We start from the raw sequence: 57,671 nt of genomic DNA on the forward strand, positions 1-57,671 counted from the left end.
CAGGGATCTTTCTTTGTTTTGCCGGTTCCTGAATTTTTCTGAAAACAGCGAAAACAGAAATATTTTAAGTGTATACATGCCCCTTGTAGAGACAGCACCAGAAAGGCAGGACGCTGCAGAAAATTCTGCCAGACAAGCGCCTGCCCCATGCGCAGCGCCTGTTGTTGGCTCACCTGTATCAGCTGCGCAGCCAGGCAAACACAAAAATTGTTGAACAAAAGGAGAGGAATTACAGTAGATGGTTGGTTAACCAGATAAGAAAGAGAGGCTGAACTAGATAAAAACTCTTTTACCCTTACCGTGAACCAGATGACAGATTTTCCTTTTTAAGATATCTCTGAAATAAAATTGAATTTCTTTTATGGAATTACCCAAAGCGCCGCATCTAGAGAGTATGAAAGCGACAAGCGCACTTTTTATTCCATACAGAGAGAGACATTTATACCATCAGAGAGCAGATCAAGGATTTGGCTTTCTGGCACTTTCCTAAAGGATACCACCAAAGCGTTGTTATCAAATCATTAAGGAACCAGACACGTCTTACCAAGACATAACATTGCGTTATCTTTGCATTATGACTACACCTGAGCAAACAGCTTCTGACCTTAGGAAAGCCCAACTGGAGGCTTTTGGCAGGCTGCTGGATATTCTGGACGAGCTGCGCGAGAAATGCCCCTGGGACCGCAAACAAACCATGTCCAGCCTACGCCACCTCACCATTGAGGAGACCTATGAGCTGTCTGATGCCATTTTGCGGGAAGACATGCCGGAGGTCAAGAAGGAGATAGGAGATGTGATGCTGCACCTGGTTTTTTATGCCAAGATAGCGTCTGAGCGCGGTGATTTTGACTTAGCTGAGGTGCTTCACGCCCAGTGTGACAAACTGGTGTTCAGGCACCCGCACATTTACGGCGACACCACAGCAGAGACAGAAGAGGAGGTAAAACAGAATTGGGAAAGTTTAAAACTGAAAGAAGGCAATAAATCTGTTTTAGGGGGCGTTCCTTCATCACTCCCTGCCTTGGTAAAAGCCATGCGCATACAAGAGAAGGCCCGCGGTGTTGGTTTTGACTGGGATGAACCGTCAAAAGTCTGGGAGAAAGTAGAAGAGGAAATGCAGGAGTTCCAGGCTGAATTCAACAAACCTCACCTTACCCCTGAAGACAAGTCAAAAGCCACCAGCGAGCTGGGGGACGTCCTGTTTTCACTGATCAACTTTGCCCGCTTTCTGGATCTTAACCCTGAGGAGGCCTTAGAGAAGACAAATCTAAAGTTCATACAGCGGTTCCAGTATTTGGAGGCAGCAGCGGCAAAAGCAGGAAAAAGCTTAAAGCAAATGTCACTGCCAGAAATGGATGCCTATTGGAATGAAGCCAAAACAAAAAGTAACCCAAAGTAAAAGGTTCTGAAAACTTAAACTTAACCAAGAGCCAATTGTAGATTTTGTATTTTTTTATGGGTATTATTTGATATTTTGCGTTTAAATCCCTAGGCTTGTATTTATGTTGCTCCAGAAGGCTTTAATGAAACAAGAATAGATAAAGCCCAAGTGAATTATTAAAGCAGAAAGAGCATTTACTTTTTAACAACAATTATTTTTAACAAACACAGTAACACAAAACAACTAAACCTAAATTTTTAGAACCAATGGAAAAAAAGAGTGCACCTGCAGCTGCAAAACCAGTACAAAAGAGTGAAGGCAAAGCAGGCTCAATGTTTGCAAGCATCGTTATTCCAATAGCAATTATCGCTGCGGTATGTATTTACCTGTTTATCTTGGGTAACCCAGCCAACTTTGAAGGCGGAAACAATGAAAACCACCCACTTCCTGGCAACATGCTAGGTCAGGTTTACAAAGGAGGTTTCATTGTACCAATTTTGATCGCGATTAACATCTTGGTAATCACTTTCTCAATTGAGCGTTTCTTAACCATCAGCAAAGCAAAAGGTGGTAAAGGCCTTGAGTCTTTCGTACGTAGCGTACGCCAGAAAATGAATGTGAATGACATCAACGGTGCTATTGCTATCTGTGACCAACAAAAAGGGTCAGTAGGTAACGTTGTAAAAGCTGGTTTGTTGAAATACCAGGAAATGCACAACGAGCATGGCATGACCAAAGATCAGCGTATCCTGGCCATCCAGAAAGAGATTGAAGAGGCAACTGCCCTTGAATTGCCAATTCTGGAGAAAAACCTGGTAATCATCTCAACTATTGCCTCTGTTTCTACTCTGGTAGGTCTGATTGGGACGGTATTGGGTATGATTAAAGCGTTCGCGGCCCTTGCAACGGCAAGTGGTGCCCCAGACGCAACCCAGCTGGCAAACGGTATCTCTGAGGCGTTGATCAACACCGCTCTTGGTATTACTGGTTCTGCCATCGCCATCATCGCGTACAACTTCTTTACCAGCAAAATTGATGAGTTGACTTACAGCATTGATGAGGCTTCTTACAGCATCATCCAGACGTATGCTGCAAATCATACTGAAAGCAATAGAGCTGTTTAATTGAACTTCTTATTTAGAAGGAACCCAAAATGCCAAAAGTAAAAGTACATAGAACCTCTCCATCCCTGGACATGACCCCCATGGTGGACTTGGCATTCCTTCTGGTAACGTTCTTCATGTTGATTTCGAAGTTCGCACCAGAGGAAGTGCTGGTAGTGGATACGCCTTCTGCAACAACAGAAATCAAAGCCCCAGATGCCAACATTATCACCATTAGCATTGGTAATGATGAGCGGGTTTTCTTTGGTGTAGATGACAAAAACACTAAACTGAGACTGATAGATAAGGTCAGTGAGAAATATGGGGTAGCCTTTACAGATGCTGAGAAGCAGACGTTTTCTACCTTAGCCTCCTTTGGGATGCCTATTTCGCAGCTGAAGTCTTACCTATCCCTGAAGCCGGATGACATGAAAAACGTGAACCAGCCAGGTATTCCTATTGATTCTGCAAGAAATGAGCTGGGTGACTGGGTACAATTAGCCCGTTATTCTAACCCTCAATCTATTGTAGCCATTAAAGGAGACCAGACGGCAGGATACCCGGTGGCAGGCCGTGTGATTGAAATCTTACAGGATAAAAATGTAAACCGTTTCAATCTGATCACTGACATGGAAGCGAAACCTCGTAACTAAAAGGGAAAAGAAATGGCAGAAATACAACAGCAAGGCGGCGGCGACGAAGGCGGTAAGAAACGGGCCAAGAAAGGCTCTACCAAGGTAGACATGACTCCCATGGTAGACTTAGGCTTCCTGTTGCTTACATTCTTCGTAATGACCACCACCTTGGCTAAGCCGCAGATCATGGAGATCAACATGCCGGTGAAGCCAAAAGACAGAGAAGAGCAGATGGAATTGAAAGCGTCTAATGCTTTCACCATATTGCTGGGAGCTGACAATGGTGTTTACTACTACCGCGGACTGCACCAACCTAACGTAGGCATCATTCCTGCTTTAGAAAAAAGTGACTGGTCTGCAAAAGGAATTAGGAAAGTAGTTGCTGAGTCAATCGCAGCTAACCCTAACCTGGTAGTTCTGATCAAAGCAGATGAAACCTCTTCTTATAAGAATCTGGTAGATATCTTAGATGAAATGGCCATCACTGGAACTCAGAAATACGCTATTGTAGAGCTGGACAACGCAGATGCTGGTTTACTTAGAAAAACTGAAGGAGGGCAATAATGGATAATCAACGTTTAGCAACCGCCACTCTTGATGAAATGGTCTTTGAAGGCCGTAACAAAGAGTATGGAGCCTTCATGCTGCGTAAGCTGTATTACAAGCATGTTAACCGCGCTATTATTATCGCTATCCTGCTTTTCGTTCTCTTCTTGAGTATTCCTTTGATACAGTCAATGTTCAAAGAAGAAGAAGAAGTGATCAAAGCTCCGGTAGTGAAAGTGGTAGACTTAGCAGCTCCGCCATCTGTGGAGAAGGTAGTACCACCACCACCGCCGCCACCAGATGCACCACCACCGCCACCACCAGTGCGTTCTACCGTTAAGTTCACGCCTCCGGTAGTGAAGAAAGACGAAGAAGTTACCAAGGAAGAGATTCCAGACGTAAAGGAACTGCAGAAAACAGATGCAGGAACTGCCACGGTGAAAGGTGACCCTACGGCACCACCTACCTTAGAAGGCATTGAGAACGGGACTGGCCCAGTTGGCCCTGTTCAAGAAGTCTTTGAAGAGAAAGTGTACATTGCCGTTGAGAAAATGCCTGAATTCCCCGGCGGACAGACTGCTATGATGAAGTACATGGCAGACAAGTTCCGGATGCCATCTGCCGCAACCAGAGCCAACGCCGAAGGTACTGTAGTACTTTCTTTCGTGGTTGGCCCAACTGGTGAAATAAGCCAGATTGAAGTCTTGAAAGGCTTGGGTTATGGTTTAGATGAAGAGGCTGTACGGGTAATCAAGAGCATGCCGAAATGGTCTCCTGGTGAACAAAATGGTCGTAAGGTTTCTGTAAAGTATACAGTTCCTTACCGTATTGTGATCAAATAAGGCTCTTCAGCTACCTATAAAAGGACTCCGGAAACCGATGATCACTTGATGATCGGTTCCCGGAGTTCTTTTTTACCAACCTGCCTTGTTCTATTTCTTATCTCTATTTCAAATACAAAAGAGAATGACATATCAAAGAAGGCCACCCCAGAAGAAACCTACCAGCTCCTACCATAACATTATGAAATATGTTTCCCTGGTAATGGTGTTCATATACTTTGGTTTTGGCTTGTACGTATTACTGTCAAGCCCAGCCCAAATAGCGCTCCCCAAAGAGTACAAAATAATAATAGGTGGTCTGCTCGTTTTCTATGGTTTTATTAGATTTGTAAGGGCTTACCAGGAATATTTTAAAAAGAACAGACGCTATGAGGAGTAGAAGCTTTCTGAAAAACATGTGCATAGCAGGCGCTGTTGCCATTTATGTCTCTGCCTGTAACACGTCTGGCAGTAAAACGCTTGATACCCCTACCTCTGGGAGTATCACAATAAGTGTTGACGAAACATTTGCCCCCATTATTGAATCTCAAATTCATACGTTTGAGAATCTCTACAAGTATGCCAATGTAGAGGCGGCATATAAACCAGAGGGCCAGGTCATGCAAGATTTAATTAATGACACGGTACGCTTTGTAGTAGCCACCAGACAATTGACCTCTGAAGAAAAACAGGCCTTTGAAAAATTGAAGATTACCCCCAGAATCACCAAAATTGCGGTTGACGGGGTGGCTCTTATCTTACACAAAGACAACAAAGACACTACCCTTACCATGCAGCAGGTACGGGATATTTTCACCGGCACCATTACTTCCTGGAAACAGCTGGACTCATCTGCCCCAGATGCCCCTATCACTATTGTATTTGATAACAGTAACTCCAGCACCTCCAGGTTTATAGTTGACTCTATTAACCAAAAGAAGCCTTTGCCGGGCAATACGTATGCTTCTAGCTCAAACAGTAACCTGGTTGATTATGTAGCGCAGAATAGAAACTCCATTGGGGTAATTGGTGTAAACTGGATCAGTGACCGTGATGACAGCACCACAACCAGCTTCCTGAACAAGATTAACGTAGTGGGAATTAGTACTAAAGAAAAGCCATCTTCTGAAGACGATTTTGTACAGCCTTACCAAGCATACCTGGCCCAAGGAACTTATCCGCTAAGGAGAGAGGTTTTTATAATAAGCCGGGAAGCCCGTGCAGGTCTTGGCACAGGATTTGCATCTTTCATTGCTGGTGACAAAGGGCAACGTATCATTTTGAAATCTGGCCTTGTACCGGCATCAATGCCGGTACGAATTGTGGGGTTTGCCCAATAAATGCTTAAAAAGTTTTACTAACTCAAAACAAACATACCTAATGATTAAGAACTGGAAAACGTATGGAGTTTTGGCAGCCACCCTGTTCTCGGCTGCTGGAGTCTCAGCCCACAGCTTTAACGGGTTGCGTTCTGGTAGCTTTGAACACATAGCCAATGCCACTTACTCCTCAACATATTCAACTCTTGCTGCACAAGATGCCTCTGCCGCTGACCTTGTAAAACAAGGAAAGGCTGCTCTGGTTCAGAACAAGACTGCTGAGGCGCAGCAATTGTTTGACAGGGCTTTGAAGATGACGAAGTCTAAAGACAACAACATCAAGATCATGATTGGTCAAGCCTATCTTGATGCTGGTGTGAAAGATCTGGCCCCAGCCATTGCTGTCTTAGAAGATGCAGTAAGCAAAGACCAAAAGAATGCTGACGCCTTTGTTCTGCTAGGTGACGCCTATCTGAACCATAAGAACATTGATGGCGGCAAAGCAATGGCCAACTATGATAAAGCCATTGCCTTGAACAGTAAAAGCCCTAAAGCCTACCTGCGTAAGGGACAATTATATGTGCAGTCAAGAAATTTCCCGGCAGCCAAAGAAGCGCTGGAGGCAGCCTTGGCCGCAGATCCTAACTACGCCCCTACGTACTTAGAATTGGCAGAGCTGTATTATAGAGCAAACCAGATGCCTAAAAGCTCTGAGTACATCAAAAAGTATGTTTCTATGGCAGAGAATACGCCAGAGACCCGTGCCAAGTATGCTTCTATTCTGTACCTGACACAGGATTATACTACTGCCCTACCAGAAATTCAGTCGGTGCTGAAAAGTGACCCAGACAACATTGCGATGAATCGTCTGCTGGCTTACACGTACCTGGATACCAAGCAGAACGAGAAGGCACTGGAAGCCATGAACAACTACTTTGCAAAGTATGATGAGTCTAAGCGTATTCCTTCTGACTATGAGTATTACGCCAATATCTTAGTGGCTAACAAAAAGACGCAGGAGGCTGTAGATGTCATCACAAAAGCAAAACAGCTGGATCCAAAGAACCCATTATATGATGATTTGCTAGCTAAGCAGTATACCACTTTAAAGAACTATCCGAAAGCGATTGAGGCGTATAAGGCAAAATTTGCCGTTACACCACCAAGCAATACAGATTTGTTCTATTATGGCTACACCCATGAACTGAATGAAGATTATAAGACGGCAGATAGTGTATATGCTATAATCACCACTAACAATCCTACCTATGCGTATGGACACCTGTGGAGAGCCCGTGTTAACTCCAACCTTGACCCGGAAAGTACAGAGGGTTTAGCCAAGCCACACTATGAGGAGTTCATCAAGGTAACCTCGGGAGACAAAGAGAAATACAAGAAGGATTTGGTGACAGCCAACAACTACTTAGGGTATTACTATTATCTGAAGAAAGATAAGGCAAATGCCACAAAACACTGGCAGGAAGTAAAAGCTCTTGACCCTACCAATGTACAAGCTACAGATGGTCTAAAAGCTTTAAAATAAACTGATCATAAAAAAAGCCCCTCAAAATTGAGGGGCTTTTTTTATGATCAGTTTATAGCCGGTTTTACCTTCTTTTCAGAAAAGTAGCCAATAAACAGACGCAAGGTTTCACTTCTGAATATGTGATTCTGTTAACTGAACCACGCCTTTCAGCAAAGGAAGAATTAAATTAAAATTTCTAAAAGAAGCCTTCTAAAGTGCCCCCTGCTAACTAATAGAATATCCTAAAGACGGAAGACTGGTTTTAGCCTGATATACAAAAAACAGGCCGGAAACAGACATATAGTAAGAGGAGTAATTTGAAGAGTTGTTTCTGTAACCAGGAGAGGAGTCTAGCTTGACGAATGAAAATTGCCCGTATTACAACTAAACAAAGGTCTTTCTGTTTAGTTACTGATTACCTAAATAAACGGATACATTCGCTTCTATCAATTACTACAGAAGCTTCTCAATGATAAACTCGCAAGATTAGAGAACTCTTCAAGCACAAAAAGTAAGGTACTCTGACTTCGGAATAAATACACCTTATTCGTTCATGATTCAGGCTTTTACAAAATATAACTCTGCAAAGCAACCTTAATCTACTTTGGCAGAAGAAGCACTATAATCCTTTGGCAGAAGAAGCACCATAATCATCCAACACGTCTCATATAAACATGCACATTGAACCCATCATAACAGGTACCTCTGGCCACCTTATAACCGACTGTTAATTACCTCCCCATATTGCCGCCACCTCTCCAGACCCGTCATAAAATCTGAAGGCAAATCTGAGTTAAACTGGATCTGTTCATGGGTTCTTGGATGTACAAATCCAAGCGACTTGGCATGCAATGCCTGCCGGGGCAATATGTCAAAGGTATTCTGCACAAACGCCTTGTAAGATCCAATCGGCTGGCCTTTTAAGATCTTGTCGCCACCGTACGTGGCATCATTGAATAGTGGGTGCCCCAGATGTTTCATATGAGCACGTATCTGGTGCGTTCGTCCGGTTTCCAGATTACATTTAATCAGGCTGCAATAATGGAAACTTTCCAGCACCTCATAATGCGTGATAGCCGGTTTCCCAAAATCACCGTCTGGATATACAGCCATTACTTTCCTATCCTTTGCACTACGGCCAATATTCCCCACTATTGTCCCTTTAGGTTCTGCCGGGACTCCCCACACCAAAGCGTAATAGGTACGTTCAATAGAATGGTCAAAGAACTGTCTGGCTAAGTGGGCCATTGCCAATTCAGTTTTAGCAATCACCAAAAGGCCAGAGGTGTCTTTGTCTATACGGTGCACCAGCCCAGGTCTGATCTCACCGTTTCTGGAAGTAGGCAGATTCTGCAGATGGTAAACCAAGGCATTCACTAGCGTACCAGACCAGTTATTATAGGCTGGGTGCACCACCATGCCAGCCGGCTTATCTACCAGTAACACATCTTCATCTTCAAAGACAATGTTCAATGGGATATTCTCAGGCAGTAACTCGGTCTCTCGCGGCGGTGTGGCCAATGTAACCGTAATTACATCAAGTGGCTTTACCTTGTAACTGGACTTGATAGGCAGCCCGTTTACGCGCACAGATTCTACTTTGATTGCCTCTTGCAACTTATTGCGGGTTACATTGGGCAACCGGTCCATTAAAAATTTATCCAGCCGAAGCAGCGCCTGCCCCTTATCAACCACAATTCTGTGGTGTTCATAGAGTTCATCAGAGTCAGAACTCTCTACAATGTCCTCATCATCATACCTGTCGGGCTGCAGCATACTCTGTAGTTTTCTCTGGTTTTGGAAAGTTTAGCGCAAAAATAAAGAGCCGATGGCACAATGCCACCGGCTCTTACTAAAACTATCTAAGAGATTACTTCTTCTTAACAGGTGCGGTAGTTCCAGCAGGCTTAGAAGAAGCCGCAGGAGAAGTTGTAGGAGCAGCACCTTTAGGGGCCGGGGTTACACCTAATTTCTTTAGAACCAGATCTGTGAAATTATTACCGTCTTCCGGGCCATACAAGAGAGCTTCAGCAGTGAAAATGTGGGTATACCCATTTTCTTTAGCGGTTTCATCAATTGCCTTCTGAATTTTATTCATTACCGGCTCTAAAGCAGTCTGCTCTTTCTTTTGAAGGGAAGCGTCTGCATTACGCTGAAACTCCTCAATTTGAGTACGCAGGTTCATCAACTCTTTTTCTCTATCAGCTTTGATTACGTCAGTCATAGTAGAAACACCAGCCTGATAAGCTTTCGCTTTGGCTTCATAATCTTTGTATTTATTCTGAAGTTCTTTTTCAAATTGGCTGCTTGCGGCTTTCAAATCAGATTCAATCTGGCGGCTCTCAGGCAATTGGCTGATAATGTAGTTGGCGTTGGTGTACCCAATCTTTACGGTTCCAGTCTGTGCAAATGAAGCCACACTCACAAGTAAGAAAGCGGCTACCAACAGAGATTTCAATTTGTTCATTGTAAGGTATTAGTTTGTTTAATTGTTTTTCTTTTTAACAGGTGCAGGCTTACGGCCTGGGATGGCAGGTTTGCTATTTGTGTCATTTCCCCCTGCCGGGATAGGTGGAATGTCAGCCGGGTCATCTACCAGAGCGCCTGCCGGCCTTTCTCCGGGGATACTCATTTCAGGGGTAGTCAAACCTAATTCCTCCAGCACAAATTCAGTATAATCATGTCTGGGGTCTGTATATAGCATCACCACATCCCCTGACTTATCAAACATAAAGTTCAAGCCTCTTTTGCGCACTACCTTCTCAACCGCCTCAAACAATTGGTCTTGCACAGGCCTAATCATTTCCTGACGCCTTTTAAAAAGCGAGCCTTCAAAGCCAAACGTCTTACGTTGGAATTCTCTCAACTCATTCTCCTTCCGGGTAATTTCCTCCTGCCGCTTCACTTTCATATCAGAGGTCAGGAGAATCTCTTCTGCCTGGTAACTCTTCTGGAGTTTTTCCAGTTCAGCATGCATACCCTCCATTTCCTTTTGCCACCCCTGAGAAAGTTTTTCAACTTCAGATTGGGCATGGGCGTAAGCCGGCATTTTACTCAAAATAAATTCTGAGTCTATATAGCCAAAGCGCTGCGCATAAGAAACCTTGCTACACAGCAAGAACAGGCTTATGGCTACAAGATACTTCAGCTTTTTCATTTGTTACACTTATTACAATAACCTTACCAACTTTATCTGATCTGCTGACCAATAATAAAGTGGAACTGCCCACCATTCACACCTGGCCTGCCGGGCACGTCATCTAAGCCCCAACCATAGTCAAACCCAAGTAACCCGAACGCCGCCATGAACACCCTGGCTCCAAGGCCAACAGAACGGTATAGCTTAAAGGGATCATATTCACGGTAAGTACCAAAGTTGTTACCTGCCTCTGCAAACCCAAGAACAAATACTGTAGCGGCAGGGTTCAATGAGATGGGATAACGTAGTTCAGCAACGTATTTGTTGAAAGCTATACCACCCGGTGTCCCCAGCGGAGTAATACTCTCATCTTCATACCCCCGGAGGCCAATATAGTCAGTGGCCACAATAAAACCACCCCCGCCAAGACCAGAACCACCTAACCTAAATCTTTCAAATGGCCCAATATTGCTTTTGGAGCTATAAGACCCTATGAAACCAAAGTGGGCTCTTGTATTCAAAACCAGCTTTCCATTGCCACTAAGGGAGTGGAACCAGGAGGCATCAAACATCCACTTATGGAATTCAATCCACTGGAAGTTATTGGTATTATCCTTGAACAGGGAGTAGGGCGGCGTAAAGGTAGCCGTCAACCCAATAGATGACCCCATACGCGGATAGGTAGGTTGGTCAATACTGTTTCTGGAGAAAGAGGTTATAAAGGAGATATTGTTGGCATCTTTCAAATTGGCCGCTTCAGCGTAATTGGGGAAGATTAACGCCCCGTTACTCATATTATATCTGTAGTAAGACAGAGAGTTACTCAGTGTAAAGTTATCATCTGGCCATCTCAATCTACGGCCAAGGCTTGTAGAAACACCGGTAATATCAATATGAGCATCTTCTAACTGCCCCAGGTCATTAGCCTGAGAGAACCGCTGAATTGATTTGCTCAAGCTCACTGTGAAAGCATTAGGTCTGCGTCCGCCCAACCATGGCTCAGTGAATGAAAGGGAGTAAGACTGGTAGCGTTTTCCGTTGGCTTGTACATTCAATGCCAGACGCTGGCCATCACCAGAAGGAACAGGTCTCCATTCTTTCCAGTTGCCTGCTTTTCTGAGGGAAAAGTTGTTCAAAACCAGACCTACGGTCCCAACCGCACCTAGTCCACCACCCCATCCACCGGAAAGGGTAATCTGGTCGTTGGGCCGTTCCTCAACAGTATATTGAATATCAACCGTCCCATTCTCTTGATTAGGAATAGGATTCATGCCAATTTTCTCTGGGTCAAAATAGCCAAGGGTAGCTAATTCACGCTGAGAACGAATCAACATAGCCCGGCTAAAATTCTGCCCCGGCAAAGTACGCAGTTCACGCAGCACCACATGGTCACTGGTCTTGGTATTGCCTTGTATAGTAATCGCATTAATTTTTGCCTGAGAACCTTCACTGATGCGCAGCTCTAAATCAATAGAGTCACCTACCACTGCCACTTCTACCGGCTCAATCTGGAAAAACAGATAACCATCATCCATATACAAAGAAGTCACATCTGTACCTCTGGTTGGATCATAGTTGAGTCGCTTGTCTAGCTCCTCCTTATTGTAAACATCGCCTTTCTCCAAACCGAGCACGCGGTTCAGGACGGCATCATCATAAATGTAGTTCCCCCTCCAGGTAATATTTCTGAAGTAATATTTGTTGCCTTCATCTACCACCAGCCTAATGCCAATACGGTCATCGTTAATTTTATAGATAGAATCAGAGACAATGGTCGCATCTCGGTAACCTTCTTTGTTATAGAAGTCAATCAAGAGCTTTTTGTCTTGCTCATACTCAGATTTCTGAAACTTTGAACTGGTAAAGATCTTATAGAAGCTTTTCTCTTTGGTTTTCTTTAACTGCTTTTTCAGTTTTCTATCACTAAAGGCTTCGTTGCCGGCAATCTCAATATCACCAATCTTCACTTTTTCACCCTTGTCAACTTTTATCTCAAGCGCTACACTGTTGGCAATGACAGAATCCGGCGTCTGTTTGATCACTACCTGTGCATTCAAAAAGCCTTTTTCCTGATAAAACTTCTGCACGGCTGTGCGGGTAGAGTTGAGCAACGCATCTGTCACCACCCTTCCTTTGTTCAAAGAAATCTTTTCCTGAATATCTTCAGCATTTGATTTGGAGACGCCAGAGAACTCAAAGCGGGACAGCCTTGGTCTTTCTGTCAGGAAAAATCAAGATAAATCTTATCTCCCTCAATTTTAGTGGCTCTCACATCTACCCCACCCAGAATACCTTGGTCCCATAGCTTTTGAATGGCTCTGCCAATAGCGTCTCCCGGAACTTCTATTTCATCCCCAATTTTTAAACCGGTTAATGAAATTAACGTATTAGGATCTAGGAACTTTGCCCCACTTACGGTAATACCACCAATTTCATATTTACGCGGATTCGCGTAATCAATAGAGGCTGCTGCACTGCTGCTACCAACACCAAGCCTGATTTGGGCCGTAGCCGTTACACCAGACATTACTAGAAGGCATAACAGCCAAAAGTACTTACTCATTAAGAATGTGCTTTTTGTAATTGTTCACTTGTTTTGCCAAACCGGCGTTCCCGCTGCTGAAAGGCAAAAATGGCTTCGTATAAATGCTCCTTCCTGAAATCTGGCCACAGCAAATCTGTTATATACAGCTCTGTGTAAGCCAATTGCCACAGTAAGAAGTTACTGATTCGCTGTTCGCCGCTGGTTCTGATTAACAGTTCAGGGTCAGGGATGCCAGCAGTAGTCAGGTGCTGCTGAATGGTTTCTTCAGTAATATGAGCAGCAGACAGTTTCCCTTGTTCTACCAAAGAAGCCACCTGCTTCATAGCATTGACCAGTTCCCAACGGCCGCTGTAACTCAGGGCTAAGACTAACGTCATTCTGGAGTTTTGGCTGGTTAATTGAATAGCCTCCTCCAGCTCTCTCCTGCAGGCATTCGGCAGCGCCTCCCGGTCCCCAATTGCCTGCAGTCTGATATTATTCTTCGTTAAGGTATCCGTCTCCTTCCGGATGGTGTTAACCAACAACTGCATAAGGGCATCTACCTCATATTTGGGTCTTGACCAGTTCTCAGTAGAAAACGCGTACAGGGTCAGGAACTTTATTCCCAGTTCTGCCGCTGCCTCAACCGTATCCCGTACTGCTGTGATAGCATTTTGGTGACCAAATATTCTAAGATTCCCCTTTTTCTTCGCCCACCGTCCGTTCCCGTCCATGATAACGGCAACATGTTGTGGCAAATTGCCTAGATCTAACTTTTCCTTGAGGCTCATTAAAAAGAAATTTCAATGCAATTTAGGAAAAGCCTGACAAATAATACCTATTAAAGAATTCTTGTTCCCTTAATACGAAGAGATTAATTAGAAGGTGGGGCAGTTGATTCTGTAAAAAGTGTAGGAAATACTGATGCCGTTGTAGAAGTACCAGTCTTTGTCATGCTGGTTCATTACCCGCTCATTCTGAAGCGAAAGGTTGTCAAAATCATCTGTAAACAGCATTCTTGCCCCAAACTCCAGCCCCAGGTTCCATCTATGCGACAGGGCATATTTGGCTCCCACTCCTATAGGAACCGCCAAAGCAAATGAGGTACGGTAAGGATCATTACTATTATTATTGGCCGGATAAATAATTTCAGGATTCACCGCAGTGGTTTTGTTGTTATAAACCAAGCCGGCTACGCCCAGGGTAAAGTACGGTGTCCATCTTACCCTTCTCCTGAAATCATAATAGTCCAGAAAATTGTAGTCTATACCTGCGGCAAGCTCCAGCATGCTGGTAGTAACGGTAGCTTTTCTAAAATCAGCGAGCGGATGCCGTTCAGCATACTGCTCATCTTTGGCAGTTATTCGCCCCAGCAGCAAACTTCCCCTCAGGGCAAGCGCGCGGGACATATCTTTTTTATAAAAAACTGTAAGCGCAGGTCTATTGCTCAGGAAACGGTACCTGGGGGCTACATCACCTTTGTACACCACACCTCCAATACCAAGCCCCAGTTCACTGGTGCTGCGCTCCTGCTGTTGGGCACAAACAGGGGCCACAAAAAAAACACTCCCTATTTGAACCAAGGCGCAAATAAGGAGTGTGCGTACGTTCTGTAGAATCATGTACTAATACTCAAATATATCCGGATTAACGGAATTTAGGTCCTCTCACGTTAGGACGCAAAATATACGTTAAGGTTACACCCGTGGTAATATACCAGTCCTTGTCAGATGAATCTCCCCGCTGATCGCCTTTCAGGCCGTAACCACGCAGGTGAGGGTAGCCACTAGCATCAGTGACAGGTATATTTCTAGGATTGTCCTGAGGGAGAGATCCCGCCGCGGCCGCGCTTCTATCAGATAAAACAGCAGCAACAGGGTTTAAGTCAGCCTTGTCTGCATAAACAGTACTCACATCATCAATGTAATCAGTGAACGTTTTACGCCACGTAATCTCAAACCCAACATCCCAGCGCTTATCCAATCTGTACTTGACACCCAAACCTACAGGAATCGCAAACTGCACCCGGCTGTAAGGTTTTAGATAGCCTTCACCGTTCTCTGCGTACTGACCTTCTGTTCCTAAAGGCTGCAGTTCATACCAACCTGTAGGGATATCACCTCCGTCATAGTAAGCTTTGGGGTTGTGGTGGAAGACAGCCACCCCGGCAAAGGCATAAGGGGTGAAATCAGGACGCCGCAAGTAGGTTCTGCGGTTTTCAAATAGATCAAACACCGCAACGGTGCTTAACTCCTTGATATCATTTCTAAAGCTTAGATTACGTCTATAGCGTGGCAAGTTTTCACTCTCATCTGGTGAAGCACTTTTGCTGTCATCACCCGTTATACGGCCCCAAGTAAAAGTAGCCCTACCAGAAATCCTGGGGGTAAATTTTCTGGTGAAGAAGACAGACAAACTTGGTCTGGTAGAACTTAAACGCAAGCTGGTAAAGTCGGCCTCAGGGGTTACATCACCAAAGTAATTCATGGCATTCAAGCTTACCCCTACACTGTTATACAAGTTCCTTCTGTTAAAACGCTGTGCTTCAACCTCCGGCATAGAGGCAAAAACCAAGGTAAGCAAAATCAAAGAAGTAGAGAATATGTTTTTCATGCCATCAACTGTTACTAATAAATCTTTTTTGCAGCACAATATACTTGTACTGCCACGGGCAAAATTATAACTATTTTTCAATATAAGAAGCAGATATATAGACATTATGAATATATAACTATTTCTTAACCATTTCGTTGGTCCAGTCCCCAGTGCATTTTAGTACGCAAAGTGGTTAAAAAGTTAACCTGATTTAGCTTTACTAATCTTGCATTGAAATCCTCCCGGCGCACCGCTAACTGAATAGAAGCATCTACCGGTCTTGACCTGGAATCTAAAGACACAAGGTACCTGGTACTCCTTCCTTCAATCTCAAACGAAATCACACTTCTGTCTGAGACTACCAGAGGGCGTACATTCAGGTTATGAGGGCATACGGGTGATATGACAAAATTGTTTGTCTGTGGCATCATCACCGGGCCACCGCAGCTAAGTGAATAGCCGGTAGAACCGGTAGGCGTAGCTACAATCAAACCGTCTGCCCAATAGGAGTTCAGATATTCCCCGTCTATGTACGTATGCACCGCAATCATAGATGAAGTATCGCGCTTTAAAATTGAAAATTCGTTCAGCCCGAAGTTTATGCCGTCAAAAACTTCCTGATCACTGTCAAGATGGATCAAAGAACGCTCTTCAATGGTATAATGCCCTTTCAAAAGACCATCAACGGCAGACTCTAATTGGGCATAGGGCACAGACGCCAGAAAGCCCAGACGCCCCATGTTAATTCCCATAATGGGAATCTGCAGCGGCCCAACATACGTGACGGCATCCAGCAAGGTACCGTCTCCGCCCAGGCTGAGCATATAAGAGACATCTTGTAAATTGGTCTCTCGGTTGTAAAAATCAGCTTCAGGGGGAATAGAGAGATGTGGTGTCAGGCATTCAGCAAAGCTCTCTGAGACCGTCACCTGTATACCTTGGCGTAGCAGGATCTCAAAAAGCTGCCGCACAAAGGGCACCACCTCTTCTTTCACTGGTTTACCTATGATTGCTACTTTCATGACAGAGGCTGGTCTGTTAGAGGCTAGGTCTAGTTAAGTCCCAGACTATAAGGAAAGGCACTAGAAGCTACCGCAGTTTTGCTTTGTTTTCAGAAAAAGAGGCCAAAAACAGCTATTGAACCTGACAGCGGCTACAACTGCACTATTTAAATATTCAGATACCGCATGAGCAAATCAAGGCGGTCATTGTCATCTTGGGTTTCTGCGCCGTCCTGGAACTGGGCGGTGATTTTGTAGCCGAACCGCTCCAAGGTAGCCACAATACGGGTCAGGTCAACGGTGTTGATTTTAAGCGTGAGCTTCATCTTGAAGATGTCGGCCTCATCTGGTGACACGTAGGCGCTCAGTATCTTGGCGTTGTTTGACTCTACCAGCCGGCTGATCTCACTTAAAGAATAGTCGCGTTCGGCCATGCAGAGCACCAGAATGCCGCCCTGTCCTTGCATGGCAGACATTTGCCCGAAGGCCGCAATGGTGTCATTCACGGTAATCACGCCCAGGTATTCCTGCAAATCATCTAAGACCGGCACCACCTGAATCTTGTTTTTGATGGCCACTTCCATGACGTTGTAAAAATGCTGGTTCTGCTGCACGTGCACGTGCTCAAAGTCAAACGGAATGTTCTCCAGCACCAGGTCCATGTCTTTCGCCTCCAGCACGTTTTCTTCGGTGACCAGGCCCAGGTATTTTCTGTTCTTGACCACGGGCAGCTGGTTCAGCCGGAACTCTTCCATCCAACGCACGGCTTTCTCACCAGAGTCAGAGAGTTTGAGGGGCGGCACCATCTGGTTTATCAGTTCTTCAGCAATCATACAGACGAAGTCTTTAGCAGGAATTTCTCTAAGATACTGTTAAAAGCGTCTGGATGTTCCATCATGGGCGCGTGGCAGCAATGGTCAATAAAATGCAGCTCAGAATTCTGGATTAATCTATTGAACTCATGCGCCACCATGGGCGGCGTGATGGTGTCATTCAGTCCCCAGATTAACAGCGTGGGTGCCTGAATGTTTACCAGGTCCTTGCCCATGTTGTTCCGCTGCGCGGATTTGGCAATGGAGATGATTCTGAGAACTTTGGGGTTGCTGTTGGTGATGTCAAACACCTCATCTACCAGTTCTTTGGTGGCCACTTTGGGGTCATAGAACGTGTATTCTACGCGCTCTTTCACAAACTCATAGTTGCCGCGCTTGGGGAACGAGCCGCCCATGGAGTCTTCAAACAGGCCCGAGCTGCCGGTGAGCACCAGCCGCTTCACGTGGCTGGGGTTCTTGAGCGTGTACTCCAGCGCCACGTGCCCGCCCAACGAATTTCCTAATAAACTTAGGTCTGACAGTTGCTTGTACGCCACAAATTCCTCTACAAACTCCACCAGCCCGGGCACGCTGGCCTGGGTGAGCGGCATCTCATACAAGGGCATGAGCGGAATGACCACGCGGTAATTTTTCTGGAAATAAGAGACCACGCCGTGCCAGTTACTCAACGCGCCAAACAGGCCGTGCAGCAACAGAAGCACTTCGCCCTGGCCTTCGTCAATGTATTCAAACCCGCCTTCCTTCTTGATTTCCAAGTTCATGTGAGAAAATCGCTTGTATGATTGGTCAATAGAAACAACTATAGAGGTGTAATATTAGCAATATTCAGCCAATTTTTGAGCATCTGCAGTCCATACTGCGTGAGCGCGGCCTCCGGGTGGAACTGCAGCGCATATAAGGGCAAGGTACGGTGCCTGAACGCCATGAGTTCGCCCTCCTGGGTTTGCGCCAGCGGCACAATGGCCTCTGGGGTTTCCTGCAGCACCAAGGAATGGTACCGCACCACCTGCACCGTTGGGGGTATTTGGTCAAAGATTGAGTCTTCCGCGCAGCGGATGTGGGAGATTTTGCCGTGCATGGGCCTGATGGCCTTCACCACCCTCGCCCCGAAGAACTGCCCCAGCGCCTGGTGCCCCAGGCAAATGCCCAGCATGGGCAGCCGCGCATGGTAGTGCTCAATGACCGCTGGCATCACACCCGCCTTCTCTGGCGTACCCGGCCCCGGCGACAGCACAATGCCCTTCAGCGGAAGCTCTTGCAGTTCTTCCAGCGGCACATCATTGCGCCGCACCTCCACCTCTGCGCCCAACTGCCGGAAGTAGTCATAGAGGTTGTAGGTAAACGAATCAAAGTTGTCTAAGAGCAGCAGCACAGGGAAGAAACGGGCGGAGGTGGGAAAAAGATATTTCTGTTTTTGGCCTGTTTTGGGGAAAAGAGGCTGGAAACGGGAGGATAGAACGGTAAATGTTAATTACGGATAGCTCCTACAAATCAAACAGGATTTTCAATTTCTTATCTATCTCTGTCTGTTGCATGGTTGAAAGAAAACCCAACTGCCTTTTGATTAAATTCTTCGGTATGGTTACTATTTTGTGAAGCTTAATGACAGAATCAACAGAAAGCCCGGTGGGTTTAAAGTCTTTGCTTTTCTTCTCAATGAGTACGTCAGTTGGTTCAAGCGATGGCGGAAGTTGGCTACTGATAAAGGCAATCACCACATGGTTGTAAAAGCCGATTTCATTGGTCAGGCAGACGGCTGGTCGTACTTTGGCCCCGCTGAAATCATCAAACGGGAAAGGCACCAGTATGATTTTCCCTTTAGTCATGGAACGGCTTGCCGTCGGTGAGTTTGTAGATATCCTCTTGCTCATCCTTCAGGAAATCAAACGCCGGATTACCGGCCATTGCCTTCAACCACAGCTTTTCCTCTTGCTCATCTTCATCAGACAGGAGAATAATCACCTTTACGTTTTTCTCCCTCATCAGCAAAGGATTGTCTAACAGCAGATTTCCTTTCTTATCTATTTTCCCCGTTACCTCAATCGCTCTCATAGTTCTTTCCTTTTGTTTAAGATACGGAATTGGGGATGAAATATTTCATTCTTACTTCTTTGCAAGCTGAATGTTATTTTCTGTTTCCGGGCTGTTTTAGCCAAAACAGCCCGGAAACAGAAAACCTCAAGCAAAATTCTCCAACGCCTCTTTCCCGAAGGGAATTACCCATTGCACAAAGGCCCAGGCGTTGGCGCGGCATCTACAAAGAAGGGATACACGCTTGACTCGCGGGTGGTCTGGAACATAGTATCTACGCCGGTAGAATGGGCGAAGTACACCAGCAGGCAGATGGCAAAGGCCCACTTCCCGCCGCCCACGGCCGCGCCCAGCAGGTTATCCATCATCCCGAAGGGCGTGAGGTGCACGGCTTTTTTCACCACCACGCCCATGGCGCGCACGGCAAACCCAATACCCACAAACACCAGCAGATAGGCTACAAATCCGGCCCCGGTGCCCAGCCATTCCTGCACGTACGGCGTGGCCAGGCTCACCAGCTTCACCCCGAAGACCGTGACCACCACCAGCGTCACCATAGACGCCAGCTCCAGCACCACCCCTCTGAAAAAGCCCCGGAAGGCCCCGTACGCCACCGGCAGCAGCAGGAAATAATCAAACGTGCTCAATCTGGGAAAAACTTAGGCGTTCGGGTTGTTGAGGAGCGCGTTCACGGCGCTGGAAATGGCTCTGCCATCGGCTTGGCCGGCCAACTCCCGGGAGGCCACGCCCATCACTTTGCCCATGTCAGACGGCCCCAGGGCACCCACACGCTGAATGATTTCCAGCAGGCGCTCGCGCAAAGTTCCCTCATCTAGTTGTTGCGGCAGGAATTCCTCAATAATGGCCAGCTCGGCCAACTCAATCTCTTCCAAATCAGTACGCGATTGGGCACGGTACACCTCCGCCGACTCGCGGCGCTGTTTGGCGGCTTTGGTCAACAGTTTCAGCTCAGCGTCTGGCGTGAGGGCCTCAGCGGCGCCTTTCTCGGTCTCGGCCAGCAGAATCTGCGATTTGATTCCGCGCAGCGCCTGCAGGCGGGTTTTATCTTTGGCCAGCATGGCTTGTTTGATACCGGCTTCTACTTTTTCTTTCAGGCTCATAGTTTTAAAGTTATCCGCTCTGGTGAAAGAACGGCGGTGTGAAAATCATTTAGGCAAGTGCCGCGCAGTTTGTTTTATATTTGCCGAAGAACACGTTTATATTTCCCGTAGGAGAAACGTAAATCTTTTGCACCATGACCAAACTCAGCGTAAATATAAATAAAATAGCCACGCTGCGGAACGCCCGCGGCGGCAACCGCCCTAACGTAGTACAGGCCGCCCTGGATTGCGAGCGGTTCGGGGCGCAGGGTATTACCGTGCACCCGCGGCCAGACGAGCGCCACATACGCTACCAAGACGTGTACGACCTCAAAAAAGTGGTCACCACCGAGTTCAACATTGAAGGCAACCCCACCCCCGACTTCATCAAAATAGTCAAAGAGGTCAAGCCCGAGCAGGTGACCCTGGTGCCAGACGCACCTGATGCCATCACCTCCAATGCCGGTTGGGATACGCTCCAACACAAAGATTTTCTGGTAGACGTGATTGCCCAATTCAAAGAGCTGGGCATTAGAACCTCTATCTTCGTAGACCCCATCACCGCGCAGGTAGAAGGCGCCGCCCAAACCGGTACCGACCGCATAGAGCTCTACACCGAAGCCTACGCCCACCAGTATTTAACCAACCGCGAAGCCGCCGTAAAACCCTACGCCCAAGCCGCCCGCGTGGCCGCGGAATGCGGTCTGGGCCTGAACGCCGGCCATGACCTGGACTTAGACAACCTGCGCTACCTCAAAGAGCAGCTGCCTAACTTAGCTGAGGTTTCCATCGGCCACGCCCTCATCTGTGACGCGCTGTACTTCGGTCTGGAGAATACCATTCAGTTGTACCTTCGCCAGTTGAATTATTGATGGTGTTTTCTGTTTTCGGCCTGCTTTCTGAAAAAGAGCTCGAAAACGGAAGAGCCTGAAAAGCCTGTTATTTCCAAATGCACCTTCCCCCCTCCTGTCATTCTGGAAGAATCTTGTGGCAAACTAGAAAAGCAGTGGTTCTTCTCTATATACTTGTATAGTAGAGTGTTTTTACCATTTTTAATGTGAAGAAATAACGCCTCTACAGTTCGCCCACAAGATTCTTCCAGAATGACAAAAGAGGGAGAAAGAACCAAAGAGAGAAATGAGGAAATCAGAAAAGAGGGAATGACCAAACGGAAAGCAGTTCTTTCCTTAGTCATAACTTACCAGAACACCCCATGACCCAACACCTGTTTTTAACCTGTTTTCAGAAAAATAGCCCTAAAACGCACCGCCTATGCTAGGCATGCTGTTCAAGATAGCGGCTTTTGTGGTGGTGGCGCATTTTGTGGTGCGGTTCCTGCTGCGCGTGTTTAATCGGCAGGGCCGGGTGTATTTTTTAACGCCGGCGCGGCAGTTTAAGCTGGTGTTCTGGTCGTTGATTAGCTTTTGGCTGGCTTTAGTCATGTTCGGGTTGCTGCTGCGGGCGCACACAGACACGCACCTGGAGCGTATTTTGGCCATCGCCCTGGGCGGAATTTTGTTTTTGTTCTCCTTGCCCACCCTGCTGGTGCATTTCCAGTACTGGCGGCATGAGCGGGAAAGCGCGCTGGAGCTGGAGAAAGACACCAGAACCGCGCTGCTGCTACGGCCGGGGCAGAAGTTTCTGTTGCAGCAAAACCAAATCAGGAGCCTGCTGGAAACCCGCTGCTCGTCCAGAAGTTCTTTCTGGAGCAACTATACGTATCTTACCCTCACGCTGCAGGACGGAAGGGCAGTCACCATCACTTCACTCTTAATTGATTTGGAGCAGTTGAAGGCGCTTTGGCCGCAGGTGCCGCTGCAGACCAGAACGAAATGGGTCTGTTTTCTGTAAAACAGGTCAGAAACGTTACTTTTGCACGTCAACTTCAATCTCATGGAATTACATTACCGCACCATAGGCGAAGGCTCGCCGCTCTTGATTCTCCACGGTCTGTTCGGGTATTCAGACAACTGGCAGACGCTGGCAAAGTACTACGGCGAGCACTTCAAAGTCTACCTCATTGACCAGCGCAACCACGGCCGGTCGCCGCACACGCCAGACTTCAGCTACCAGCTCATGTCTGATGACCTGCGGGAATTCATTGACCAGCACCAGATTCAGGACGCCGCCATCTTAGGCCACTCCATGGGCGGGAAAGTAGCTATGAATTTCGCGCTGCAGCACCCAGACAAGCTTTCAAAACTCTTAGTAGCTGACATTGCGCCCAAAGCTTACCCGCCGCACCATGATGATATTCTAGCCGGTTTTCACTCTATTGATCTGAACACGCTGCAAAGTCGGCAGGATGCCGATGACCAACTGGCCCAGAAAGTCCCGGACTTCGGCACCCGCCAGTTCCTGCTCAAAAACCTGTACCGCACCGAGGATAACAAATTTGCGTGGCGCTTGAACCTGGAGTCAATAGAGGCCAACCTGGATTCTATTCTGGGCAACATTGAGTCAGACACGCCGTTCACCAAACCAACCCTGTTCCTACGCGGCGGCAACTCGCGCTACATCAAACCCGAGCAGGACACCGAGCAAATCAAGCGCCTGTTCCCTAACGCAGAGATACAGACCATTGAAAACGCCGGCCACTGGCTGCACGCCGAACAGCCGCAGGAGTTCTTCAAACTGTCAATGGCGTTTTTGCAGAGGTAAGTCTGGCGGAAATTGAAAGCCATTTTCCCTCCACTTTTGTCATTCTGAAGGAACCTTGTGGGCAAACGGCAAAGGCGTTTCAACCCCTCCAGACTTGCTAAATCTGTTTTCAGGAACAGCTCTTTCCCCGCTTGTGTCCTTCTGTAAGGCCCTTGTAGCCGCACAGCCATAGCGTTTATTTAAGTAGTTTAGTTTATACCAGATGCCGTCCCCCTTTTTTGTCATTCTGGAAGAATCTTGGTTGCGAGCAAGAGAAGCGTTTTAAGTAGAGCTACTACCGCTCGCCCCCAAGATCCTTTCAGGATGACAGAAAAAGAACTAGGCTAAAAAAGAGAAGAAGCCTGGGGAAGAACAAAAGCTCCCAGAAAACATGGCATCTGACTGCCCGCAGTAGCATTACCCACCAGAACCAGTACCAACAACTTATGACCAATTCCGCCAAAGGCACGCTTTTCTTAATCCCCACGGTTCTGGCCGAGGACACCGCGGCGGCGGTCATTTCCCCGCAGGTGGCCGAAGTGACCGGCAGGCTGACCTATTTCATGGTAGAGAACGCCCGCACCGCCCGCCGTTACATCAAATCCATTGCGCCCGCGCAGGTTATTGAGGAACTGGCCATCACGGTCATTGACAAGAACTCTTCTGATACCGAACTGACTGCCGCTTTAAAACCATTGCTGGCCGGGCAAGACGGCGGCATCATCTCAGAGGCAGGCTGCCCCGGCGTGGCCGACCCTGGTGCGGAGTTGGCGCGACTGGCGCACCAACATGGCGTGAAGGTGGTGCCGCTGGTAGGGCCATCGGCGATATTGATGGGGCTGATGGCCTCTGGGTTTAACGGGCAGAGTTTCGCGTTTCACGGCTACCTGCCCATTGAGAAGCGGGACCGCATTCAGGCACTGCGGGCGCTGGAGAAGGAGATGGCGCAGAAAGACCAGACCCAGATTTTCATGGAGACGCCCTACCGCAACCGCCAGATGATTGATGACCTGCTGCAGAACCTGGGCAAAGACACCAAACTCTGCATTGCCGCCAACATCACGGGGCCCAATGAGTTCATCAAAACACTCAAAGTAAGCGAGTGGAAAGGCAAGGTACCGGACCTGCACAAACAACCGGCCGTCTTTCTGATCTATAGAAGGTAATTCTCCGGCTTCGCCGAAGACAAATGTGAACTTTGCGTTTTAGGCCTGTTTTGGCCAAAACAGCGTACGCAAAGAACAGGTATGGATTGCTTTGGCAATCTGCATGACAAACGGTCAACGTACGTTTAAACTCCCAACCATTTACCCTCACCCTAACCTTCTCCCAGAGGGAGAAGGAATACCGCTTTTTGCGTTTTGGGGCTATTTTCTGAAAAACAGGCTAAAAACAGGAAGTTAACCTTTACAGCAACCTATTTTCAAAAACTAGAAAAACGGGGCAGTTACTGCTATTACGTTTCGCGCGCAAGATCCCTTTAGCAGGACAGGTAGAGTGAATTTCTTCCGTAGAGAGAAGAATTGAGGCACTGCTGTTTTCGGGCTGTTTTTCAGAAAACAGCGAAAACAGAAATCACTATTTCCGCTGCAGCCAGCCTTCGGGGTTCAGGTTAGACTGGTTTTTCCAGATCTGGAACTGGAGCTCAGAGGTGCCCTCAGCATCTGTATAAACGGTGCCAATGGCTTGTTTGGCGTCTACCTCCTGCCCTTCAGACACATTCACAGTGCGCAGCTTGGCGTAGACGGTAAAGTATTCGCCGTGCTGGATCATGACAATGTTGTTCATGCCCGGTATGGTCTGTACCGCCAATACTTTTCCGCCAAAGATAGAACGCACCTGCTCATTGGCACCGGTCTGAATATCAATGCCGCGGTTCTCTACCACCACACCTCTGAGTACGGGGTGGTTATGGCGCCCAAAACGCTGGGAGATAAACCCGCGGCCCACCGGCCACGCAAAACGGCCTTTGTTGCTGGCAAAGTTTGAGGAGAGGGCGGCTCCTTCTGGGGTAAGGGTTACGCGGTTGGTGCTGGCGGTAGATCTGGCGGGCTCTGTCGGTTCTGGGGCGGGTTTTCCGGCCTTGGCGGCGGCGGCGGCTTCACGGGCGGCTTTGGCCTTGGCCGCGGCCTCTGCCGCACGGGCGGCGCGGGCAATCTCTTCGCGCACCAGCTCGGCAATCAGGTTATCCAGCTGCCGCACGGCCTGCTGCCGTTTCTCCACCTCCTGCTTCAGGGACTGCTCCTGCAGGCTTAACTGCTGAATCACCTGGTCCTGCTGGTCATGCATGGTGAGCAGGTTTTTGTTTTCCTTCAGCTGTACATCTAACAGGCTTTTTTTCTGCTGTTTCTGGGTGGTGAGGGTAGACAGTTGCTGACTCAGGTTCTGTTGCACCTGCTCAATGGCGGCGGCCTGCTTTTTACGGGCCTCTGTGTACTGCCGCAGGTACCGCATGCGGCGCATCATCTGGTTGAATGACTCTGAGGCAAACAGGAACATGAGCTTGTTGTAGCTGTTGGCGGTTTTGGAGGCGGCGTAAATCTGGCGGGCATACTCCTTCTTGAGCCGCTCCAGGTCAGACTGGGTCTCAGAGACTTTTTCTTCTGTGGTTTGCAGGTCTTTGTTGAGGTAGGTGATCTCTGAGGAGATGTTTTTGATCACGCCCTTCTGCACGGTGATCTTCTCCTTGATCACGTTCAGCTGCCCCAAAGACGCTTGCTTCTTTTGGGCGGTTTGCTCCAGAATGCGGTTGGCCTCTTTGATACGGCGCAGGTTGGCCGCCTTTTCGCGCTCCAGCTGGGCTTTGCTCTTAGTAGGGGCCTTTTTGGTGGTGCGTGTTGATTTCTTCTGCGCCTCTGCGCAGTAAGGACTCACCAGAAAAAGAAGAAGAAAAAGAAAAAGGATCCCCGACCTATTTACGTTCATACCCCGAAGGTACAGAAAAAGGGAAATCCAGAGAAGTGTCTGAGGTAGAAACCTGTCTTAACCGCACTCCCACGGTTGATGCTTTCCCGTTGTCTCCCTCTGGCTGCTGAATAGAAAGCAGCAGCGCCATGGGGAAAGGCTTCCCGTTCAAATCCTCAAAATCCTGGTAGTCTACCGTCATGAGGTCTTTGCTCTGCGGGCTCCTTACTTCTACCCTTTTGAGTTTGTAGCGGGTGGTATCAATAAACTGGTCTACCTGCAGGCTGCCCCGCTGTTGCCTGATGTGCTGCACGGGCCCTTCTATGATTACTTTCTCCAGCGAGGGGGGGCCTGGCACATAGTTGCCAATTAAGATCTCCTGCAGCGTCTTGAAATCTACATCTATGTTGTAGCGCTTGCGCAGCGTTTCATAAGACCCCACCAGGTACTCATCTTTCATTCTGTTTACCAGGTACACTGAGTCTGGGGTAATCTTCATGCGGGCCGCTTCCAGGCCAAAAGCCTGCACAGAAGCCCAGATGACCTCATTCTTCTTTACGCGTAGCGTAAGGTTTGCGCTTAGCTTGCTGTTCTCGCTCTGGATTTTGCCTTTGGCCGAAAAATACTGGTAGTCTGTGTTCACCACGCTCACCTTGTTGATTTTCTCAGGTTCAGCGGCCGCAGATGCGCCAGGCACGGCTTTTTTGGTACACCCTACTAAGACTAACATGCTTAACCCAAGGGCATAGATATATTTACTCATACAGTTTCTTGTCTTTAATCTTCTTACTGATGGCCTCAGAGGCACCACCAACCTGATTAGCCCTTACCCACTGTTTCAGGGCGGCTTCCCGGGAACCTAGCTGGTACAAGACATCGCCGTAGTGCTCAATAATGGTAGCATCAGAAGATAAGGCTACGGCTTTTTCTAGCAAGCGTTTCGCCTCCTGGTAATCTTTGAGTTTATACAGCACCCATGCGTACGTGTCTAGGTAGGTGGCATTGTCTGGAAACTGGGCCACCAGCACCCCCGCCATGATCTTGGCCTTGGCCAGGTTATGCCCGCGTAAAGAGAGAAAATAGCTGTAGTTGTTGAGCGCATGGGGGTTGTTGGGGTCTATAGCCAATACCCTATCATACGCCTGGTCAGACAGGTCATACTGCTCCAGAGAATGGTAGGCATCTCCCAACTGCAGGTTGAACTGCAGCTGCAGCTCCACATTATTGCCAGCCATGCGCCGGCCGTACTCCAGTGACTTAGCCCCTTTGCTGTAGTTCTTGTTGAGCAAGTGCGCCACCCCGTTGTAGTACCAGAACATAGGCTGGTTAGGGAAGAACTCCAGCGCCCGCTCAGAATGCACAATCAATGAATCTGTGTGGTTCATCTCCCCATCCAGCAGCACAATCTGCTGCCAGATTTTGAAGTGGCCAGGGTCCAGTTTCACCGCTTTCAGGTAATTATCCCGCGCCTGCAGCTTTTTGTCTGCATTCACATAGATGTCACCCGCCACCGCAAAGGCTTTGGCTTCCTGCGGGTGTGCTTTGGTGGTCAGTTCAGCCAGCTTAATGGCCTGGGTGGCTACTTTGGCATCTGGTAAACGCCTGATGTAGTCTACCAGAATCTTCACCTTAGAGTCTATATCCAGGCTGCTGTTCCCAAAGGCGAGCTCCAGCTGCACGTCTGCCTCTGCATGTTTGCCCTGCTGCTGTAGCAGGTCTGCCAGCATTAACCGGCCGTAGGCGTTGTCTGGGGCAACTTTGAGGGCTTTCTCTGCCATTTGAATGGCCTCTGCCACCCGCTTGTTGGCCGCCAGCATCTCAGCCTGGGCTAACAGATATTTTACTTCATCTGGGTTGGCCTCAATCAAATTTCTTCCCTCTGCCAGTGCTTTCTCCAGATTGTTCTGCTTGAGGTAGATTTGCTGCTTTTTAAATGAGATCTCCTCTATGAGCCCGTACTTTTCCTCAATCTGCCCCAGGGTGCGCAGGGCGTCATCTAGCCGGTTCTTGGCTAAGTAAAGATCTGTAAGGTTGAAGAGGTACTGCTCTGTGTTGGGGAGTTCAGTGGTAAGGCGGGCGTAGACTTTGATGGCCTCCTCATACTGCTGCTGGTTGGTGTAGATCTGGGCCAGCAGTAAGTGGTAGTACTGGTTCTTGGGCTCTAACTCCAGTGCGGCCTTGGCAAAAGGCAACGCTCCCCGCACGCTCCCCAGCAGCAGGCTGGTCTCAGCCAGCTTGTAGTTGACCGCGGCATTGGTGGGGCTAATGGCGTAGGCGCGCTGGAAACGGTCAAGGGCTTTCCCGTATTCCTCCAGCACAAAAAACTTCATGCCTTCCAGAAAATAGGACTCACTTAGCTGCTGCTCCTGTGCCGTGAAGGCAGGCAAAGCTGCGGCGGCCTCAGCTGCCGCAGGTTTTTCCTTTCTGCGCTCAGATTGGGCATAGCCTTTTCCCCCCGCTACTACCATTCCGCACACAGCGGCCACTATCGTGAGTCCTCTTTTCAGCATAAATTAAGTCACCTTCTATCCGCGCAAGACATTGTAGTCACCCACGCTGAGGTCAGCAGGCGTGCCTTGGTACACAACATGGTTTCCTACCATGGAGTTCGAAATCAGCGCGTTGTCAATTTTTGTGTTTTCCTGTACAATGCTGTTGCTCACCACTGAGCCACTTACTTGTGTGTTATTTCCAATAGAAACGTGCGGACCTACCACTGAATTGTTCAGCACCACATTTTCGCCCACATAAACCGGCGGAATAATCACGGTATTGGTTAATTGGGCAGAAGAGGCCACTAGACCTTCTTCGTCTCTAATATACTCCAAATAGCGCTGGTTGGTATAAACGGTAGAATCTTTGTTGCCGCAGTCCAGCCACTCAGAGATCTGGCCGGGAATGAACACAGAGCCCTTGCTCTTCATGTTCTCCAGGGCATTGGTGATCTGGTACTCGCCTTTGTCTTTGATATCATTGTCAATGAGGTACTGCAGCTCGCTGCGCAGGTATTCCCCGTCTTTGAAGTAGTAGATACCAATAATGGCCAGGTCAGACACAAACTCCTGCGGCTTCTCCACAAACTCGGTGATGTGGCCTTGGTCGTTTAGTTTCACCACGCCAAACGGGCGCGGGTCCTCAACTTTCTGCACCCAGATAGTGCCTTCGGCCGAAGTATCCAGTTTGAAATCTGCTTTGAACAAGGTATCTGCAAATGCCACCACCACGTTGCCTTTCAACGCCTCTTTGGCGCAAAGAATGGCGTGGGCAGTACCCAGCGGCTCATCCTGGTAGTGAATGGAACCCGTAGCACCAACAGACTCGGCAATTTTAAGCAGCTTCGCCTCTACCTCTTTCCCAAAGCGGCCTATGATAAACGCCACCTCTTCAATGGGTTCCTGGCAAACCTTGGCAATATCTTCTACCAGACGCTGCACAATAGGCTTGCCGGCAATAGGAACCAAAGGTTTAGGAACAGTTAACGTGTGCGGACGCATGCGCTTGCCCATGCCGGCCATTGGTACAATAATTCTCATAGTAACGTTGAAATAAGGTTGAATTAGTATGGCCTCCTACGGGAATGCCAGATTTAAGATATAGTATAAATACTATTTTTATCCTGTTTTCGAAAAAACAAGCCAAAAACAGACAGGTTACTTTTTGCCTGTGCTGCCGTAGCCACCAGCACCGCGCTCTGTCTCAGACAGCTCCTCAACCGGCTGCCAGCCTACACGCTCATACCGGGCCACCACCATCTGGGCAATGCGCTCCCCATCTTCTACAACGAAGTCAGCGTCTGAGAGGTTGACCAACAGCACCTTAATTTCGCCGCGGTAGTCTGCATCAATGGTGCCGGGGGTGTTCACAATAGAAATACCGTGTTTAAAGGCCAGTCCGCTACGGGGCCTGATCTGCGCCTCATGGCCCTCAGGCAGCTCAATGCAGAGCCCCGTAGGGATAAGTGCGCGCTGCAGCGGCTTTAAGGTAACAGGAGCCTCTAAATTGGCCCGCAGGTCTAAGCCTGCAGAATGTTCTGTCTGGTACGCGGGCAAAGGGTGCTTGCCCAGGTTAAGCACCTTAACGGGGAGTGTTGACTTCATTATGCCAATATACAAATTTATCTATTTATCCGCCGCAGCGCGGGTTTCTCCACTACCCACACCACTATTAGAAACACACCGCACAGCCCCAGATGGTACACCTGCCTCAGCCAGAAATTCTCCAGCTCCCACGCGTACGCCAGCCAGATCAGCCCGGTAGCCAGCATCAGGTAGCCAAAGATGGCCTTGAGCGGGTACGGCACCGGGAAATACTTCTGCCCAATGGCATAGCACACCACACTCATGGTGAAGTAGCAGAGAAAGGCCGCCACCGCACTGCCCATGGAGCCCCACACCGGGATCAGCAGGTAATTGGCCACCACTGTGACAATAGCGCCAAAGATGGTGATGTAGGTGCCATACTGGGTTTTGTCAGTGAGTTTGAACCAGACGGTGAGGTTATAATACACCCCGTTGAAAAGATACGCCAGCAGCAGTACCGGCACCACCTCCATACCCGTGCGGTACGCCTCTTGCCCCAGAAAATACTGAAAGATGTCCAGGTTCGCGCTTATGCCCAGATAGGCCAGGGCGCAGATAATCACAAACCAGCGCATGACCGCGGCAAAGGTGGCGGGGGAGTTCTTGTCCTGCGCCTGGGAGAAAAAGAACGGCTCTGCCGAATACCGGAACGCCTGGATCATGAGGCTCATCATAATGGCCAGCTTGTAGTTGGCCCCAAAAATACCCAGCGCTTCTTCATTGCTGATGCCTTCATAAAAGCCTTCGGGGAGCCAGTCTTCCAACATGAGCCGAGACAGCATCTCATTGGTAGCGCCAGCCAGCCCCATGATCAAGATTGGGAACGCATACACCAGCATGGGCCACATCTCAGGCAAAGAGAGTTTAAACCTGAAATCTGAGAATTCTTTCCAGAGCATGGGAATGAACAGCAGGTTGGCCACCATGTTCACCAGAAAGATATACCCTACCCCTAATTCTGGATCATAGATGGCTGCAATTATTGGCCGCAGCTCCGTCAGGTATTCCCCATTATACACATGCCGGCAAAACAGCAGGAAGAACAGGTTACCCCCAATCACCAGGAAAATATTGGTCAACCTGATAATGGCAAACCGGGCTGCTTTGTTCTCCAGCCGCAACCGGGCAAACGGGATGGCCACTATGGCATCAACCCCCATGGTAATGCCAGCCACAGCACATACTCCTCCCGGCCGGGGTAGCCCAACCCGGCCGCAATGGGCGACGCAAACAGAATGAAACCGGCCGTCAACAGTAAGCTGGAGCAGATGATGAGTGTCTGCACCTTGTGGTACAGGGCTCTTCTGTCTGCGTCTGGTTTGTTGGAGAACCGGAAAAAAGCCGTCTCCATGCCGTAGGTGTACACTATATTGAGGAAAGCGACTATGGCGTAGAGCTTGGTCACCACCCCGTACTCATCTGGGGCAAACACCCCCGTGTACAGCGGAACCAGCAGGTAGTTCAAGGCCCTCCCCACAATACTGCTCAACCCATAGGCAGCGGTCTGCCCTACCAGCTTTTTGGCTATACTCATATACCGTATTTAAAAACAGAAGAAAACGGGTGACAAAGATACAGGTGAAAGAGGGGAGTCTGCCATTTACGACTATTCCCTTTTGCTGTTTTCTCAAAAACAGCCCAAAAACGGGAATAGTAAACTTAGCGTTGGTCAGCACCTAAACGAGAGCGTGGATAAATTATTCTCCTTTGAAGTGAGGCTTACGCTTCTCCAGGAAAGCAGAAGTGCCCTCTTTAAAATCCTCAGAACCGCAGCAACGGCTGAACGAGTTGGCCTCTGTCTGGTAGCCGTGCTCCTCTTTGTCATACCAGGCGTTCACGCAGTCTACAATCATGCCCACGGCCAGGGGGGCTTTGGCTACAATCTTCTGCATGATCTCCAGGCACTTGCTAATCAGGTCTTCTGGGGCGGTCACATGGTTGACCAATCCCAGTTCCTTGGCCTCATGCGCCGAAACCATGTCACCGGTCATCATCAGTTCCATGGCTTTGCCTTTGCCCACCAGCTGGGTAAGCCGCTGGGTACCGCCGTAGCCGGGTATAATGCCCAGGTTCACCTCCGGCTGTCCAAAACGGGCATTGTCACTGGCCACCCTAATGTGACAGGCCATGGCCAGTTCACAGCCCCCGCCAAGGGCAAAGCCGTTCACGGCGGCAATCACCGGCTTAGGGCATTCCTCAATCATGGCAAACACGTCCTGCCCGCGTTCCGCGAACCGGCGGCCGTTCACCTCGTTCAGTTCGGCAATCTCAGAGATGTCTGCCCCGGCCACAAAGGCTTTCTCCCCGCTGCCGGTAATAATCACGCCCCGCACCTCTGGGTCATCATACACCTCCTGCATGGCCGCGTTGATCTCCTTCACAGTCTCAATATTGAGGGCATTCATCTTGCTAGGGCGGTCAATGGTGATAAATAAAACACCACCTTGGTTCTCCAGTAGCAGGTTGTTATAGTTGGCCATGGTTTATTTTCTAACGTACAGGAATTCTAGAATTGAAAGGAGCAAATATAAAGAAAACCCCACAGAATATGCTGCTTCCCATGACTTGCAGAAAAATCCTTTGGCTGGCCCTAAAATAAGGGTAGGTACATAGGAAATAGCGGATTTCTTTTCGTACTTATCAAAAATTTCAGGAACTGTAGTCCCTGATTCTAAGTTACCTAGCAAACATTCTCTAACTTATTTCTAATGAGATCACTTCTCCGGTATTTCACCTTCGCGCTGGGGTTATTACTGCTGTTAGCCCTTGCCCCAGAGGTACACGCACAAAAAATAAAGTCTAGCAAGGCAAGAAAGGAAATAGGCAGAAAAGGCCCTGGCGGCTATAAGAAAGGCGAAGCCCCTGACGCCAACGCTGACCGCAAAATGCTGCTGGACCGCCAGAAGGCCATTGCCCAGGCAAAAACCTCAGGCGGCGCCGGCCCCCGGTACTCACTGGCCCCCAACAAATATGACACGGGCAAGGGCAGTTTCTCCATGGGCGATTACAAGCACAAGACCAAAGGCAAAAAGCCCAGGAAACAGAAAAAGTCTAAGAAGCTCATTGACCAGGAAAACCCTAACGGGAAACTCTACCGTGAAGGCCTTAAAAAGAGAGACAAGAAGTTTCTCTTCTTCTAACGGGTCTTCCTGCTTATGAAAAAGCCCCTGCGCCCCACCCGGAGCAGGGGCTTTTTCATTTCCTGCTGTTTCTGGGCTGTTTTCTGAAAAACAGCCCAGAAACAGGAATGAATGGTGTGCAAGAAGGAGCAGCCTTTCTGAGAGTGGCTAACCTTTGCGGTTTACAAACATTCCTGCTTCTGCTCAAGCGCTCAACCATGGTCAGTCGGCAGAAGCCTTCCTGTTTCCGGGCTGTTTTTCAAAAAGTAGGCCGAAAACAGGTTTTTGCATTTTACCCCTCCCTCTACATGATCCCCCAGATGGAGAGCCTGTTCAAAATTTGCCTTTTGAGCGGCAAGGGGCCATTACGCTTTCCCTGGCTTTGTAGCGCTGCTACGAAACTCTAAAACCGCAATAGAAGAACCCCACCTTAGCTGGCCTCACGCGTTTAACTTGTAAAGAAGCTCTCATCAGGATGCATAGAAAGCAGAAAGCCCCGCACGGGGCGGGGCTTCTGGAAAAATTGAATACTTGCTGGTCTCTGTGTATTACAGGGTACGCTTGATTTCGCGCTCTTCGTAGGCCTCAATGATATCTCCCTGTTGCAGGTCATTGTAGTTCTTGATGCTGATACCGCACTCGTAGCCTTGTCTTACCTCAGAGGCATCATCTTTAAAGCGTTTCAGGGCGAGGATCTCACCTGAGTGAACCACAATACCGTCACGCACCAAACGTATTTTGGAGTTACGGGTAATGGTTCCATCTGTGACCATACAGCCGGCAATGGTACCCACTTTGGTGATTTTGAACACCTCCCGCACCTCTACGTTGGCTACTACCACTTCTTGTACCGTTGGCGCCAACATACCTTCCATGGCGTCTTTCACCTCATTGATGGCGTTGTAGATGATAGAGTAGAGCCTGATGTCAATCTGCTCCTGCTCTGCCAGCCTACGTGCGTTGGCCGAAGGACGAACCTGGAAGCCAATGATGATGGCGTCTGAAGCCGAAGCCAACAGAACGTCTGACTCGGAGATCTGACCTACTCCTTTGCTCAGGATGTTCACCTGCACCTCTTCAGTAGACAGTTTCAATAATGAGTCAGAAAGGGCTTCTACTGAACCGTCCACGTCACCGCGTACAATCACGTTCAGCTCCTTGAAGGTACCAATGGCCAAACGACGGCCAATCTCATCCAGGGTGATGTGTTTCTTGGTACGCATGCTCTGCTCACGCTGCAACTGCTGGCGGCTGTTGGCAATCTCACGGGCTTCACGCTCGGTCTCCATCACCACAAACTTGTCACCGGCCTGCGGTGCGCCATCAAGGCCTAACACCTGAATTGGCGCAGAGGGCCCTGCTTTTTTATGGCGTCTGCCTAGCACATCTGTCATGGCTTTCACACGGCCGTAATGGGAACCGGCAACAATCACGTCACCTACTTCCAACGTACCGGTTTGTACCAGAATGGTGGCCACGTAGCCACGGCCTTTGTCAAGGGCGGCTTCAATCACGGTACCCACCGCGCGGCGGTCTGGGTTGGCCCGCAACTCAAGGAGTTCAGCCTCCAGCAATACCTTCTCCAGCAACTCGTCAATTCCTTGTCCGGTCTTGGCCGAGATTTCCTGGCTTTGGTACTTACCACCCCACTCTTCCACCAGTACATTCAACTGGGCAAGTTCCTCACGGATCTTGTCTGGGTTGGCGGTTGGTTTATCAACTTTGTTGATGGCAATCACAATAGGTGAACCCGCCGCCTGTGCGTGGTTAAGAGCCTCTTTGGTCTGCGGCATCACGCTGTCATCAGCGGCTACCACAATGATGACCACGTCTGTTACTTTGGCACCACGGGCACGCATGGCGGTAAAGGCCTCGTGACCCGGCGTATCTAAGAAGGTGATGCTCTTACCTCCGTCTGTGGTTACCTGGTACGCACCAATGTGCTGGGTGATCCCCCCTGCCTCACCGGCGGTTACCTTTGAATTTCTGATGTAGTCAAGCAAAGAGGTCTTACCGTGGTCAACGTGACCCATAATGGTCACAATTGGGGCCCGCGGCTTCAGATCTTCTTCTGCGTCTACCTCCTCAATATTGGCGTTCTCCTCTTCCTCAGAAGAGGCAAACTGCACATCATACCCAAACTCATCGGCAATGATGGTGATGGCTTCGGCATCAAGGCGCTGGTTGATAGACACAAACATGCCAAAGTTCATACAGGCCTTGATCACATCATTCACGCTCACGTCCATCAAGGCTGCCAAGTCATTGGCAGACACGAACTCAGTAACGCGTAGAATCTTAGACTCCAGCTGCTCCTGCATTCTGCGCTCATCAGCGGCCTCTGCCACGGCAGAGCGTTTCTCACGGCGGTATTTGGATCTGTTGCCCTGGTTGCCTCCTTTGCCACCGCTCAAGCGGGCCAGGGTAGCCTTGATCTGATCCTGGATCTCCTTATCAGTCAATTCTGCACGCGGAGCAGATGGTTGCCCCGGACGGTTGTTGCCGCCTCCCGGACGGTTACCACCTGGACCACCGCCTGGACGGTTCCCCTGGTAGCCACCTCCTCCCGGGCGGTTGCCTTGCTGCGCACCGCCGGTTCCACCCTGGCGCTGGGCTGCCTGACCTGTCCCTAACGGACGGGTACTGGTAGCACGGTCGCCGGCGCGGTGGCCTTGTGGTGCAGATGTATTGGTTCCGCCCTGGGCACCGGTTTTAGGTACCTCAATGCGCTTACGTTTCTTTTTGTCTCCGCCTTGTCCCTGACCGCCAGGCTGGTTGCCTCTGCGGCGCTCATCTGAAGAAGCTACCGGCTTACCTCCTTTGCCACGGCCACCGCTCACCGGCAGTTCAATCTTACCTAATACAGTAAGACCTTTCAACTGGTCAGCCTGGGCTTTGATAGTCTCCTGCGGAGCTTCTGGCGCCGCTGCTTCTGGCTGTTGAGGTGCTGGCTGTTGAGGTGCCGGCGCCGGGGTTGCCGGTGGGGTTGGCGTAGCCGGAGCTACCGGGGGCTTGGGAGCCTGGGGAGCTGGGGCCGCCGCCTTAGGCGCTTCTGGTGCCGGAGCAGGTGCAGGTGGCTGTGGTGCCGCCGGTTTTTCTGGTGCTACGGGGGCAGCCGGGGCTTCTGGGGCTTTGGCTACATTTTATTGATTGCGGCTCCGTTCATCCTTGATTTTGACCGTGGCGGCGCCGAAACCTGGGTTCCCATTATAGTGGGTGCTGTTATTTTACTGCAGAACCTCATGACAAACTGGGAAGTGGGCGTATTCAGAGCCATGTCTGCTAACATGCACTTGAACATGGACTACCTGATTGGTATTTTCTTGGCGGCCTCACCCTGGATCTTTAATTTTGATGAGTATGTGTACCTGCCGCACCTGATTGTAGGTATTGTGATCCTGCTGCAGGCTATGATGACCCGTGTGGTTCCTGAGCATGGCGCTGTGACCAATGCCGGTCCTGCCAATGCCCGCCACCCCTACAGAGGGAGCAGCATGAACCATGGCCATACACACTAATTCTAGTGTAGACGCCAGTTAGTTAAAGAAAAAGCAGAAAAAAGGCCGGGAAATTTCCCCGGCCTTTTTTTTTGTTTTACCCCTGGGGCAAAAACCGGTGTAGCTTACACCCTTCCCATTGCGTACCTTTGTTCTATGAATTACCTATCAGCAGACGCTATATCTAAAAGCTTCGGAGACCGCTGGCTGTTCCAGAACCTTACCTTTGGCATTAACCGCGGGCAACGCGTAGCCTTGATTGGAGCCAACGGCGCCGGAAAAACCACCCTCTTGCAGATTTTGGCCGGTACCATTCCGCCAGACAACGGCACTGTGAGCGTACGCAAAGGCATCAAAGTAGGGTACCTGTGGCAGCAGCCCGAGTTCCCGGCCGGCGCCACCGTGCAGGAGGCCATTTTCTCAGGCCAAAGCGAAGTGCTGGAGGCTATCAGAGACTACGAGGCCTGTATTGCCGACCCCCACGTGTCTGACGCCAAAATGCAGAAGGTGATGGAGCGCATGGAGAACCTGCACGCCTGGGAATATGAGGTGCGCACCAAACAAATCTTAGGCAAACTGGGCATCCAGAACCTGGAGGTGATGGTAGAGCACCTGTCTGGCGGACAGAAAAAACGCGTGGCCATGGCGCGGGTGCTGATTGAGGAACCGGACCTGCTGATCCTGGATGAGCCCACCAACCACCTGGACCTGGAAACCATTGAGTGGTTTGAAAACCTGCTGACCACTGAGCAGACTACGCTCCTCATGGTGACCCACGACCGCTACTTTCTGGACCAGGTAGCCAATGAGATTGCAGAACTGGACCGCGGCCAGCTGTACACCTACAAAGGCAACTACAGCTATTATGTAGAAAAGAAGGCAGAACAGGAGGAAGCCAATGCCGCTGAGATGGGCAAGGCCAAACAACTGCTGAAGAAAGAACTGGATTGGATGCGCAAGCAGCCGCGCGCCCGGGGCACCAAGTCTAAATCAAGGGTAGACGCTTTTTACGACCTTAAAGACAAAACTTCACAGAAAGATACCCGCACCCAGCTGGAGCTGTCAGTGAAAAGCACCCGGCAGGGAAACCAGATTCTGGAGATTGACCACCTGAGCAAACGGTTTGGCGACAAAGTGGTACTCAATGATTTCAGCTATGTGTTCAGAAAGAAAGACCGCGTAGGCATTGTAGGCCCCAACGGAGCCGGCAAAACTACTTTTCTGAACATGCTGACCGGCCGCTTGGCCCCAGACAGCGGTGAAATCATTGCCGGCCAGACCACCGTCTTTGGGTATTACACCCAGTCTGAGCTCACCTTCAATGAAAACCAGCGCGTGATTGACGTGGTGAAAGAAGTGGCCGAGGTAGTGGAAACCGGCAACGGCGAAACCATTACGGCCAGCCAGTTTCTGCAACACTTCCAGTTTCCGCCCGCGCAGCAGTACACGTTTGTGAGCAAGTTGAGCGGCGGTGAGAAAAGACGCCTGCAACTGCTGCGCGTCCTGATCAAGAACCCCAATTTCCTGATTCTGGACGAGCCCACCAATGACCTGGACATTCAGACCCTGAACATTCTGGAGGACTTCCTGATCAACTTTGGCGGCTCTCTTCTGATTGTCTCCCACGACCGCTATTTCATGGACCGCCTGGTGGAGCACTTATTTGTCTTTGAGGAAAACGGCCACCTGCGTGATTTCCCGGGCAACTACACAGATTACCGGGAATGGGCAAAAGAGCGGGAAGCCTTGACCGCAGAGAAAGAAACAAGCCCCTCCTCTGTCCCCGCCGCCCCAGCCCCCGTTGCCACCCCGGCAGCGCCTGCAGAAACGACACCCAAGCGCAAAGCCACCTTTAAGGAGAAGCAGGAGTACGAGCAACTGGAGAAACAAATTGAGGAGCTGGAAGCAGAAAAAGAAAAGCTGACAGAAGAGATGAACTCCGGCGAAGGCGACCACAAACGTCTGGCAGAAATGGCCCAGCGCATTCAGCAGATCACAGACCAGGTTGATTCTAAAACCATGCGCTGGCTGGAACTGGCGGAGATTATATAGAAGCCGTGAATTCCAAATTCCTATTTCCGGGCTGTTCTTTAATAACGCGAAATAGGAAACCCACCACCAATTCATCAGAAAATCCATTCCATCAAAACTCCAACAATTTCAGGGCACCCTACTTCTGTGCCTTTCTGTTTTGGAGCCGTTTTGGCTAAAACGGCTCCAAAACAGAAAACCCGCCTAAGCTGGTTTTCAGCACAAGCACCAGACCAAAACCACCCACCCCAGTTCAGCTTAGAACCAAAGAGAGAAGGGGCTTCCATGATTAGAGCCTGAGCACAAGTGTCTTTTGTACCGCAAACGGATATTAAAAGAATCCTAGACTAACGGTTGCCTCACCCCCTAGCGTTGTCATGCTGCTTAAAAAACTGCAGAAAAACCTTTTACTCCCCGGTTTCGCCTGCAAAATCAATATGTAAACAGGGGCTTATGGGCTGCTTACAAACCAACACCTCCCCAGAATAGAGGCACAAGAGCTGGCTTTAACCATCTGATCTCCCCTAACTGCTAAGAAAAAAGCCCGTTGCAGATTTTACTCAGCCACGGGCTCCTCCCAATTTCTTTCCGCACCGCGGAAAATAGCTCTATTTAATACACGTTGGGCTTTCTCTGGTAACTGAAGGAGAAGCCTACTTTCTGAGGAGTACTCACCTGCTGCTCCTCCAGCTTCTGCTTCACGGTGATTTTCCTGATCTCATCTACCTCTGGCGCCACCAGGTCATTGTTGACCGCGGCAATCATGGCACTTTCAATGAAAAGACGCAGCGTCTCCTCGTCTATTTTATTTTTAGCCATGTCATTGTAAGACAGGTCCAGCTGCTTCACCCCTTCCAGGTAGAAATGGTTGTCAATATTGATCAACACCCGCCCCAGCAGGTAGCCAGGGTCATTTAACCGGTTGTACCTGATAGAGTCAGCCATGAAGTTATACGCCATGATATGCCCGAAGAACCGGCGCCTGAAATCTTCATCTACGTAGCGGCTGCGCATCAGCTCATGCTCATCTGGCAGGGTGATGATGTTGGAGTGCATGACAAAAATGAGCAGATCACCTGAGAACTTGATATGGAATTCAAAGTCATTGTAGCTGCGGTATTCAATTACCACACTGGCATCTACCCCAGAAAAACGTTCTTTTAAGCTGTCTACAATCTTAATGGCACAAGACCGCAGCTGTTCAAAGATTTCCTTGGTGTTTCTGAAGATAGCCTGCTTGGTGCTTGACTTCTGACGCAAACCTTCAAAAATTGACTCTATCCTGTCTTCCATAGCTCATCTTTTGGTTTTGTTGCCTTACTGCGTACTAGTGTTTGTTCTTCAATTGTACCCTGGCAGCGCCAATTTAGTTTTCATTCTCTGAACCGGCCGGGTAAATCTGCCCCTGGCCTGCCATGCGCGCCAGTTCCTGGCTAGTTAGCCCAGCCACCTCCTGGAGCACTTCCCATGTATGCTGCCCCAACCCGGGCGGGAATGACAACTCTGCCCGGGTCACCATCTCAGCGGTAAACGCCACCTGTCGCACCCCTTGCCACTGCCCGTTTTCACCGGCCAGCAACTGCCCCAGCCCCAGTGGCTGCGCCAGCGCCTCAGGCACCGTGTGCACCGCCCCTGCCGGCACATGTTGCTGAATCAACGCCTGCAGCAGCGGTTCCCGCTCAAACCGGTTTACCAATTCAGATAAACGCACATTGAGCGCCACCCGGTTTATTACCCTTCCCTTATTGGTTTTATACATCTCCTGCCCCGCCAGCGCGGGCTCCCCCAACACCTGGCACAGAGAGGAGAACTGCCGGTCATCTCCTACCGCCAGCACCAGCTCTTTGCCGTCTGCCGTGGTATAGACCGTACCGTAAGGGACAATATTGGGGTGCTCAGAACCCATTCTTTCAGGGGCTTTTCCCGCCACCAGGTAATTAGTGGCCTGGTTGGCCAGCGAAGAGAGCGCCGCCCGCAGCAGAGAAACTTCTACATACTGCCCCTGCCCGGTTTTTTCCCGCAGGTACAGCGCCGCCAGCAGCCCCTCTTTTAGCTGGTGGGCCGCCATGAGATCTATCATGGCTACCGGCATTTTCACTGGCCCGCCCCCTTTCTCACCGTTCATGTACATGAAACCCGCCTCGGCCTGCAGCACAGCATCATATCCGGCCCTTTTGCTTTCATTGCCATACCCGGTCACATGGCCATAAAGGAGCCTGGGGTTTTTGGCTGACAGGGTTTCATACTCCATTCCTAATTTCTCAGCGTCTCCCGGCTTAAAGCTCACCAGCACCACATCTGCCTTGGCCACGAGATCATAAACCGCTCTTTTGGCTTCAGCCGAGGCCAGGTCCAGACAAACAGACTTCTTTCCCCAGTTGGCGGCGGCAAAATAGGCAGACACGTCGCGGGAAGGGTCTTCAGATGAAAGTTTCCATTGCCGGGTCACATCTCCGCGGGAGCGGAGGTTTTCTATTTTAATGACTGTGGCTCCCATCTCGGCAAAGAACTGACCTACGCTGGGGCCGGCCAGCACACTTGCCAATTCCACTACCAGTAGATCATGGAACGCACCTTGGTTCTGCGGCATTCTGTTTTTGGGCTGTTTTTCCAAAAATGGGCAAAAAACAGGTAAATGAAAAGTGCAGGCACCGTCCAGGCAAAAACAGTCTTCCCTTCCATGCCCTCACTATGCAACTCGCCTTCATTTACTTTTCACCCCACCAATCTGCCAAACCAGGATAGGCAAAAAAAAAGGCGGCGACCTTGTGGCCGCCGCTTTTCCAAAGCATCCTATTGTAAAAACTTCTGTTTCTGTTATCTCACTACCAGGCGTTGAGTTTCAGTTACACCGTCTGCCGTGATAGAGATCATGTAGATTCCCTGGCTTAAACCCAGGCCAGTCAGGTTCAAGGTACCGTCAGCGTTCATGGCTCCTGTGTGCAGCACTCTGCCGCTCAGGTCAACCAGGCGAACATTCACAGTGCCTTTGGGAAGTTCTGCAAAGCGGATGTTCACATTGCCGTTGGTCACTGGGTTAGGGAACACACTCACTTTTGCCGTTCCATTTACTTCTGCGCCACCTGCGTTGTTGACAGAGATTACTTTTGAGTATTCTGTAGTACCATCCAGGTCAACCTGACGAAGGCGGTAGTAGGCAGTTCCTTTGGCGGCGCTACGGTCAGTGAAGGCGTAGTCAATGATCACTGATGTGTTACCGGAGCCTTTTACCTCGCCCACTTTTACAAAGTCCTTGCCGTTGGCGCTACGCTCAATCTCAAAGCGGTCATTGTTGATCTCTGTGGCTGTTGTCCAAACCAGTTCTACAGCACCGTTGCGGGACACGCCTTCAAATCTGGTCAGGGATACCGGAAGCGGGGTACCGGCGCCACAGTCAGCCACCACTACTGTAGCCTCTCTTGTTGTTGTGCCACACTCGCTGGTAGCAATTACTCTCACAGTCAATGGCTGGCCCAGCTGGTCTTCTTCAAAGATGGCCACTACTTCAACATATCCGTTTCCTTCGTCAACCGGGATGAAACCTTCTGGCAATTGGAATTCATAAGTAACGCCTTCCTGCACATTGGCCACTTCAAAGCGGTAGGTATCATCAGAGAGGTTACACACAGTGTCTGGGGCTACCAGTGTTACTTGCGGGGCACCGGTTGGGCAGGTGTTTTCACATTCAACCACTTTCACTGGCAAGCAAACCGCCTCAGCACCACAGTTGTTGGCATTTACCGCTACCACTGTTACATAAAGAGTGGTATCTACTGGTGCATTCACTTTTACGGTTACAGATCCGTAGGCCTGGCTCACTACTTCAAACTCATCTGGCAAGAAGAACTGATATTTGATTTTACCGGCTGCATCTGGGTTCTTCACAGAGAACGTATAGTTCTTGGTTGGGCTTGGGCAAACTTCATCTGGAGCGTTCACTTGCAGATCAGGCTTGGTGCACGGGCTGCAGTTTGGCTTTTTAGTTACCGGAATGGCATCATACCCAGCGCCGCAGATTTTGTTGTTTTTCTTCTGGTTGCTTGATACACTCACAGAAACTTCACCGGTAGTATTTCCTGCTTTCACAATCAACAAGTCGGTTCCTTGTCCAGAAACAATCTCCCAGCCAGCAGGCACTGACCAGTCATAGTCAAAAGATTTTTTGTTCCCGGCATTGCCGTTGCCATTTCCGTTGGCTTTTACTTTCTCTACATCTGCCTCAAACTTGAGCACATCTCCCTGGCAGAACTGGGCCGGACCAGTGATCACTACTTCCATTTTCTTACCTGGGTGCACAGGTTTTGTACGAACTTTGGTACCGCAGTCAGCATGGTTCACTTTCACTTTCATTGTACCAGGCTTCATACCCACTCTTACAGTCACACAGTTGGTACCCTGGCCAGAGATGATCTCCCATCCGGAAGGGGCGTTACCGGCATGCGCTCTTGGCACATCCCACACGTAAGAAGTATATTTTGAATCAGCTTTGATGCAGTAGGTTACCACATCACCAGGGCAAGGATTGGCAGGACCTGAAATGTCTGAAGGCTGGGAAGTGTTGCATTTTACACCGCCGTTGTTGTCATTTCCTTTTCCAGCGTTGTTTTTCCCCTTGCCACCGCCATTGTTACCATCTGTGTTTCCGCCAGTTGAGCCGTCACCACCAGTTAATACTCCACATTTGGCTAAGTCAAAGGTTACCATGCCTACAGTAGTTGACGCCTTGGCGGCCACCCGCAGGGTGCGCATGGTTGAAAATTCAAAAGCACTTACATCAAAGGTAAAGACGTCTGTAGCTCCGTTTTTATAACCGTTAATGCCAACACCCTCAAATTTAATTGAGTAGAAAGGGTTGTTCGTACCATTCTCTACTTTGTAATTATACTTTTCTGAGGCATAAGAAACAGCGTTTGAGGTAACGCCTGCTCCGTTTGGTAATTCAAAAGCTGCATAGCTTAAATCATTGGAGCAGTTGGTTTTGATTCTGAAAGACAACCGCACATAATCATTTTCAAGGTTCTCAGCACCTAAAAAGGTAAAATCAAAGCACTGATTGGAAGAAGTGCACTGCGCCTGCGCTTGCTGCGCCAAACCCAAAAGTATAAGCAATAGGGTACAACCCCATGAAAGTATTAGTTTTTTCATGACAATAGGAAAAAAATGGCAGTTTGGATATTTTCGCTAAAGAAGCAGCAACTCAAAGACCCACAAGGGGGTAAAGAAAGAATGGAACCTTAGTTCAGGAAGATCTGATAAGTAAGATCAGCAATCTTAGATTTGATCAAGAGAGGTAGTACAATTATTTTCATATTTTTATCTTTTCTTAAAGGTCTAACAACTAAACAATGTTCTATTTCATTGTTATATCTTCTTTAACGGAAGCAATTTTTAGCAGTTTCACTCTAATTGCACTTTCAATCAATCTTACAAACACCTTCTTTGTTTTATTATATATTTTTACTTGCATTTAGCGATTTAAATAACTTTAACACCAAAACCACCTTTTTAACTATATAACATTTCAAAGTTTAACACATAACAAACCATCTTAAGAGGCTTGCTAACCTCTACAAAACCATCCATTAACCATCTTCTTCACACTCCTGAATAATACCAGTTAAGCCACAAAAAAAAGGCGGTAACCATATGGTTACCGCCTTTCCAGGGCCTCCTTTTGCAACTACGCTTACCTATCTCACCATCAGCCTCTGGGTCTCGTTTACACCGCCGCCATTGATGGAGATCATGTAGACCCCGCTGCTCAACCCCAGGCCACTCAGGTTCAGTGTGCCGTCTGTGCTCAGCGTGGCAGTGTGCAGAACCCTTCCGCCCAGGTCAACCAGACGCACGCTCACCTCTCCTTTAGGCACCTCAGCAAAGCGGATGCTCACGTTACCGCTGGTCACTGGATTAGGGAACACGCTCACTTTAGCAGAGGCCCCTGCGTTGGCCACCCCTGCGTTATGCTTCACAGAGATCACCTTTGAGTATTCCTGCGAGCCGTCCAGGTCTACCTGGCGCAGGCGGTAGTAAGCCGCACCACTTGTGGCGCCGTTGTCAGTAAAGGTGTAGTCAATCACTACGCTGGTGTTACCTGAGCCTTTCACTTCGCCAATCTTCACGAAATCCTTACCGTTCAGGCTGCGCTCCACCTCAAAGCGGTCGTTGTTGATCTCAGTGGCCGTGGTCCAGGACAGCTCCACCGTTCCGTTTCTTGACACACCGTCAAATCTTGTGAGTGATACCGGCAGTGGGGTACCAGCGCCACACTCACTCACCACCACTGTAGCTTCTGCCGTTGCGGTGCCGCACTCGCTGGTGGCCACCACCCTTACCGTCTGCGGTTGACCCAACTGCTCTTCTTCAAACACAGCCACCACCTCAACGTACCCATTGCCCTCTTCCACCGGAACGAAGCCCTCCGGTAGTTGGAACTCATAACTCACGCCCTCCTGCAGGTTGGCCACTTCAAAGCGGTACGTGTCATCAGAAAGGTTGCAAACAGAGTCAGGGGCCAGCAAAGAAACCTTAGGGGCGCCGGCAGGGCAAGGAGTTGGGTTACAGCCTTTAGGGTTGAAAGCAACTGCACCAATGGTTCCAGCAGCTTTCGCCTGTACTTTAATGGTAGTCAGTTTTGCAAACTCAGCAGCCGTCAACTCATAAGAGAAGGTGTCAGAGGTTCCGTTTTTATAACCTTCCGCCGCTTTGGCCTCAAATTTCACAGAGTAGAAAGGGTTGTTAGTGGTATTCTCTACCGTGTATTTAAAAGTAGTGGCTTGGGGATTTTTAGCTTTTGCCCCGGCCGGCAACTGGAAAGCAACGTTACTCAAGGCGTTCCCGCAGTTGGTGATCACCTCAAATACTATTTTCACATTTCCGTTAGGGAGGGTCACATACCCTTTGTAAATAAACTTGAAGCACTCATCTACTGACACGCAATCACCCTCACCTGGCTGTTCACCACCGTTGTCCTGTCCACCGCAGTCAGGCAGTGGGCAAAGGGTTGGTTCAGCAGCAGTAGCGCAGGCTTTTACAGAAGAGGAAATGGTTGCCTGGTTTCTTACTTCATCTACGATCAAACTCGCAGACGCCTTGGTGAAGTCTAAAAAGCAAAGAGTGCCGGTGATAGTACCTTGATCAGTATTGGTTGAGGTGCCGTACACATGGAAAGTTCCTTTCCCTGTCACTTTGCCATGGGTGTTCTTGAAGTTACCTTTGATTTTGATGAAACCATCATTGGTCAGCTCAGAGATGCTGTTCATGTTATGGAACGTAAAACCAGCGGTTGACTGCTCTATATACCCACAAGCGTAGTTGAAGATACTGCCGTTGCTTTCAATATTTTTATGGCTGTAGATGCGGCCCCAGTTTTTGATAGAAGCTTGTGAATTCACATAAATCCTATCTGAGGTTACTGATCCATAATTCAGCAAAAGGTTTGGCTTTCCCACGCTTACCCCGCTGGGGAAGTTCAGACGGCCGGCAATCTTCACCGTTCCGCAGTTGTAGAAATAACCAGTGTTAATGTTCAAAGCGTCATCTGCAGTAGCCTTTACTTCAAATAAACCTTTATTATAGACAGTGGCTCCTGAATTCAAATGCACACTGTTGGAGAACACCATGTTCTTGTTGTTTTTCAAGGTGATTCTTTCAAACGCCTCTGGACTGCCCAAGGCCAGGGTCATGTCGCCGTTATTGATCACAGACCCTTTCTTGAAGAATACATTTCCCTGCACTTTTACAGTACCGTTGTTTACAAAGTAGGCAGAGTCATTGCTGTTGATCCCAAAGTCAAGGTTGGTCAGCTCCATTACTCCGTTCACGGTCACGGCCGACATGTTATTAAGCACCAACAATTTTCCTGAGCCCTTCAAAGACCCGTTCTGGTTGATCAACAACTCCCCTTTGCCATCTTTACCAACCCAAACTTCCTGATTGATGTTCACGGCGTGGTTGATGACAATTTTCTCACAGGAAGAGGGCACTCTGCCTTTGTCCCAGATAGAACGGTCAGAGAAGTTTCCAGCTTTCACTGAAGTGATGATTTCACCGCATTTGGCTGCAAAAGCCTGCTGGGTAATCCCGAAAAGTATAAGCAATAGGGTACAACCCCATGAATGTAAAGTTTTTTTCATGGCAATAGGAGGAAAGAAGGTTTTTGTATTTCTACTAAAGAATTGGCGTTTCAAACACGGCTACCGCGTGCATGTGGAGAGCAAAAGTCTAAAAAGGATAAACTTGAAAGGCAGTGGCTACCGCTTTAGGCTCATCAGAAAGAGAAAGTACAGCTTTTTTCATATTTCACAGTTTTACTCAGATTAGACATCACAACAACATTCTATTTTATTGTTATAAACTGTCTAACGGCCACGCCCTACACCTGTTTCACACAATTGCACTTTCACCTAATGTCACAAACACATTCCTTTATAAATACAATATTATTAGATATATAATCGCTAAAAACCGCATTTCATCCTATATACCACTATATACATATGTAATTTTTCTAGGCAATCCCCTTTTTCAACCTATTGCAAACAGCTAGTAAAACCATCACAGCAATGCAATTTATTTCACCTCAACCTAACATCAGGAAATGACCCTCCCCCACTTCCGTAGCCTCCGCAGGATCAGCCATTTATCAGCCTTCGCCTACCAGAAAAGACTCATAAGGCACTTCCAGCTTACGGGTAAGCCCACTGACTTTTCACTAAGGAGAAATGGTCTCACCGGAAAAAGCTATATTTACAGACTTTACATGACCGCCTGCGGTAAAACTTGAATGCAGGCAACCATTGAATCAATACTATGAGTGTTACATTTGAAGATTTTAACCTGCAGCATGACCTGTTAGACGGCATCAGGTCTATGGGGTATAAACAAGCCACCCCCATCCAAGCTCAAGCCATTCCCCACATACTAGAGGCCAAGGACCTGATTGCCTGTGCCCAGACCGGAACCGGTAAAACGGCCGCTTTCCTGGTGCCAACCCTGAGCAAGATCGCAGAAGCGAAGTTTGATTTCACCAGTACGTTAATTCTGGTTCCCACCCGTGAACTGGCCAAACAGATAGACGACCAGGTAGAAGGCCTCAGCTATTTCACCGGCGCCACCTCTATTGCCATCTATGGCGGCAACAACGCCCAAAACTGGGACCAGCAGAAAAAGGCCCTCACCAGCGGCGCCGACATTATTGTGGCTACGCCCGGCCGCCTCATTGCGCACATGCAGATGGGCTACGTTAGGCTGGACCAGGTAAAATACCTCATTCTGGACGAGGCCGACAAGATGCTGGACATGGGTTTCATGGATGACTTGATGAAAATCATCTCGCAGCTGCCCAAAGAGCGCCAGACCCTAATGTTCTCGGCCACCATGCCGCCTAAGATCAGGACCTTCGCCAAGCAGATTCTACATGACCCTGAGGAAATAAGTCTTTCCATCTCCAAACCGGCCGCCAACATTGACCAGCAGATTTACCTGGTATATGACAACCAGAAACTGCGTGTGTTGCAGCACATTTTAAAAGACGCCCAGATTCAGACCATGATTCTGTTCACGTCGCGTAAAAATGCAGTGAATGATATTGTGCGCTCCCTGCAGAAAATGGGCTTTGAGGCCGAAGGCATTAGTTCAGACAAAACCCAGGACGAACGCGAAGCCACTTTGCAGAAATTTAGAAACAAGCAGCTGCAAGTGCTGGTGGCCACCGATGTGATGTCCCGCGGCATTGACGTAGACAACATTAGCCACGTGGTGAACTTTGACGTGCCCCAAGACGCCGAGGACTATGTACACCGCATTGGCCGTACCGCCCGCGCCGGCACCAAAGGCATGGCCATCACGTTTGTGAACGAGCAAGACCAGGAACGTCTGGTGAAAATTGAAAAGCTGATTGAGCGCGAGCTGCCCAAATTGCCGCTACCAGAAGGTGTGGGCGAAGGTCCAGCCTTTGACCCGGTAGGCAACAGCCGCCGAGGCGGCCGCGGAGGAAAGCCCGGTTCTTCGGCCGGAAGAGGCCGCCCAGACGGCAGACGCAGGGAAGGCCAAAGCAGCGGCGGCGAACGCCGGAACGACCGCCCTAGAAGAGATGACCGCAAACCGCGCGGCGAAAAGCCAGCTGACGGCACCGCACCGGCTTCGGCTCCCCGCCCACCTAGAACTGAAGGCCAGCCTCAGGGCCCCAGGGCCGAAGGCGAAGAAGTGAAACGCAAGAAGAAGCGCCGCAAGAAGCCGGCCAATCGTCCGCAAGCAGAAGGCGGCGGGCAAGTACCAGCCGCCAACCCAACTTCAGCGGCAGAATAGATTAAAAAACAGAAGGCCTCCCGTTGGGGAGGCCTTCTGTTTTTGGGCTACTTTTAGAAAAACAGGCCGAAGACGCACTTTCTATCAGGTTAAGCTCTATCCAGCAGCAACCCAATGCCCAGCAGCAGCACAAACAGCAGCGTGCTCATGGCCATCTGCTTCAGGAGCGGGTCCAGTTCAGCGGGTGTCTGCCTGCGTTTCACCTCACGGCCATTGTACAGCAGCATGGGCAAAGACCCCAAAAACAGCCACGGCCAAAGCGTGTGGTTTTCCCGCACCAGCACAAACACCGCCGCACAGACAATACCGCCCAGCAGCAGGAGCCAATGGTAATTTCTGGCCCGCAGGGCGCCCAACCGCACCGGCACCGACCTTTTCCCGGCCAGTTCATCTGATTTGATGTCTCTGATGTTGTTCACGTTCAAAACCGCCGCCGAGAATAAACCAAGGCTGGAAGCGGGCAGCAGAAGTTCAGAGAAAATGCGCTCTGTTTGCAGAAAGTACGTTCCCAGCACTCCTACCCACCCGAAGAAGAAGAACACCGAGATATCGCCCAATCCGGCGTAGCCGTACGGTTTGCCACCGTTGGTGTAGCCAATGGCCGCCCAGATAGCGCCAATGCCCAACAGCAGGAAGAAGAGAAACAGGTACAAACCTGAGGATCCCAGCGCTACCCAGAGCAAGGCCACCCCTGAAAACAGAGACAGCAAGCTGAAGACAATAATCGCCGCCTTCATCTGGCCCGGCGTTATCTGCCCCGCCTGCACGGCCCGTTTGGGACCCTCACGGTGTTGGCTGTCGGCGCCGTGCCTGGTATCACCGTAGTCATTGGCCAGGTTGGAGAGAATCTGCAGGAACAGCGTAGTCAGCACGCAGAGCAGCAGCACCGGCCACCGTGATAGGTGGTCGGCGGCGGCCAGGAAACCGCCCATGCCAATGCAAGACAAAGAAAGGGGCAGCGTGCGTAACCGGAAAGCCGATACCCACGTGCCCGCACTAGGCCGTTTCTGGCCTGTTTTTTCCAAATCCACGTAAAACTAGAGGTTAATGTCGCGCAGCAGTTCTTCGCTCAGCGGAGTCACTTTTGAGGGATAGAACTTCAGGATTTTGCCGTCTTCTGAAATCAGGTATTTGCTGAAGTTCCAGGCCGGGGCTTCGGCGGTCACGCCGTTCAGGTCTTTGTTGGTGAGCCACTTGTAGAGCGGCTGCTGTTCAGCGCCAATCACAGATGCCTTCTGGAACAGCGGGAACGTCACCCCGAAGTTCTTCTGGCAGAACTCGGCAATATCTTCGTCTGAGCCCGGCTCCTGCCCGCCAAAGTCGTTGGCCGGGAACCCCAGCACCACCACCTTGTCGCCGTGCAGCTTGTGCAGTTTCTCCAGGTCAGCGTACTGCTTGGTGTAGCCGCATTTGGAGGCCACGTTCACAATCAGGATTTTCTTGCCTTTGTACGGTTTGAGGGTGGTCTTTTTCCCCTCGTTGGTCACCAGTTCAATGTCATAGATAGAAGAAGCCGCGGTTGATTCCATAGCAGTCGTTTTTTGGGTTTTCACCTCCTGGGTAGACGCCACCGGCGTAGAACAGGCCAGCAGAAGGCTTAAGGAGAGAAGGCTTAATACTTGTTGCATACAATTTTGTCTTATCGGGTTAACCGGAATTCTACTATTTTGTTGTGCCAAGCGGCCGTAATTCTTTCTTTCCGTTTCCGGGCTGTTTTGGCAAAAACAGCCCGGAAACAGGAAACTACATTCTCTCCGGCACGGCAATGCCCAACAGCCCCATCATGCGCTTGATGGTTTGCGCCACTTGGCGGGAAAGCGCTATTCTAAAGCTCAGTTTCTGCGCGTTGGTTTCTTGAAAAATTGGTACCTCAGTGTAGAAACGGTTGTAGGCTTTGGCCATGTCAAAGGCATACTGCGCAATAATGCTCGGTGCGAAGTTGCGGGCGGCATCGGCAATGGTGGCCTCGGCGTAGTTCAGGAGCACCAGCACCTCGCGCTCCGTCTCATGCAAATCGGTTACGCCTTCAAACGCCGAGGTCTCTGACTGAATCCCCATTTCGGCCGCTTTCCGCTGAATGGCGGCGATACGGGCGTGCGTGTACTGCACAAACGGACCGGTGTTGCCGTGGAACTCGATAGACTCCTCGGGGTTGAACAGCATGCGCTTCTTGGGGTCTACCTTGAGCAGGAAGTACTTGAGCGCGCCCATGGCGAGGGTGTGGTACAGTTGCTGCGCCTCCTCGGGGGTGAAGCCGTCAATCTTGCCCAGTTCATCGGTTTTTTGGCGGGCGGTGTCTATCATTTCCTGCACCAGCTCATCGGCGTCTACCACCGTTCCCTCGCGGGATTTCATCTTGCCGCTGGGCAGGTCCACCATGCCGTAAGAAAGGTGCACAATGCCATCGGCGTACGGTTTCTGCAGCTTTTTCAAGACTGCTTTCAGTACCTGGAAATGGTAATTCTGCTCATCGGCCACCACGTACAGCGACTGGTCGTAGCCAAAGTCTTCGTACTTTAGTTCGGCGGTACCGAGGTCTTGGGTGATGTACACTGAGGTACCGTCTGCCCGGAGCAACAGTTTCTCGTCCAGACCTTCCTCCGTGAGGTCTACCCACACCGAACCGTCTGGCTTTTTGAAGAACACGCCTTTGGCGAGGCCTTCGTCTACGCGGTCTTTGCCCAATAAATAGGTGTTTGACTCATAGTAGAACTTGTCAAAGTCAACGCCAATGTTTGTGTAGGTAGCATTGAAGCCGTCATACACCCATCCGTTCATTTTCTGCCACAGGGCGATGGTTTCAGAATCGCCTTGCTCCCATTTCTGGAGCATTTCCTGGGCTTCCAGCATGAGCGGCGCCTGTTTTTTGGCTTGCTCTTTGTCAACGCCCTGCGCTACCAGCTGGTCAATCTCTGCTTTATAGGCTTTGTCAAACTCCACGTAGTACTTGCCCACCAGATGGTCGCCTTTGATACCCGCGCTTTCGGGCGTTTCGCCCTGTCCGAACTTCTCATAGGCAATCATGGACTTGCAAATGTGAATGCCGCGGTCGTTCACCAGGTTGGCTTTCACCACGTCATTGCCGGCGGCTTTCAGAATCTCGGCTACCGAATACCCCAAAAAGTTATTCCGCAGGTGACCCAGGTGCAGCGGTTTGTTCGTGTTGGGCGAAGAATATTCTACCACCACTTTCTGTTTCTGGCCTGTTTTTGCCAAATCAGCGCCAAACTGGCTTACCTGCTCAGCGAACAGCTGCAGCCACACGCTGTCTTTGATTTCAATGTTTAGGAAACCTTTCACTACGTTGTAGCCAGCCACCTGCGGCGCGTGCTGCACCAGAGAATCGCCCAGCGCCTGCCCTATCTGCTCGGGCCCTTTGCCCAAGGCTTTGGTGAACGGGAACGTGACAAACGTAAACGTGCCGGCAAATTCCTTGCGGGTAGGCTGCAGGTTGATTTGCTCAGCGGGAAAAGCGTGTTGGAAAGTATCTTGCAGCGCCTGGCTCAGCGCCTGGGCTATCTGTGCTTCTAATTGTTTCATGGGTGCTTATGCGGTGGCCGTTGAAGAGGATTGGTTCAGCCGGTCTTCAATGGCTGGGTAGTATGTTCTAGTATCTCGAAGGCGTTTTGCGCCATAATATTTTCCGCGTCTAGCGTAGGGTTGATTTCCACCATTTCAAAGCACACCACCCTGGGGTCGCTCACCAGATGGTGGCACAGTTCCTTGGCTTGCTCCACGTTCAGCCCCACCTCTACCGGTGTGCCGGTGCCTTTGGAGAACTTGGAATCCAGGCTGTCCACGTCAAATGACACATAAATTAGGTCACAGTCTTTCAGGCGGTTCAGAGCTTCCTGAGCCACTTGCTCCACCCCCTTGGCGATAACCTCCGGATAGGTGAAATTCTTGATGTTGTGCTTGTCAAAAAGGTAGACCTCGGGCTTCTCGTAGCTGCGGGTTACTATATAGACAATGTGTTCGTGCCTGATCTTCGGCTCCTCGGTGCCTACCCGTTTCAGGGCTTCCCAGAAGAAAATGGTTTCAGGAGCCGGGTCGTTGACTTTGCAATCCAGGTTGTCTTCGCCCAGCGAGGCGGCCAGCGGCATGCCGTGCATGTTGCCAGAGGGCGTGGTGTACGGCGAGTGGATATCGGCGTGCGCGTCTACCCAAATCACGCCCAACGTCTTGTCTGGGTGCGTGGCTTTGATACCGGCAATGGTTCCGCCTGCGTTAGAATGGTCCCCGGCCAGCACCAGCGGGAACATTCCCAGGTCAAAGGTTTGTTCTACTGTGTTGCTGATGCGCTTGTAGGTCTGCAGAATGCTGTCAATGTATTTGGCGTGCGGGAAGAGGTTTTTCTCAAACATGACGTCATTGAAGTTGGGTACTTCTACAGACGTGAACCGCTTGAAATAATCTGACCCTTTGTTGAGGCACGCAATCTTGAGGGCATCTACGCCCAGACTGGCGCCGCGCTTACCCGCCCCCAGCTCAGATTTAACTTCTATCAGTCTGATTTTTTTCATGTGAAAGCGAACCTACTTTTTGCAAAGATGGTAAAATAGCAGGAATATTGCACGTTATCGGCTTTCGTAAAGCCACAACTCTCTAATGGATAAATACACCGACCTTATACACCAAACCTTTGATTTCCCTACGGAGGAATTCACAGTTACCAACAACGAACTCTCTTTCAACGGCATTCCTATGATGGAGTTGGTGAAGCAGTACGGTACGCCGCTGCGCCTCACCTATCTGCCTAAGATCAGTTCCCAGATTCAGAAGGCCAAGATTCTTTTCAAGGAGTCTATGGAGAAGCTGAATTACCAGGGAACGTATACCTATTGCTACTGCACCAAGTCCAGCCACTTCTCTTTTGTGCTGGAAGAGGCGCTCAAGAACGACATTCATATTGAGACGTCTTCTTCCTTTGACATGCCCATCATCAGGGCGCTGTATGAGAAGGGCAAAGTAAACAAAGACGTGTTTGTGGTGTGCAACGGTTTTAAGCGGGAACTGTACCGCAACCATATCACCAGCATGATCAATGACGGTTTCAAGAACGTGACGCCGGTATTAGACCATCTGGGAGAAATTGAGCATTATGAGCAATTTGTAGAAGGCGAATGCCAGTTGGGCATCAGGCTGGCCTCAGATGAGGAGCCTAAGTTCCAATTCTACACCTCGCGCCTGGGCATTAACTACAATGACGTGGTAGGCTTGTATGAGAGCAAGATTAAGGACAACCCCAAGTTCAAGCTCAAGATGCTCCATTATTTCATCAACACGGGCATCAAAGACACCTCTTACTATTGGTCAGAGTTGAGCCGCTTTGTGCACAAGTATTGCGAGATGAAGAAGCTGTGCCCAGACCTGGACACCATTGACATTGGCGGCGGCTTCCCCATCAAGACCTCTATCCAGTTTGATTACAACTACCGGTACATGATTGAGGAGATTCTGCGCACCATTCAACGCATTTGCCGTGAAGAGGGTGTGGCAGAGCCGAATATCTTCACCGAGTTCGGGATTTACACCGTAGGCGAAAGCGGCGCGCACATCTACTCTATCTTAGATACCAAGCTGCAGAACGACAAGGAGCTCTGGTACATGATTGACGGCTCGTTCATCACCAACCTGCCAGACACCTGGGCCTTGAACCAGCGCTACATTCTAATGGCTCTCAACCATTGGGATAAACCTTACCAGCGCCTGAACATTGGCGGGCTTACCTGTGACAGTCAGGATTACTACAACTCTGAGATGCACAGCTTCCAGGTGTTCCTGCCCAAGATCCAGAAAGAGCAGCAGGAGCCGCAGTACATTGGCTTCTTCCACACGGGGGCGTACCAGGAGAGTTTAAGCGGGTACGGCGGCATTAAGCATTGTTTAATCCCGTCACCCAAGCACGTGATTATTGACCGGGAGGCAGACGGAAGCTTAAAATCATGGGTATTTGCCGAAGAGCAGAATGTAGAATCTATGCTTCAGATACTTGGGTATAAGGACTAGAAAAAAATTACAGGAAAAGTATGCCAAAGCTGTCACAAAAAGTGTAGCTTTGGCGTACTATACCCACATCTGTCATCCTTGTTTATGAAAAACTTTTTACTTCTGGCCGCTATTGGCATGTTTGGCTTTGCGTCTTGCAAGTCTTCTACCTGCCCGGCATATGCTACTAAGCCTAGCCAAGCCACTGAAAAAACAGTACTGGTGAAAGCCAACCCTGAGATGCCCGCCGCCCACAACATCAACGGCTAAGTATACTCAGACATGACATCAATGAAGAACCGGGTTTGATTCCCGGTTTTTTGTTTTATATCCATCCCTTGCGTCCTTGGGCCTTTGCGCCCAAAGCGGGTCTGTTTTGGGGCTGTTTTTCTGAAAACAAGCCAAAAACAGGAACCATGGAACCCCTGCGGGAATGTATGCTGCCGCTTTGCTGAAGGTCACAGCCTTTTTTCAGGCAAAAAAATATGCCCGCCAAAGTGGCTCCCTATTCCCCTTCCCAAGCTGAAATTCTATTATTCTATTTAAGCCCCCCCAGCATTGCCCCCGCTTTTTGGTTGGCTGCCGACAGGGGAATTCCTGTTTTGGGGCTGTTTTCCCAAAAACAAGCCGAAAACAGCATTGGGTAGGAAAATTGGGACTAGCTCAGTATCTCGCGGGTAGCCGACAGCAAATCTGCGGATTGGCGCTCATGGGTGCCCGCAGGCCACTCCCCAACCAAAATAGTACGCACGCCGCATTTCTGCCCCGCCTGCATATCACGCAGATGGTCCCCTACAAACCAGGACTGGGCGGGGTCAATCATATATTTAGCCATGGCTTTCTCCAGCATGAGGCTGTCTGGCTTGCGGCGAAGGGACTCAGAGAAAGTGGGGTGCCCAGGCGCCAGGTAAATGTCATCCAGCAGGTTTCCGGTGGCGGCCTGTAGTTTCTGGTGACACGCCAGCACATCTTCTTTGGTGTAAAGCCCTTTAACCACCCCCGCCTGGTTGGTGATCACAATCAGGAGATAGCCCGCTGCTTTTAACAGCTGCAGCGCCTCTGGCACGCCGGGAGCCACTTCAAAGTCTTCTAAGCGGTAGGTGTACTCGCCCCGCTCTACATTCAGCACTCCGTCACGGTCAAGAAAAACAGCTTTATTTAAAAGAGGCATTTGTGTCTGGTTCATAGGTCAAAAGTAAGGAGAACTTCAGAAGCTTTCCATGAAAACCTGTTTTTGGGCTATTTTCTCTAAAACAGCTTCAAAACAGCAACCGGCTTCTTGCGTACCTATAGGCTCCATTGACGTGTATCCCCCATGAAGGTAGCCATTATTGGTGCAGGTATCTCCGGTTTGGCATTGGCTTACTACCTCCAGAAGCTAGGCATACGCTATGACCTCTTTGAAAGCAGCTCTGAAGTGGGCGGCATGGTCAAAAGCAGGGCGCAGAGCGGTTACCAGCTGGAGCTGGGGCCGCATGCCCTCCAGATGAACGGGGAGCTGCAGGACCTGCTGCAGGAGCTTAAACTGGACTCCCAGATCATCTGGCCTGCCCAGGCAGCGCAGCAACGGTTCATTCTCAGGAATGGGAAATTCCACAGCATTCCCACTTCGCCCCTCAAACTGCTGCTGAACTCCTTTTTCTCGTGGCACACCAAGCTCCAGATCAGCCAGGAGGTGCAAAAGCCCCGGCAGGAGATCCCGGGGGAAACCGTGGGCCACTTTTTCCTGCGCCGTTTTGGGCAGGAGGTGGTAGACTATCTGGTACAGCCTTTGGTGGCGGGTGTTTACGGGGGTGACCCAGATACCCTGTTGCTGGAGAAAACGTTTCCGGCCATGAAAGAGCTGGAGCGCGCGCACGGGTCTGTCCTGAAGGGGTTAGTGAAGCAGCACAAAGGGGAACCCTCCCAGATTTTCACCCTGGCCCCTGGTTTGCAAGCCCTGCCCAACGCCATTGCCTCTAAACTGGTTTCCCTGCACCTGGACCATGAGGTGGAGATGATCCATAAGAACAGAGGGAAATTCTTCCTGAGCATACGCCATGACCAGGAAGGTCTCAGCGATGAGGAATATGACCTGGTGGTGCTGGCCCTGCCGGCCCACGCCGCGGCCGAACTGCTGGAGTACACCGCCCCCGGTCTGTCAGCCGCGCTGCAGAACGTGAACTATGCCCCGTTAACGGTGGTGCATACCGCCTACCGCAAGCAGAACGTAGGGTTTACGCTGAACGGTTTGGGCGCGCTGCACCCCGGCAAGGAAAACCCGGTGAGTACAGGAAGTATCTGGAGCAGCTCTGTCTTTCCTGCGGTATGCCCCGAAGGCGAGGTGTTGTTTTCATCATTTGTGCACAGCGGCCCCGCTTCTGCGGCACAGGTGCCGCAGAAGGTGCACCGGGAGCTCCAGCAGAACTACTCCATCTCAGGTAGCCCTTTGTTTCAGCACTGCCACGTCTGGCCTAAGGCGCTTCCGCAGCCAGACCAGTTTATACTTGATGTGCACCGCCTGGCCGAGGTACTGGAAGAGGAGCACCTCTTTGCCTGTGCCAACTGGGTGG

53 protein-coding genes and 1 pseudogene (1 of these 54 running past the window's edge) are annotated in these 57,671 nt (G+C 49.7%); 19 read left to right on the plus strand and 35 right to left on the minus strand.

Annotated elements, in window-relative coordinates; genetic code table 11:
• The 8 genes from A8O25_RS23515 to A8O25_RS11950 all read left to right on the plus strand — a co-directional run.
• On the plus strand, window positions 1-214 hold a 214-nt coding region (locus A8O25_RS23515; protein WP_206598679.1), incomplete at its 5' end, for a hypothetical protein.
• A 360-nt stretch (window positions 215-574) separates the two neighbouring features.
• Window positions 575-1,399 (plus strand): nucleoside triphosphate pyrophosphohydrolase, encoded by an 825-nt coding sequence (mazG, locus tag A8O25_RS11915; protein WP_066835106.1) that lies wholly within the window; start codon window positions 575-577, stop codon window positions 1,397-1,399.
• A gap of 248 nt (window positions 1,400-1,647) precedes the next feature.
• Window positions 1,648-2,505, plus strand: a complete 858-nt coding sequence (locus A8O25_RS11920; RefSeq protein ID WP_066835108.1) for a MotA/TolQ/ExbB proton channel family protein — start codon at window positions 1,648-1,650, stop codon at window positions 2,503-2,505.
• 29 nt (window positions 2,506-2,534) lie between these two features.
• On the plus strand, window positions 2,535-3,137 hold the full coding sequence (locus A8O25_RS11925; RefSeq protein WP_066835110.1) for an ExbD/TolR family protein: 603 nt from the start codon (window positions 2,535-2,537) through the stop codon (window positions 3,135-3,137).
• 12 nt (window positions 3,138-3,149) lie between these two features.
• The gene (locus A8O25_RS11930; RefSeq protein ID WP_066835112.1) at window positions 3,150-3,683 is read left to right on the plus strand and encodes an ExbD/TolR family protein; all 534 of its coding nucleotides are present in this window, start codon (window positions 3,150-3,152) and stop codon (window positions 3,681-3,683) included.
• Window positions 3,683-4,507 (plus strand): energy transducer TonB, encoded by an 825-nt coding sequence (locus A8O25_RS11935; RefSeq protein WP_066835114.1) that lies wholly within the window; start codon window positions 3,683-3,685, stop codon window positions 4,505-4,507. The genes A8O25_RS11930 and A8O25_RS11935 overlap by 1 nt, the downstream gene beginning before the upstream one ends.
• A 395-nt stretch (window positions 4,508-4,902) precedes the next feature.
• A complete protein-coding gene (locus A8O25_RS11945; RefSeq protein ID WP_153042719.1) occupies window positions 4,903-5,826 on the plus strand; it encodes a PstS family phosphate ABC transporter substrate-binding protein in 924 nt (307 codons plus the stop codon).
• A gap of 40 nt (window positions 5,827-5,866) precedes the next feature.
• Window positions 5,867-7,348, plus strand: a complete 1,482-nt coding sequence (locus A8O25_RS11950) for a tetratricopeptide repeat protein (protein WP_066835121.1) — start codon at window positions 5,867-5,869, stop codon at window positions 7,346-7,348.
• 696 nt (window positions 7,349-8,044) lie between these two features.
• Here the strand turns inward: A8O25_RS11950 and A8O25_RS11955 are convergent.
• The 16 genes from A8O25_RS11955 to A8O25_RS12025 all read right to left on the minus strand — a co-directional run bounded on the left by A8O25_RS11955 (window position 8,045) and on the right by A8O25_RS12025 (window position 20,574).
• The gene (locus tag A8O25_RS11955) at window positions 8,045-9,106 is read right to left on the minus strand and encodes an RluA family pseudouridine synthase (RefSeq protein ID WP_066835123.1); all 1,062 of its coding nucleotides are present in this window, start codon (window positions 9,104-9,106) and stop codon (window positions 8,045-8,047) included.
• 94 nt (window positions 9,107-9,200) lie between these two features.
• A complete protein-coding gene (locus A8O25_RS11960) occupies window positions 9,201-9,797 on the minus strand; it encodes an OmpH/Skp family outer membrane protein (RefSeq protein ID WP_066835125.1) in 597 nt (198 codons plus the stop codon).
• Between the two features lie 18 nt (window positions 9,798-9,815).
• Window positions 9,816-10,487 (minus strand): OmpH/Skp family outer membrane protein, encoded by a 672-nt coding sequence (locus A8O25_RS11965; RefSeq protein ID WP_066835127.1) that lies wholly within the window; start codon window positions 10,485-10,487, stop codon window positions 9,816-9,818.
• Between the two features lie 32 nt (window positions 10,488-10,519).
• Complete coding sequence (gene bamA, locus A8O25_RS11970) at window positions 10,520-12,694, minus strand: outer membrane protein assembly factor BamA (protein WP_338152746.1); 2,175 nt, start codon at window positions 12,692-12,694, stop codon at window positions 10,520-10,522.
• Window positions 12,691-13,032 carry a hypothetical protein gene (locus tag A8O25_RS24230; protein ID WP_338152745.1) on the minus strand — a complete coding sequence of 114 codons (342 nt, stop codon included), beginning with the start codon at window positions 13,030-13,032 and terminating at the stop codon, window positions 12,691-12,693. The genes bamA and A8O25_RS24230 overlap by 4 nt, the downstream gene beginning before the upstream one ends.
• Window positions 13,032-13,784, minus strand: coding sequence for an isoprenyl transferase (locus A8O25_RS11975; RefSeq protein WP_066835129.1), 753 nt, complete (start codon window positions 13,782-13,784; stop codon window positions 13,032-13,034). Before A8O25_RS11975 ends, A8O25_RS24230 begins: the two co-directional genes overlap by 1 nt.
• Before the next feature lie 87 nt (window positions 13,785-13,871).
• Window positions 13,872-14,615 (minus strand): type IX secretion system protein PorG, encoded by a 744-nt coding sequence (gene porG / locus A8O25_RS11980; RefSeq protein ID WP_066835131.1) that lies wholly within the window; start codon window positions 14,613-14,615, stop codon window positions 13,872-13,874.
• A gap of 25 nt (window positions 14,616-14,640) precedes the next feature.
• Complete coding sequence (locus A8O25_RS11985; RefSeq protein ID WP_241499008.1) at window positions 14,641-15,711, minus strand: DUF6089 family protein; 1,071 nt, start codon at window positions 15,709-15,711, stop codon at window positions 14,641-14,643.
• A 20-nt stretch (window positions 15,712-15,731) separates the two neighbouring features.
• Window positions 15,732-16,610 (minus strand): NAD kinase, encoded by an 879-nt coding sequence (locus A8O25_RS11990; protein ID WP_066835135.1) that lies wholly within the window; start codon window positions 16,608-16,610, stop codon window positions 15,732-15,734.
• Window positions 16,611-16,756: 146 nt separating this feature from the next.
• Window positions 16,757-17,422: a CBS domain-containing protein gene (locus A8O25_RS11995; RefSeq protein WP_066835137.1), complete on the minus strand. Its 666-nt coding sequence runs from the start codon at window positions 17,420-17,422 to the stop codon at window positions 16,757-16,759.
• Window positions 17,419-18,183 carry an alpha/beta fold hydrolase gene (locus A8O25_RS12000; protein ID WP_066835139.1) on the minus strand — a complete coding sequence of 255 codons (765 nt, stop codon included), beginning with the start codon at window positions 18,181-18,183 and terminating at the stop codon, window positions 17,419-17,421. The genes A8O25_RS11995 and A8O25_RS12000 overlap by 4 nt, the downstream gene beginning before the upstream one ends.
• 38 nt (window positions 18,184-18,221) lie before the next feature.
• The gene (locus tag A8O25_RS12005) at window positions 18,222-18,794 is read right to left on the minus strand and encodes an anthranilate synthase component II (RefSeq protein ID WP_066835141.1); all 573 of its coding nucleotides are present in this window, start codon (window positions 18,792-18,794) and stop codon (window positions 18,222-18,224) included.
• A gap of 112 nt (window positions 18,795-18,906) precedes the next feature.
• Window positions 18,907-19,248 (minus strand): type II toxin-antitoxin system PemK/MazF family toxin, encoded by a 342-nt coding sequence (locus A8O25_RS12010; RefSeq protein WP_066835143.1) that lies wholly within the window; start codon window positions 19,246-19,248, stop codon window positions 18,907-18,909.
• Window positions 19,241-19,474 carry a hypothetical protein gene (locus A8O25_RS12015; RefSeq protein WP_066835145.1) on the minus strand — a complete coding sequence of 78 codons (234 nt, stop codon included), beginning with the start codon at window positions 19,472-19,474 and terminating at the stop codon, window positions 19,241-19,243. Before A8O25_RS12015 ends, A8O25_RS12010 begins: the two co-directional genes overlap by 8 nt.
• Window positions 19,475-19,638: 164 nt before the next feature.
• Window positions 19,639-20,100 (minus strand): CvpA family protein, encoded by a 462-nt coding sequence (locus tag A8O25_RS12020; protein ID WP_066835146.1) that lies wholly within the window; start codon window positions 20,098-20,100, stop codon window positions 19,639-19,641.
• Between the two features lie 12 nt (window positions 20,101-20,112).
• Window positions 20,113-20,574 (minus strand): GatB/YqeY domain-containing protein, encoded by a 462-nt coding sequence (locus A8O25_RS12025; protein ID WP_066835148.1) that lies wholly within the window; start codon window positions 20,572-20,574, stop codon window positions 20,113-20,115.
• 134 nt (window positions 20,575-20,708) lie between these two features.
• Here A8O25_RS12025 and A8O25_RS12030 point away from each other — a divergent pair, with 134 nt between their 5' ends.
• Window positions 20,709-21,425 carry a pyridoxine 5'-phosphate synthase gene (locus A8O25_RS12030; RefSeq protein ID WP_066835150.1) on the plus strand — a complete coding sequence of 239 codons (717 nt, stop codon included), beginning with the start codon at window positions 20,709-20,711 and terminating at the stop codon, window positions 21,423-21,425.
• Here A8O25_RS12030 and A8O25_RS22970 read toward each other — a convergent pair.
• Window positions 21,419-21,748, minus strand: coding sequence for a hypothetical protein (locus tag A8O25_RS22970; RefSeq protein ID WP_153042720.1), 330 nt, complete (start codon window positions 21,746-21,748; stop codon window positions 21,419-21,421). The genes A8O25_RS12030 and A8O25_RS22970 overlap by 7 nt on opposite strands.
• Before the next feature lie 77 nt (window positions 21,749-21,825).
• Here A8O25_RS22970 and A8O25_RS12035 point away from each other — a divergent pair, with 77 nt between their 5' ends.
• From A8O25_RS12035 to A8O25_RS12045, 3 genes are all read left to right on the plus strand, one after another.
• Window positions 21,826-22,404, plus strand: coding sequence for a PH domain-containing protein (locus tag A8O25_RS12035; RefSeq protein ID WP_153042721.1), 579 nt, complete (start codon window positions 21,826-21,828; stop codon window positions 22,402-22,404).
• Window positions 22,405-22,446: 42 nt separating this feature from the next.
• Entirely contained in the window at window positions 22,447-23,214 is a 768-nt protein-coding gene (locus A8O25_RS12040; RefSeq protein WP_066835155.1) for an alpha/beta fold hydrolase, read from the plus strand.
• A 425-nt stretch (window positions 23,215-23,639) separates the two neighbouring features.
• Window positions 23,640-24,359 carry an SAM-dependent methyltransferase gene (locus A8O25_RS12045; protein WP_066835157.1) on the plus strand — a complete coding sequence of 240 codons (720 nt, stop codon included), beginning with the start codon at window positions 23,640-23,642 and terminating at the stop codon, window positions 24,357-24,359.
• A 412-nt stretch (window positions 24,360-24,771) separates the two neighbouring features.
• Here A8O25_RS12045 and A8O25_RS12050 read toward each other — a convergent pair whose 3' ends face one another.
• The 8 genes from A8O25_RS12050 to A8O25_RS12080 form a co-directional block, all read right to left on the minus strand.
• The gene (locus A8O25_RS12050; protein WP_066835160.1) at window positions 24,772-26,118 is read right to left on the minus strand and encodes a murein hydrolase activator EnvC family protein; all 1,347 of its coding nucleotides are present in this window, start codon (window positions 26,116-26,118) and stop codon (window positions 24,772-24,774) included.
• Entirely contained in the window at window positions 26,105-26,860 is a 756-nt protein-coding gene (gene lolB1 / locus A8O25_RS12055) for a lipoprotein insertase outer membrane protein LolB1 (RefSeq protein WP_066835162.1), read from the minus strand. The genes A8O25_RS12050 and lolB1 overlap by 14 nt, the downstream gene beginning before the upstream one ends.
• Complete coding sequence (locus tag A8O25_RS12060) at window positions 26,853-28,607, minus strand: tetratricopeptide repeat protein (protein ID WP_241499009.1); 1,755 nt, start codon at window positions 28,605-28,607, stop codon at window positions 26,853-26,855. The genes lolB1 and A8O25_RS12060 overlap by 8 nt, the downstream gene beginning before the upstream one ends.
• Before the next feature lie 15 nt (window positions 28,608-28,622).
• Window positions 28,623-29,630, minus strand: coding sequence for a sugar phosphate nucleotidyltransferase (locus A8O25_RS12065; protein WP_066835166.1), 1,008 nt, complete (start codon window positions 29,628-29,630; stop codon window positions 28,623-28,625).
• Between the two features lie 117 nt (window positions 29,631-29,747).
• Window positions 29,748-30,194 (minus strand): dUTP diphosphatase, encoded by a 447-nt coding sequence (gene dut, locus A8O25_RS12070; RefSeq protein WP_066835204.1) that lies wholly within the window; start codon window positions 30,192-30,194, stop codon window positions 29,748-29,750.
• 17 nt (window positions 30,195-30,211) lie between these two features.
• Window positions 30,212-31,351, minus strand: a complete 1,140-nt coding sequence (locus A8O25_RS12075) for a lipopolysaccharide biosynthesis protein (protein WP_241499010.1) — start codon at window positions 31,349-31,351, stop codon at window positions 30,212-30,214.
• On the minus strand, window positions 31,318-31,710 hold the full coding sequence (locus A8O25_RS23830) for a lipopolysaccharide biosynthesis protein (RefSeq protein WP_241499011.1): 393 nt from the start codon (window positions 31,708-31,710) through the stop codon (window positions 31,318-31,320). Before A8O25_RS23830 ends, A8O25_RS12075 begins: the two co-directional genes overlap by 34 nt.
• 163 nt (window positions 31,711-31,873) lie before the next feature.
• Entirely contained in the window at window positions 31,874-32,656 is a 783-nt protein-coding gene (locus tag A8O25_RS12080) for an enoyl-CoA hydratase/isomerase family protein (protein WP_066835168.1), read from the minus strand.
• Between the two features lie 228 nt (window positions 32,657-32,884).
• Here A8O25_RS12080 and A8O25_RS12085 point away from each other — a divergent pair, with 228 nt between their 5' ends.
• Window positions 32,885-33,316: a hypothetical protein gene (locus A8O25_RS12085; RefSeq protein ID WP_066835170.1), complete on the plus strand. Its 432-nt coding sequence runs from the start codon at window positions 32,885-32,887 to the stop codon at window positions 33,314-33,316.
• A 527-nt stretch (window positions 33,317-33,843) separates the two neighbouring features.
• On the opposite strand, the pseudogene infB reads toward A8O25_RS12085, so the two are convergent.
• A pseudogene (gene infB, locus A8O25_RS12095) lies at window positions 33,844-36,429 on the minus strand (translation initiation factor IF-2); the annotation flags it as partial.
• A gap of 12 nt (window positions 36,430-36,441) precedes the next feature.
• Here infB and A8O25_RS12100 point away from each other — a divergent pair.
• The gene (locus tag A8O25_RS12100; RefSeq protein ID WP_066835174.1) at window positions 36,442-36,813 is read left to right on the plus strand and encodes an SPW repeat domain-containing protein; all 372 of its coding nucleotides are present in this window, start codon (window positions 36,442-36,444) and stop codon (window positions 36,811-36,813) included.
• A gap of 135 nt (window positions 36,814-36,948) precedes the next feature.
• On the plus strand, window positions 36,949-38,844 hold the full coding sequence (locus tag A8O25_RS12105) for an ABC-F family ATP-binding cassette domain-containing protein (RefSeq protein ID WP_066835179.1): 1,896 nt from the start codon (window positions 36,949-36,951) through the stop codon (window positions 38,842-38,844).
• 591 nt (window positions 38,845-39,435) lie between these two features.
• Here A8O25_RS12105 and A8O25_RS12115 read toward each other — a convergent pair.
• The 4 genes from A8O25_RS12115 to A8O25_RS12130 form a co-directional block, all read right to left on the minus strand.
• A complete protein-coding gene (locus A8O25_RS12115; protein WP_066835183.1) occupies window positions 39,436-40,116 on the minus strand; it encodes a hypothetical protein in 681 nt (226 codons plus the stop codon).
• Between the two features lie 73 nt (window positions 40,117-40,189).
• Window positions 40,190-41,413, minus strand: a complete 1,224-nt coding sequence (locus A8O25_RS12120) for a CaiB/BaiF CoA transferase family protein (protein WP_066835185.1) — start codon at window positions 41,411-41,413, stop codon at window positions 40,190-40,192.
• 227 nt (window positions 41,414-41,640) lie between these two features.
• The gene (locus A8O25_RS12125; protein ID WP_066835187.1) at window positions 41,641-43,932 is read right to left on the minus strand and encodes a T9SS type A sorting domain-containing protein; all 2,292 of its coding nucleotides are present in this window, start codon (window positions 43,930-43,932) and stop codon (window positions 41,641-41,643) included.
• 581 nt (window positions 43,933-44,513) lie between these two features.
• The gene (locus A8O25_RS12130; protein ID WP_082893598.1) at window positions 44,514-46,958 is read right to left on the minus strand and encodes a T9SS type A sorting domain-containing protein; all 2,445 of its coding nucleotides are present in this window, start codon (window positions 46,956-46,958) and stop codon (window positions 44,514-44,516) included.
• 676 nt (window positions 46,959-47,634) lie between these two features.
• Between A8O25_RS12130 and A8O25_RS12135 the strand changes: the two genes are divergently transcribed.
• Entirely contained in the window at window positions 47,635-49,131 is a 1,497-nt protein-coding gene (locus A8O25_RS12135) for a DEAD/DEAH box helicase (RefSeq protein ID WP_241499012.1), read from the plus strand.
• An 89-nt stretch (window positions 49,132-49,220) separates the two neighbouring features.
• On the opposite strand, the gene A8O25_RS12140 is transcribed toward A8O25_RS12135, so the two are convergent.
• The 4 genes from A8O25_RS12140 to A8O25_RS12155 form a co-directional block, all read right to left on the minus strand.
• Window positions 49,221-50,156, minus strand: a complete 936-nt coding sequence (locus tag A8O25_RS12140; protein ID WP_066835208.1) for a 1,4-dihydroxy-2-naphthoate polyprenyltransferase — start codon at window positions 50,154-50,156, stop codon at window positions 49,221-49,223.
• 12 nt (window positions 50,157-50,168) lie between these two features.
• Window positions 50,169-50,759 carry a glutathione peroxidase gene (locus A8O25_RS12145; protein ID WP_066835189.1) on the minus strand — a complete coding sequence of 197 codons (591 nt, stop codon included), beginning with the start codon at window positions 50,757-50,759 and terminating at the stop codon, window positions 50,169-50,171.
• Window positions 50,760-50,874: 115 nt separating this feature from the next.
• Window positions 50,875-52,671, minus strand: coding sequence for an arginine--tRNA ligase (argS, locus tag A8O25_RS12150; protein ID WP_066835190.1), 1,797 nt, complete (start codon window positions 52,669-52,671; stop codon window positions 50,875-50,877).
• Between the two features lie 35 nt (window positions 52,672-52,706).
• Window positions 52,707-53,654, minus strand: coding sequence for an arginase (locus A8O25_RS12155; RefSeq protein ID WP_066835191.1), 948 nt, complete (start codon window positions 53,652-53,654; stop codon window positions 52,707-52,709).
• Between the two features lie 85 nt (window positions 53,655-53,739).
• Here A8O25_RS12155 and A8O25_RS12160 point away from each other — a divergent pair, with 85 nt between their 5' ends.
• Together A8O25_RS12160 and A8O25_RS23240 are read left to right on the plus strand one after the other, a co-directional pair.
• Window positions 53,740-55,140 (plus strand): type III PLP-dependent enzyme domain-containing protein, encoded by a 1,401-nt coding sequence (locus A8O25_RS12160; RefSeq protein ID WP_066835192.1) that lies wholly within the window; start codon window positions 53,740-53,742, stop codon window positions 55,138-55,140.
• 84 nt (window positions 55,141-55,224) lie between these two features.
• Window positions 55,225-55,389, plus strand: a complete 165-nt coding sequence (locus A8O25_RS23240) for a hypothetical protein (RefSeq protein WP_161947743.1) — start codon at window positions 55,225-55,227, stop codon at window positions 55,387-55,389.
• A gap of 388 nt (window positions 55,390-55,777) precedes the next feature.
• On the opposite strand, the gene A8O25_RS12165 is transcribed toward A8O25_RS23240, so the two are convergent.
• A complete protein-coding gene (locus A8O25_RS12165) occupies window positions 55,778-56,305 on the minus strand; it encodes a D-glycero-alpha-D-manno-heptose-1,7-bisphosphate 7-phosphatase (protein WP_241499014.1) in 528 nt (175 codons plus the stop codon).
• A gap of 129 nt (window positions 56,306-56,434) precedes the next feature.
• Here A8O25_RS12165 and hemG point away from each other — a divergent pair, with 129 nt between their 5' ends.
• A protein-coding gene (gene hemG / locus A8O25_RS12170; RefSeq protein ID WP_066835195.1) for a protoporphyrinogen oxidase crosses the window boundary here: on the plus strand, window positions 56,435-57,671 show its 5' portion. It continues 83 nt past the right edge of the window; the window shows 1,237 of its 1,320 coding nt (coding positions 1-1,237); it begins with the start codon at window positions 56,435-56,437; its stop codon lies off the right edge, out of view.

The organism is Rufibacter ruber, assembly GCF_001647275.1.
GTDB classification, from domain to species: domain Bacteria; phylum Bacteroidota; class Bacteroidia; order Cytophagales; family Hymenobacteraceae; genus Nibribacter; species Nibribacter ruber_C.

What these genes read in the sequence shown, in the direction of transcription:
- mazG (WP_066835106.1), top strand. Translation starts at nt 575, where the DNA reads ATGACTACACCTGAGCAAACAGCTTCTGACCTTAGGAAAGCCCAACTG.
- A8O25_RS11920 (WP_066835108.1), top strand. Translation starts at nt 1,648, where the DNA reads ATGGAAAAAAAGAGTGCACCTGCAGCTGCAAAACCAGTACAAAAGAGT.
- A8O25_RS11925 (WP_066835110.1), top strand. Translation starts at nt 2,535, where the DNA reads ATGCCAAAAGTAAAAGTACATAGAACCTCTCCATCCCTGGACATGACC.
- A8O25_RS11930 (WP_066835112.1), top strand. Translation starts at nt 3,150, where the DNA reads ATGGCAGAAATACAACAGCAAGGCGGCGGCGACGAAGGCGGTAAGAAA.
- A8O25_RS11935 (WP_066835114.1), top strand. Translation starts at nt 3,683, where the DNA reads ATGGATAATCAACGTTTAGCAACCGCCACTCTTGATGAAATGGTCTTT.
- A8O25_RS11945 (WP_153042719.1), top strand. Translation starts at nt 4,903, where the DNA reads ATGTGCATAGCAGGCGCTGTTGCCATTTATGTCTCTGCCTGTAACACG.
- A8O25_RS11950 (WP_066835121.1), top strand. Translation starts at nt 5,867, where the DNA reads ATGATTAAGAACTGGAAAACGTATGGAGTTTTGGCAGCCACCCTGTTC.
- A8O25_RS11955 (WP_066835123.1), bottom strand. Translation starts at nt 9,106, where the DNA reads ATGCTGCAGCCCGACAGGTATGATGATGAGGACATTGTAGAGAGTTCT.
- A8O25_RS11960 (WP_066835125.1), bottom strand. Translation starts at nt 9,797, where the DNA reads ATGAACAAATTGAAATCTCTGTTGGTAGCCGCTTTCTTACTTGTGAGT.
- A8O25_RS11965 (WP_066835127.1), bottom strand. Translation starts at nt 10,487, where the DNA reads ATGAAAAAGCTGAAGTATCTTGTAGCCATAAGCCTGTTCTTGCTGTGT.
- A8O25_RS24230 (WP_338152745.1), bottom strand. Translation starts at nt 13,032, where the DNA reads ATGAGTAAGTACTTTTGGCTGTTATGCCTTCTAGTAATGTCTGGTGTA.
- A8O25_RS11975 (WP_066835129.1), bottom strand. Translation starts at nt 13,784, where the DNA reads ATGAGCCTCAAGGAAAAGTTAGATCTAGGCAATTTGCCACAACATGTT.
- porG (WP_066835131.1), bottom strand. Translation starts at nt 14,615, where the DNA reads ATGATTCTACAGAACGTACGCACACTCCTTATTTGCGCCTTGGTTCAA.
- A8O25_RS11985 (WP_241499008.1), bottom strand. Translation starts at nt 15,711, where the DNA reads ATGTCTATATATCTGCTTCTTATATTGAAAAATAGTTATAATTTTGCC.
- A8O25_RS11990 (WP_066835135.1), bottom strand. Translation starts at nt 16,610, where the DNA reads ATGAAAGTAGCAATCATAGGTAAACCAGTGAAAGAAGAGGTGGTGCCC.
- A8O25_RS11995 (WP_066835137.1), bottom strand. Translation starts at nt 17,422, where the DNA reads ATGATTGCTGAAGAACTGATAAACCAGATGGTGCCGCCCCTCAAACTC.
- A8O25_RS12000 (WP_066835139.1), bottom strand. Translation starts at nt 18,183, where the DNA reads ATGAACTTGGAAATCAAGAAGGAAGGCGGGTTTGAATACATTGACGAA.
- A8O25_RS12010 (WP_066835143.1), bottom strand. Translation starts at nt 19,248, where the DNA reads ATGACTAAAGGGAAAATCATACTGGTGCCTTTCCCGTTTGATGATTTC.
- A8O25_RS12015 (WP_066835145.1), bottom strand. Translation starts at nt 19,474, where the DNA reads ATGAGAGCGATTGAGGTAACGGGGAAAATAGATAAGAAAGGAAATCTG.
- A8O25_RS12025 (WP_066835148.1), bottom strand. Translation starts at nt 20,574, where the DNA reads ATGAGCCTGAAAGAAAAAGTAGAAGCCGGTATCAAACAAGCCATGCTG.
- A8O25_RS12030 (WP_066835150.1), top strand. Translation starts at nt 20,709, where the DNA reads ATGACCAAACTCAGCGTAAATATAAATAAAATAGCCACGCTGCGGAAC.
- A8O25_RS22970 (WP_153042720.1), bottom strand. Translation starts at nt 21,748, where the DNA reads ATGACTAAGGAAAGAACTGCTTTCCGTTTGGTCATTCCCTCTTTTCTG.
- A8O25_RS12035 (WP_153042721.1), top strand. Translation starts at nt 21,826, where the DNA reads ATGCTAGGCATGCTGTTCAAGATAGCGGCTTTTGTGGTGGTGGCGCAT.
- A8O25_RS12040 (WP_066835155.1), top strand. Translation starts at nt 22,447, where the DNA reads ATGGAATTACATTACCGCACCATAGGCGAAGGCTCGCCGCTCTTGATT.
- A8O25_RS12045 (WP_066835157.1), top strand. Translation starts at nt 23,640, where the DNA reads ATGACCAATTCCGCCAAAGGCACGCTTTTCTTAATCCCCACGGTTCTG.
- A8O25_RS12050 (WP_066835160.1), bottom strand. Translation starts at nt 26,118, where the DNA reads ATGAACGTAAATAGGTCGGGGATCCTTTTTCTTTTTCTTCTTCTTTTT.
- lolB1 (WP_066835162.1), bottom strand. Translation starts at nt 26,860, where the DNA reads ATGAGTAAATATATCTATGCCCTTGGGTTAAGCATGTTAGTCTTAGTA.
- A8O25_RS12060 (WP_241499009.1), bottom strand. Translation starts at nt 28,607, where the DNA reads ATGCTGAAAAGAGGACTCACGATAGTGGCCGCTGTGTGCGGAATGGTA.
- A8O25_RS12065 (WP_066835166.1), bottom strand. Translation starts at nt 29,630, where the DNA reads ATGAGAATTATTGTACCAATGGCCGGCATGGGCAAGCGCATGCGTCCG.
- dut (WP_066835204.1), bottom strand. Translation starts at nt 30,194, where the DNA reads ATGAAGTCAACACTCCCCGTTAAGGTGCTTAACCTGGGCAAGCACCCT.
- A8O25_RS23830 (WP_241499011.1), bottom strand. Translation starts at nt 31,710, where the DNA reads ATGAGTATAGCCAAAAAGCTGGTAGGGCAGACCGCTGCCTATGGGTTG.
- A8O25_RS12080 (WP_066835168.1), bottom strand. Translation starts at nt 32,656, where the DNA reads ATGGCCAACTATAACAACCTGCTACTGGAGAACCAAGGTGGTGTTTTA.
- A8O25_RS12085 (WP_066835170.1), top strand. Translation starts at nt 32,885, where the DNA reads ATGAGATCACTTCTCCGGTATTTCACCTTCGCGCTGGGGTTATTACTG.
- A8O25_RS12105 (WP_066835179.1), top strand. Translation starts at nt 36,949, where the DNA reads ATGAATTACCTATCAGCAGACGCTATATCTAAAAGCTTCGGAGACCGC.
- A8O25_RS12115 (WP_066835183.1), bottom strand. Translation starts at nt 40,116, where the DNA reads ATGGAAGACAGGATAGAGTCAATTTTTGAAGGTTTGCGTCAGAAGTCA.
- A8O25_RS12120 (WP_066835185.1), bottom strand. Translation starts at nt 41,413, where the DNA reads ATGCCGCAGAACCAAGGTGCGTTCCATGATCTACTGGTAGTGGAATTG.
- A8O25_RS12130 (WP_082893598.1), bottom strand. Translation starts at nt 46,958, where the DNA reads ATGAAAAAAACTTTACATTCATGGGGTTGTACCCTATTGCTTATACTT.
- A8O25_RS12135 (WP_241499012.1), top strand. Translation starts at nt 47,635, where the DNA reads ATGAGTGTTACATTTGAAGATTTTAACCTGCAGCATGACCTGTTAGAC.
- A8O25_RS12145 (WP_066835189.1), bottom strand. Translation starts at nt 50,759, where the DNA reads ATGCAACAAGTATTAAGCCTTCTCTCCTTAAGCCTTCTGCTGGCCTGT.
- argS (WP_066835190.1), bottom strand. Translation starts at nt 52,671, where the DNA reads ATGAAACAATTAGAAGCACAGATAGCCCAGGCGCTGAGCCAGGCGCTG.
- A8O25_RS12155 (WP_066835191.1), bottom strand. Translation starts at nt 53,654, where the DNA reads ATGAAAAAAATCAGACTGATAGAAGTTAAATCTGAGCTGGGGGCGGGT.
- A8O25_RS12160 (WP_066835192.1), top strand. Translation starts at nt 53,740, where the DNA reads ATGGATAAATACACCGACCTTATACACCAAACCTTTGATTTCCCTACG.
- A8O25_RS23240 (WP_161947743.1), top strand. Translation starts at nt 55,225, where the DNA reads ATGAAAAACTTTTTACTTCTGGCCGCTATTGGCATGTTTGGCTTTGCG.
- A8O25_RS12165 (WP_241499014.1), bottom strand. Translation starts at nt 56,305, where the DNA reads ATGAACCAGACACAAATGCCTCTTTTAAATAAAGCTGTTTTTCTTGAC.